The following is a 57,671-nucleotide window of genomic DNA, read 5'->3' as shown; positions in this document are numbered from 1 at the left end:
ATTGAGGCAGCTTTAATTCAACACCCTGAGATAAAGCAAGTTGTGGTCATTGGACAAGAAAATGAACTTGGAAACAAGTATTTAGTTGCCTATCTCGTTGCCAAAGATCATCCATCAACTCCTAGTACCCTGCGAAACTTCCTCAAGACAAAGTTACCTGACTACATGATTCCCGAAGCGTTCATCTTTCTGGAGGTATTTCCCCTAACACCTAATGGTAAAATCAATCGCTGTGCTTTGCCCGATCCAGATATTGACCAAAGAAATCTAGAGGTTAATTTTGTTGCTCCTGGCACGTCTACCGAACAAGAATTAGCTACGATTTGGGTTGAAGTTCTCAAAGTAAAACAGGTTGGAATTCACGATGACTTTTTCGAGTTAGGTGGACATTCCTTACTAGCTACCCAAGTTATTTCTCGATTAAGAGAAGCCTTTTCTCTAGATTTTACTCTGCGTTATTTGTTTGAAAATCCGACCATTGCTGAACTCGCTCAACAGATTGAACAAGCAGAGGATGATGCACTTACACAGATTCTAAGAGAAGTTGATCAGTTATCAGAGGAAGAAGTGACGCAACAATTATTTTTGTAAGTATAAGTTTGAAGAGTTTTTCAACGCAGAGGAACGCGGAGTAAACGCAAAGTTCCGCAGAGTCTTTATAGAGAAAACTCGCTATTAATTAATGAAATATTGTACTCTTCTTATCTCTGTGTTCTCTGTGTCTCTGCGGTTCGATAAAAAACTAATTTTCAACAATAATTATTATGAGCCATATCCTAAAACGTCTAGAAGCCCTTTCACCAGAAAAGCGAGAATTAGTTCTACAAAAACTAAAAAAGCAACAGCAATCTTCACTCCTCACACCCGTATCGCGGGCACAACCTCTTCCTCTCTCTTTTGCTCAACAAAGACTCTGGTTTCTCGACCAACTAGAAGGCAAAAATTGTGTCTATAACGTCCCGTTTTTCTGGCAGATTAACGGATTTATTAATATAGCTGCGTTAGAACAAGCTATTAAAGAAATTGTTCAACGTCATGAAGTCTTACGCACCAGCTTCTCTGCGATCGATGAGTCGCCCATACAGGTAATTCACACTCATCCTCAACTGACGATGCAAATGCTAGATTGGCGACAATTGACTGAACAAAACCAGTTAAGCAAAGCCACACAGTTAGCGACAGAAGAATTGCAACAGCCCTTCGATTTATCAAACCCACCTTTGCTACGGGTAAAGTTGTTGCAACTGAGTGACCAATCTTATTTACTGTTGATCGTCATCCATCATATCCTTTGTGATGGCTGGTCAATGGACATATTCCGCCGTGAATTGTTCAGCCTTTATAAGGCATTTTGCACTGGAGAATCTTCTCCCTTAACTGAATTACCGCTTCAATATGCCGATTTCGCCTACTGGCAAAGACAATGGCTACAGGGAAAGGTACTCGAAACCCAACTCAATTACTGGCAAGAACAATTAGCCACAGTCCCGCCTCTGTTGGAATTACCCACAGATAAAACCCGCCCATCAGTTCAAAGTTTCAGAGGGCGTAGCGAGTTTTTGGAACTCAATCAGGATTTAACACAGAAGTTGAAGCGTTTAAGTCAGGAGTCTGGAACTACTCTGTTTATGACAATGCTTGCGGTATTTACGCTCTTACTTTCGCGCTACAGTGGTCAGGAGGATATTATTGTTGGTTCTGCGATCGCTAATCGCAACCGTCGTGAGACTGAAGCATTAATTGGCTTTTTTGTCAATATCCTAGCATTACGTACCAATCTGCAAGGGAATCCAACTTTCTTAGAATTACTGGAACGAGTCAAGGAAGTAACCCTAGATGCTTATGACCATCAAGATTTACCCTTTGAGAAATTAGTTGATGAATTGGGTTTAGAGCGATCGCTTTCTCATCATCCTCTATTTCAAGTCGCTTTTGGCTTGCAAAATGAAACCCAGCAGCAACTAGAAATCAATGGATTAACCCTTGCCCGTTTCACGTGGGAAAACACCACAACTCTGTTTGATTTGTCGCTGATTTTTCGGGAAACGCCCCAAGGGTTAACAGGAGAATGGGAATATGCCACGGATTTATTTGAGGCTAAAACCATTCAACGGATGGCGGGACATTTTGCAGTTTTACTTCAGGGAATTGTCGATAATCCTCAACAACCCATCAATACCCTATCGTTGATCGCAGAGGACGAACGTCAGCAACTCCAAAACTGGAATCAAACTCAAACTGATTATCCCCTCAATCAAACTTTGGTGGAACTGTTTGAAACTCAAGTTGCCAAAAATCCTCATAATCTAGCTTTGGTGTTTGAATCCCAAAACCTAACTTACCAACAACTTAATCAAAAAGCTAACCAACTAGCTCATTATTTAATTCAAAATTATCAAATTCAGCCAGAAAGCTTAATTGGTATCTGCGTTGAACGGTCTTTAGAAATGATTATTGGTGTACTCGGTATCTTGAAAGCAGGTGCGGCTTATGTACCGATTGATCCCAATTATCCCAAAGAACGGATTGAGTTCATGCTAAAAGATTCTGGGATATCGGTATTGCTAACTCAAAGTTTTTTATTAGAGCAATTACCTTTAGCTAAACTGAAACACCAGGTCATTTGTTTGAATGAAGAAACTTTTGCCCAAGAATTAATAGATAATCCCAATCCTCAAAATACTCCTGATAATTTAGCTTATATAATTTATACCTCTGGTTCAACAGGACGACCCAAAGGGGTAATGATTGAGCATCGCGCAATTGTCAATCTTAGTTTAGCCTGGGCTGAAACTTTTCAAGTTAAACATCATAGCCGTTGGCTTCAGTTTGGTTCTTTTAGTTTCGATTTGTCTATTGGTGAAATTGCCACTGCTTTATCCGCAGGTGCTTGTTTATACTTAGCCAATAAAGAAACTTTGTTACCTAGTCAAGCCTTGGTGGGCTTGTTGTGCGATCGCAAAATTTCCCATTTAACTTTACCTCCTTCCGTCTTATCTGTATTACCTCAAGCCTCATTACCTGATTTGCAAGCCGTAATCGTTGGTGGTGAAGCTTGTGCAGCAGAATTGGTGGCACAGTGGGGAACAAAACGACATTTTTTTAACTGCTATGGCCCAACGGAATCGACGGTTATCGCCAGTATATCTAGTTGTGAACCAAATGGTAAAAAACCCTCTATCGGTAAACCTATAGCTAATATCCGCATCTATATTTTAGATGCTCACCATCAACTGTCACCACCTGGCATTCCTGGAGAATTGTGTATCGCAGGAGTAGGTTTAGCACGAGGCTATCTCAATCGTCTCGATTTAACTGCCGAAAAATTTATTGAAGTTGAATTATTTGGCAAAACTGAGCGAATTTACAAAACTGGCGATCTGGCAAGATGGAGAGATGATGGCAACATTGAGTATCTGGGTCGTGTTGATGCTCAAGTTAAATTACGGGGCTTTCGGATTGAACTTGGTGAAATTGAATCGCTATTATTGCAACACTCTTTAGTTAAAGAAGCGGTTGTAATTTTATATGAAACTGATAATAATCCTCGGTTAGTAGCATATCTGACGGCGGCAGAAAAATCCTTCAATCTAGAGAGTCAACTTAAAGACTACCTGAAAATCCGCCTCCCAAATTATATGATTCCTAGCCAGATTATGGTATTGGATCAGTTACCCCTTACATCTAACGGTAAGCTAGATCGCAGAGCATTACCAGAACCAAATACAGCCACTTCCACGAATATTCAAATACCAGTCACGCCAACTGAAGAACTGTTAGCTAGCTTATGGCAAACTCTCCTGAAAGCTAAGTTTCTTAGTCGCCAAGATAACTTCTTTGAATTGGGCGGACATTCGCTCTTAGCAACCCAATTGGTTGCCCGCATTCGTGACATTTTTGGGGTAGAAGTGTCTGTCCGCAAGGTATTTGAGCAGAGCATTTTATCTGAGTTGGCAGCAGAAATTGACAAAGCCGCTTTGTGTGTCGCTTTACCCCCCATAACACCACAACCTGAAAATGCTCCGAAAACTCTGTCTTTTGCCCAATCAAGACTCTGGTTTTTAGACCAACTTGAAGGCGCTGGAACCTCCGCTACCTACAATATGTCAACAGCCGTGCAACTTGACGGTGACTTGAATATAGAAGCTTTACGTGCAAGTTTTAGGTATCTCCTCGATCGCCATGCCATTCTCCGTACTTATTTCCCTGCACTGAAAGGAGAAGCGCAAGTGGCCATCCAAAATCTAGAGGATATAGAAGTGCTGGCTATCGCAGATTTACGAGAACTTGCTCCCCAAACTCAAGCAGAAAACGTACAACGGTTATCAGATACCCATGCCCAAGAACCCTTTAACTTAAATACCAGTCCCTTGTTCAAAGCGAAACTGCTGCAACTTAGCGAACATAAAAATGTGCTGCTCATTAATATGCACCACATTATTAGTGATGGCTGGTCAATGGGAGTATTTAAGCGCGAATGGGAACAGACTTATTCGGCTTTTGCTGCGGGGTATGCTCCGAATTTGTCACCGGTGCCGATTCAGTATAGCGATTATGCAGCTTGGCAGCGCAGTTGGTTACAAGGGGAGATTTTAGAAAGTCAGGAAAATTACTGGAAACAACAACTAGGCGATGCTCCCCGATTGCTGGATTTGCCTACCGATCATCCCCGTCCAGCCCAACAAAGTTACCAAGGTGGGCGTGAGGAATATTGTTTGAGCCGTGAACTGACTCAGAGACTTAAAGCTATTAGTCAAAAGCACGGGGTTACTTTGTTTATGACTCTGTTAACGGCTTTTAATATTCTGTTATACCGTTACAGCCGTCAAGAGGATTTATGTGTTGGTAGTGCGATCGCTAACCGCACTCATAGCAACACAGAATCATTAATCGGCTTTTTTGTCAACACCTTAGTATTACGGAGTAAAGTTAAGCCGCAGCAAGGATTTAACGAGTTACTCCCACAAACCCGCCAAACTTGTTTAGATGCCTACGCTCATCAAGATATTCCCTTTGAGTATTTGGTAGAACAGTTACAAGCAGAGCGCAGTCTGAGCCATAATCCCTTATTCCAAGTGATGATGGTGTTGCAAAATTCTCAAGAAGCCGGGAAAAATCTTAGTTTACCAGGGCTTGATATTCAATACTTAGAGCAAAGTTTCCCGTTTGCCAAATTTGACCTGATGCTGGATCTTTGCGAAAGGGGCGACCAACTCCATTGTATGTGGGAATATGCCACAGATTTATTTGCAGCAGAAACGATTCAACGTATGGCGGGACACTTTGAAGTCTTGCTCGAAGCGATATGCTTACAGCAGATCGCTCAAAATCCCCAACTGCCGATCGGTAAGCTGCCCTTGATGACAACAGCAGAAATCCAACAGTTGCGAACCTGGAATCAAACCAACACCGATTATCCCAAAAACCAAACACTAGTTACTCTGTTTGAAGAACGTGTAGCGCAAACGCCCGATAAAATAGCGGTGGTATTTGAAGACCAAAGTCTGAGTTATCAACAGCTCAATCAAACAGCCAACCAATTAGCTCATCACCTAATTCAAAATTACCAAATTCAGCCAGAAACCCTAATTGGTATCTGCGTTGAGCGATCGCTGGAGATGATTATTGGTATACTCGGTATCCTCAAAGCCGGTGGAGCCTACTTACCCATTAATCCCAATTATCCCCAAGAGCGGATTAAGTTCATGCTAGAAGATGCTGGGATATCGGTGTTGCTGACGCCAAGTTTCCTATTAGACCAATTATTTTTAGCCAACCGAGAAAACCTCTATCAGGTAATTTGTTTGGATCAGCAAACTTTTGGTTCGGCGTTAACAAATAATCCCCATCCTCAAAGTACCCCTGATAATTTAGCTTATGTAATCTATACTTCTGGTTCGACAGGACGACCCAAGGGTGTAATGATTGAGCATCGAGGGCTGACAAATCTGACATTTGCGATCGACAAAGTTTTGCAAATTCAACCCCAAAGCCGTTTGCTTCAGTTTGCTTCTTTTAGTTTTGATGCCTCAATTTGGGAAATTGCTACTACTCTGGCCGCAGGCGCTTGTTTGTATCTTGCCAAGAAAGAAACATTATTACCCAGCCAAGACTTAGTGAACTTCTTAACAGAACACAAAATTTCCCATATTACATTACCCCCATCAGCCTTATCCCTATTACCTGAAGCTGCTTTACCCGATTGTCAAACCATAGTCGTTGCTGGCGAAGCTTGTCCAACAGAATTAGTTACCCAATGGGCAACTAGAGGACATTTTTTCAATGCTTATGGCCCCACAGAATCTACAGTTTGTGCAAGTATCGCTGTTTGTCAACCCAATGGCAAAAAACCAACCATTGGTAAACCCTTGCCTAATATCCGCATCTATATTTTAGATGCACACCATCAACCCTTACCCCCAGGCATACCTGGAGAATTGTGCATTGCTGGCGTTGGTTTAGCCAGAGGCTATCTCAACCGTCCCGATTTAACCGCCGAAAAATTCTTAGAAGTAGAATTATTTGGTCAAACTGAACGAATTTATCGAACTGGCGATTTAGCCCGTTGGCTACCTGATAGTAATCTGCAATACTTGGGTCGCATCGATTACCAGGTCAAAATCCGTGGTTTCCGCATCGAATTAGGTGAGATTGAAGCAACTTTAGTTAAACACCCAAAAATTCAGCAAGCTGTTGTCATTACAAGGGAAGAAACTGATCTCGATCACCGTCTAGTGGCTTATGTTGTTCCAACACCGACAGAGGATAACTATCTTCAAGTTGATCCAGCAATATTTGCCGAATGGCGGGAATTTGTCGCTAAAAATCTGCCTAATTATATGATTCCTAGCCATTTCACTATATTAGAAAAACTGCCGCTCACACCAAATGGAAAAGTAGACCGTAAAGCTTTACCTGTGCCAAATGCAATCGTTTCAGCAACAGACATTGAATTGCCTGTAACCGCGACAGAAAAATTGCTGGCCGAATTATGGGCAAAACTGCTTAAATATGAAGCGATGCCTGGGTTGGGCTACGCCTACGCCCGCCATGACAACTTCTTTAATTTAGGAGGTCATTCTTTATTAGCAACCCAACTGATTGCCCGCATCCGTGATAAATTCAAAGTGGAACTGCCTCTACGGAAGATATTTGAATTCCCCACCCTCAGTGAATTAGCGAATTATCTCGATACCTGCATTTGGGTTAATTCCACCGATAAAAGTATGCAGCCTCTCAACTCAGATGAAGAGGAAATTGAACTTTAAAGTACTACTGTTTAAAACAGGTCCTCAAGTAAACTTTATCTTTAACTTAACCCATGATTGCCCTATCTGATTCCGTTTTTATCACTCCCGAAGAATACCTCTTACTAGAAGAAAAAAGCAACATCAAACACGAATATCTTGATGGTCAAGTTTACGCAATGGCGGGAACAACTGACACCCATAACACCATTGCTCTAAATCTGGCTTTATTGATTCGTAATCACTTCCGAGGGTCAGATTGTCGAGTTTACTTTGCCGATATTAAAGCCAGGATTGAAAAACGTAACCGCTTTTATTACCCCGATATTCTCGTAACCTGCGACCCTAAAGACCGAGAAACCCCCACCTATAAACGCTTTCCTAAACTTATTGTCGAAATTCTATCCGATTCCACCGAAGCCTTTGACCGAGGTGACAAATTCAACGACTATCAAACCCTTGATAGCCTAGAGGAATACGTTTTGGTTAACACCAAACAGCAACGATTTGAAACCTTCCGCCGTAATGACCAAGGCTTATGGGTACTACAAACCTATACACCCGATGACCAAACCTTTGAACTCCAAAGTATTAACCTAACCGCCTCCTTTACCGACCTTTACCAGGATGTAGAATTGCAAGCAATCGCTCCAAAAACAGAACTAAGTTAAAATTTTTAAACCCTCTCAAACCCTTACTAGGGTAAGAGGTTGTTTGAAAAGTAGTTAGCTGTGATTTTAGGCACTTAGTGATCCCCCCTAACCCCCCTTAAAAAGGGGGAAGAATCAAAGTCCCCCTTTTTTAAGGGGGATTTAGGGGGATCTCCAAGGGTTAGGCGTATACAAAAAAACTTTTCAAACAACCTCTAAGCAAGTTCGTAGTAAGGACTTTAGTCGTGATTTTCTAAGCACTAAAGTGCTTACTACAAACCCTAAAAACTAGCTTTATAAAGTACTATTTCCTATTAAAAATTCATCGACAATGAACTTGGATTGTGTCTGACTAAAATTATGACTACAAATCAGCAAGTGGTTGGTTTAATGCTGCGTTTGCAGAACATAGGATGCCGAATTTGGGCTGAAGATGATAAATTACGGATTCGTACTAGTAAAAACGCCTTAACTTCTGAACTCAAGCAGGAAATTCAAACCAATAAAGCAGATATATTAGCATTTTTAAATTCTGCCAGAGCCATATCTGTCATAGCAGAAGAAATTCCGACCTTACCAGATGATGCCCCTAAGCCCCTTTCCTTTGCTCAACAACGCCTCTGGCTGTTAGCGCAACTTCAAGGCTCGTCAGCTAGTTACAATATGCCGATCGCTTTGCAACTGGATGGAAACCTCAATATTGATGCTCTCCATTCTAGTTTGGCTTATCTGCTTAACCGGCATGACAGTCTGAGAATGTATTTTCCCACAGTGGCGGGACAACCTCAAATTGCGATCCAAAATTTAGATGACATCGAAGTTTTAACTGTACAAAACTGGCGAAACCTTGATGAACATCCGCAATACCCAAACATCCAGGGTTTTATCGATGCTCATGCTCAAGAACCCTTTGATTTAAATACTGGCCCTTTGTTTAAAGCGAAACTGCTGCAACTTAGCGATGCCTACGACGAGCTACGCCTACGCAAATACGTATTGCTCATCAATATGCACCACATTATTAGTGATGGTTGGTCAATGGGGGTGTTTGTCCGTGAGTTACGACAAGTTTATACCGCCTTTGCCCAAGGTCAAACCCCAAATCTTCCTCCCTTGCCTATTCAATACAGTGATTACGCGAACTGGCAGCGAAATTGGTTACAAGGAGAAGTATTAGAAACCCAGATTAATTACTGGAAACATCAACTCCAGGATGCCCCCCCATTATTGGAGTTACCTACCGATTACCCCCGTCCAGCATTGCAAAACTACCGAGGCGATCGCGATCGCTATTCCCTACCGCCTGACTTAACTCTTGCCATTAAAACTTTAAGTCAACAGCAAGGCGTAAGTTTGTTTATGACTTTGTTAGCGGCTTTCAGCATTCTGCTTTCTCGTTACAGTCGCCAAGAAGACTTATGTATTGGTTCTCCTATTGCTAACCGCACCCACAGCCACACCGAAGGATTAATCGGCTTCTTTGTCAATACCTTGATACTGCGTAATCAAATTAATCCTGAGCAAAGCTTTATCGAGTTCTTGCAACAAACTCGCCAAACTTGTTTAGATGCATACTCTCATCAAGACATTCCCTTTGAGTATCTGGTAGAAAAATTGCAACCAGAACGCAGTATGAGCCATAACCCCTTATTCCAGGTGATGTTAGCACTAGAAAATAATGAAATTCCCGACCTAAGTTTACCAGGACTAGAGATTCAATGGCTTTCTTTAACCTATCCGTTTGCTAAGTTTGACCTAACACTTCTGGTCATAGAATCTGATAACCAGTTAAATTTAACTTGGGAATATGCCATCGATCTTTTTGATCGGAGTACTATACAAAGGATGGCGGAACAGTTTGAAGTTTTACTTCAGGGAATTGTTGATAACTCTGGGCAACCTATCAATACTTTGCCTTTGATGACAGCGCCCGAACTTCTGCAACTACAACGCTGGAATCAAACTCAAACGAACTATCCCCACGATAAAACTCTAGTTGATATATTTGAACAACAAGCTGCTAAAAACCCGAATAATCTCGCTTTGGTGTTTGAATCGCAAAGCCTAACTTACCAACAACTTAATCAAAAAGCAAACCAACTCGCTCATTATCTAATTCAAAATTACCAAATTCAGCCAGACACTTTAATTGGTATCTCCGTTGAACGATCTTTAGAAATGATTATTGGTGTACTCGGTATCCTCAAAGCAGGTGGTGCATACCTGCCGATTGACCCAAATTATCCACAAGAGCGTATTGGGTTTATGTTAGAAGATTCGGGAATATCGGTGTTGCTAACCCAAAGTTTTCTTAAAGACCAATTGCCTCTAGCTAACCTCCAAAAACCCTGTCAGGTAATTTCTTTGGATGAGGAAACCTTTACCGAAACGTTAAAAGAAAATCCCAGTCCCCAAAGTACCCCTAATGATTTGGCTTATGCAATCTATACTTCTGGTTCGACGGGACAACCCAAGGGGGTGATGATTGAGCATGGAGGACTGATCAATTTGACTTTAGCGATCGATAAAGCTTTGCAAATTCAACCTCAAAGCCGATTGCTTCAGTTTGCTTCTTTCAGCTTCGATGCCTCAGTTTGGGAAATTGCCACTGCTATTACCACAGGCGCTTGTTTGTATCTGGCAAAGAAAGAAACCTTATTGCCTAGTCAAGTTTTGGTTAACTTCTTAGCAAATCATCAAATTTCCCATATCACCTTACCTCCTTCAGCCTTATCCCTATTACCTCAAGCTGCTTTACCCGATTGCCAAACCATAGTCGTTGCCGGTGAAGCTTGCCCAACAGAATTAGTGGCGCAATGGGCAAAAGGAAGAAGTTTTTTCAATGCCTATGGTCCCACAGAATCTACGGTTTGTGCGAGTATTGCACTCTGTCATCCTAATGGAAAAAAACCGCCCATTGGTCAACCATTATCTAATATCCGTATTTACATTTTAGATGCTTACAATCAACCATTACCGCCTGGAATACCTGGAGAATTATGCATTGCTGGAGTGAGTTTGGCACGAGGCTATCTCAACCGTCCCGATTTAACCGCCCAAAAATTTATCAAAATTGAATTATTTGGTAAAACTGAGCGAATTTACAAAACTGGCGACTTAGCAAGATGGAAGTTTGATGGAAATCTTGAATATTTGGGTCGCATAGACGATCAGATTAAATTACGGGGCTTTAGAATTGAACTCGGTGAAATTGAATCTCTTTTGTTGCAATATCCATCAGTTAAAGAAGCAATTGTCACCTTATATAAAACTGAAAGCAATCAGAGTTTAATTGCATATCTAACGGGCATCAGCAATGATTTGTCTACCCATTTGAAAAATCATCTTAAATCCCGTCTGCCCGATTATATGATACCTGCTCAGATCGTCATACTGGATGAGTTGCCTTTAACTCCCAATGGCAAAATTGACCGGAAAGCATTACCCATTCCAAACCGTGTGATTGAGGGGTTATATGAATCTCCACGTAACGAAGTTGAAGAACAACTGACGCAAGTGTGGTCCAGTGTCCTCGAACGTCAAGAAATTGGAATTCATGATAACTTTTTCGACTTGGGCGGTCATTCTTTATTAGCGATCAAACTGCTTAATAATATTCAAGAGGTGTTTGAGCAACAACTTTCTTTAAGCAGTTTATTTCAGAATCCTACTATTGCTCAACTAGCAGAACAACTTTGTAATCATGAGGTTCAACAATCAAATCCTAATTTACTTTTACTCCAACCTCAAGGAGATGGAACCCCTCTATTTTTTCTTCCTGGCGCAAACGGACACGGCTTTTATTTTCGAGATTTGGCAATCAATTTAGGAAATGGGCATCCAGTATATGGACTCGAAACTCCAGGACGAGATGGACTTAGCCCACTTCCTGAATCAGTAGCAGATCATGCGAGTCAGTTGATTGAGCTATTACGTCAAAAGCAAGCTAAGAGTCCGTATATATTAGCGGGATACTCTTCAGGTTGTGCCGTTGCTTTTGAAATGGCTTCTCAACTCGAACAGCAAGATGAAAAAGTGGGTTTACTAGCTATCTTAGACGCTGGACTAGTTTCTAAATCTGAGTATTTTACTGATAGAGCAGAGCTTGATTTGATTTGGCAATTGATTCGACGAATTGAAGTCTTAAAGGGAGTTTATTTGGGACTGCAATACGACGATTTAGCTGCTCAAGCCAATGACAGAGACAGGTGGGATTTAGCAGCAGATTATCTATACCGACATAATGTTTTACCGGAACACTCCACCCTTTCTTTACTCAAAACTAATATGAAAGTGATGAAAGTGCTAACGCTCAATTACGCGAATTATCAGCCTAGGCATCAAATTTCTGCCCCCATTGTTTTATTCCGCGCTCAAGAAGTTCAGGAGATTGTTTTGCAAGAACTCCAAGCTTTTTCTGATTACGATCTACCCGATTGGGGATGGCAAGCCTATACTCAAAAGCCTATTAAGGTGATTTCTGTACCTGGAAACCACGGTCTGATGCTTTATGAACCCAATGTAAAACTATTAACTAGACAATTACAAGCTTTGATGGGAGATGGAGCAGAGTAGAGTATTCTGAATTCTGACTCCTTCTTTATTCCACCCTAAAATAATTTTGCAAGAGGTCTAATGGAAACCATTCCGATCAAAATTTCCGATGAAACCCTGCGAGATGGAGAACAACAAGCAGGCATTTTCTTCTCTTACCCAACAAAACAAAAGCTTGCCCATTTAATTGCCCAAACGGGAGTCGATGGACTCGCCATCATGCCCCGTGTTTGTGAGCAAGAAGAAGAGCTAGTCAAATCATTGATATCAGAAGGATTGGATAGTCTGATCACTGCTTCTACTTTGATGGGAAAGCAGTACATTTATCAAGCCAAGATGTACGGAGTTAAGCGCATCATCCTTTTCTACGGACTTTTTTACAGCTAAAGAGGTATTGGATTTATGGCAAAATGGGGTATTTAAATAATCCATCTTTTCACACATAAAATACATTTATCCCGAATATTAATCGCTGTGTTATATGCAACAGTTTCTCTCCAGACTAAAGCGAAGCCTCCTGATTTTGATACTGATGTCTTTTTTGATATTGGTAATGGTGAAAATTGTCCAAAGTGCTTCATCATCAAGTAATTCCTTTCCTCAGAATTGGCAAGGTAAATGGAGCGGCACAATGTTCAATCGCTCTGTAAAAGGGCAATCTCAAACTGTACCAATGACACTCATAATTCAGCCAATCTCCAATAATCCCAAACGCTATACTTGGCAAATCACTTATGGAGTAGGGGCGAAAAAGCTGTTACGTAATTATGAGTTGGTTGTTAAAGATCGTGGTGCTGGTCATTTTGTGATTGATGAGAAAGATGGAACTCTAATTGATGCGTGGTGGGTTCGAGACACGCTCTACAGTCAATTCCGAGTTGGAAATCGTTTACTCAATTCACAATATCAACGACAAAGCGATCGCCTCCGCTATAAACTTGTTACCTATCAGCCGCTAAGTTCACCCCCAGCCAAGGATTCCCAGCAAAAAGTTTCTTTCGAGAGCTACCAAATCGGGGCTGTTCAGTCTGCTGAACTAGCGATCGCCAGCGAGTAATTTTCCTTAGTAGCGATCGTTGGATCGTGCTATAAGTGTATGCTTAACACTATTTTATAACTTTGTGCAGAGAATAATCGAGACTAAATAATCGAAGTTACATATTGTGAAGATACCCACATAAACCATCAAAAAATATCAATGGGCAAAACCCTATCCGTACAAAGGGTTAATTTTTTCTATCGAGACTAATATAAGAACCTTCACTACCTTAACTGTCTTAACTGTCTGAACTGTCTGAAAAAAGATTTTCTAACCGTCTTAACTGTCCTTGCGTCTATATGAAATTAGTGATACGTATTAAATTGTTAAAGAAAGTTTCCCTGGAGGAAATATTATGTCTACCAACGTAGTAAAAGCATCTGATATTCAAGCAGTGCCATTCTTCGCACGCTTCTTAGAAGAGCAAGTTGCTGAACAGTCAAATACTGCTCCTATCCAAACTTTGAAGTATCCTTCCGATTGGGAAGACTATTAAATTTAGTCTAGTTTAGTTCATCTCAAATTAAAGGAGTAACGGTTATCAAATAACTGAAAACTACTTATTAGAAGGCGATCGCTTCCATTTTAGCAAATTTTATCATACTTCAGATATGGAGGCGATCGCCTCTCACAAGAGAGTGAAACTTTGGCAAGAAGCCTTTGCTAAACCTTAGTTATTAGTAAGCCCTGACTACATACCTTTAATTATAGCATTTCCCAAGCTAGTAAGGTACACCCGTAGGGGCACGGCAGTGCCGTGCCCCTACACCTTGCGATATAATGTTGTACCTCATCTGAATGGGAACAGCTATATTTACGCCAACTTACTACTAATTAACAAAATCTATTTTGTCTAAATTATTAATGAATATTTGTAAATCATAATCGCAATATCTAACGATTGGCCAATTGCTTCACTACGCTGCCGCTTCCTTCGCAATGACAAATATGTTCTGGCAAAATTGGGATGCTCCCTTTCTCTATATTGTTAAAATACCTGCGTAAAGCATCATAAAAATATTAATTGGCAAAACCCTATCTGTACAAAGAGCTAGTTTTTTTGAGAGTAATATAAAAATATTAATTGTCTTAACTGTCCTTGCTTCTAGATGAAATTAGTGATACATATTAAATTGTTAAAGCAAATTTACCTGGAGGGAATAGGATGTCTAGCAATACAGTAAAAGCATCTGATATGCAAGCAGTGCCATTCTTCGCACGCTTCTTAGAACAACAACTGGAAGATTCAGATCCCCCTAATATCTACACCTTGAAGTTTCCTTCAGATTTTGAAGATCGCTAGACTATAGCGCTCTTCAAATGGAATTAAAGGAGTAATGGTTATCAAATAACTGAAAACTACTTCCTATAAGGCGATCGCTTCCATTTTAGGGGAGATTATGATATTAGAATATGGAAGCGATCGCCTCTACTTTATATCCCAGAATTCGGAGATATGAAGAAAAACTTATTTAGGTAATTATTAACATCTACCTCCTACAAATTAAAACCAGAAAATTTTATGCACCTGTCGCGTGACGTTGTATTATTAATCACCCATAGTGGTGATTTCTTCACAATAGATAGAGTGGCAGAAGCCTTGTCAAAGAAAGGGGTACAACCATTCCGCCTCGACACTGATAAGTTTCCCCTAGAAGTGCAATTAACAGCACACTTTGACAAATCCAAAAGCTATCACAAGCTGGAATATGGCACGCACTCTATCAGCACAGAGCAAGTGCAAGCTGTATGGATGCGGCGGATATGGGAGCCAGAATTGAGTAAAGAATTGGCTCCAAAGTACCGAGAAGCCTGCATTAGAGAATCACTTGCAACCTTAGATGGCTTTTGGGACAGTCTTAAAGAAGCTAGGTGGGTAGATAATCTAGAGCGGATAAATACTGCACATAACAAACTGCGCCAACTGCGGGTGGCATCTGAGGTAGGTTTTGTCATTCCTCAGACTCTCATCACTAACAAAGCTGAGTCAGCACGGGAGTTTTTTCACCAAGTCAACGGAAAAATGGTGAGTAAGTTATTAACTGCTCTTTCCCGCAGTATGGAAGCTAACTCCTCGTTCTTTCTTTACACCAGTACCGTTAAAGAAGAAGACTTGCAAGATGCCGAGTCACTGCGCTATTGCCCAATGGTTTTTCAAGAGCAAATCCCTAAACAACAGGAATTGCGGGTGGTGTATGTGAATGGCCACGTATTTGTCGGGGCATTAGAAGCGTCTGTTTATGCAGCAGCCAAAGTTGATTGGCGTAAACCTGATGTTGAGGTTGGTGCATGGCAACACCATCAACTTCCTGATGAAGTAATTCATCGTCTCCAAGCCTTTATGGGTAAATTTGGGCTGTTGTTTGGAGCCTTAGATTTTATTCTCACACCATCAGGAGAATATGTCTTTTTGGAAGTTAACCCCGTAGGAGAGTGGGGAATGCTGGAGAAAGATTTAGACTTGCCGATTGCCAGTGCGATCGCAGACGCTCTGATTCCCTAGAAAGCAAGAGAAGGCTTGTATTGACATACTCTCCGGCGTGAACGCACGGGGATTCTAATTCATAGTTCACAGAAATCCGCTTGCTATATCAAGTTTCCTATCAATAGTATTGGTGGTCTTCTCCCTATGCTTTCCCTCTTGCGAGGCAGATCCCTTTTGCCCAAAGGTACTGTTGCTCTGCCACTCAATCCCTTAGGAATCCGGTTTGATTTTTGAACAAAATTAAGTATTTGTAGTATTTGTAGGGTGCGTTACGCGAAACGCTAACGCACCAAATCCTTAAGAATGGTGCGTTACGCTGTCGCTAACGCACCCTACGTATCTGTTCAAAAATCAAATAGTAGTCCTATAGTAATAAGCACTTTAGTTAAAAGTTTTCTATGACAGTATTAATCATTACTTTCAGCCAAGACAACGAAAGCATTCCTCTAGTAATCAAAGAAATTGAGGCTAGAGGAAAGAAAGCATTTCGTTTTGACACAGATAGATATCCCACCGAAGTGAAGTTGGATATTTACCAAGGCAATTCTGAGCGGGTAATTATTACTGATGGGGAACAGAAGCTAGATTTGAGTGAAGTGTCCTCAGTTTGGTATCGGCGGATGCGCTACGGGGCAAAAATTCCCGACACGATGGACAAGCAATTTAGAGACGCTTCGGTTGAAGAAACTCGCCGTACTGTCAGGGGGGTGATTGCCAGCCTGAAAGCATTCCACTTCGATAAAATGTCAAATGTCGATATAACCAATAATAAACAACTACAGTTACAAGTCGCGCGAGAGGTTGGTCTTGTGACTCCGCGCACTCTGACTTCAAACAATCCAGAGGCAGTAAAGCAATTTGCTCAAGAGTGTCAGGAGCAAGGTATAGTCACCAAAATGCTTTCTTCCTTTGCCATCTATGACGATCGGGGACGAGAAAACGTTGTGTTCACTAGTCCAATTACAGATGACGATCTGGACAATCTTGAAGGACTGCGTTTTTGTCCGATGACGTTTCAGGAAAATGTGCCAAAGGCGCTGGAGTTGCGGACTACTATTGTCGGACACCGCCTATTTACTGCGGCAGTAGATTCCCAGAGTTTGGAGGGATCTACTTACGATTGGCGCAAAGAAGGGAGAGCCTTAAGTAAGAATTGGCAACCCTACGACTTGCCCGAAGATGTTGAGAAAAAGCTTCTCCAGCTAATGGCTTATTTTGGCTTAAACTATGGAGCGATCGATATTATCGTCACACCCGATGGCCGGCACGTATTCCTTGAGGTTAACCCAGTTGGGGAATTTTTCTGGATGGAGATATTTTCACCACACTACCCGATTTCTGGTGCGATCGCTGAAATTCTGCTGACCAATAAAAATTAGGAACCGGAGTACCAATAAAATTATTTGAACTCAGAAATCATGTTTTAATCAAAAGTGTCAGAATTTTAGGTAATTATCATGGACGAAATTGTGAAAAAACTAGCTGGGCTGGGTCTTCCTGGCGTAATTTTGGTGGTTCTAACAGCCGCATCAGGGGGTAGTTCCGCCGCCGTTGCTGCTACTCTCACAATGTTAGGAGGTCCCTTTGGCATCGTCGGAGCTATAGCCTTACTCGGTCTAATAACCGTTGTGGGGGATATTGTCACGGGATATGGAATAGAAGCCATTCTTCAGTCCATCTATGCAGAACGTAGCAAAACCGAATCGGTGAAATTTCTCCTGAAAGAAATTAAAGATTTACCCATTACAGAGGATCTAAAACTCAAACTTAAAAATCAACTTTCCCCCGAAATCATTACTTATTGTGAAGAAGTTAAGTCTCTAAAAACAATTGAAATAGTCGCGGTGATTATTCAACTTCAATGGTATTAAGTTAAGCGATTATTTAACTCAAATAAAAACCACTATATTTTTAGAAAATGCCAGATCAAGTTTTTCGCGATCAACCCTCAACTAATCCTCTTGTGGTTTTTACCAGATTCTGGCAAGATGTCAGAGCGATCGCTGGGTCTTACTGGTATCCAACAGAGCCAGAAGGCAGAGCATTCTCAGACGTGATTCGCGCCTGGGGAATGCTCATTCTCCTAATCTTATTAATAATTGCGATCGTGGGTGTAACGGCTTCAAGCAGCTTCTTAAATCGCTATGTACTCAATATCGTTATTGAAGAGAGAGATATTTCTAAATATCTGGGTACGTTATGGATTTCTATACTTGTGATTGTGGTGGAAACACTTTTGATTGCATCTTCTAAATTCGTCAGGAAAAAAATTGCTCTTGATTGGTACAAATGGCTAAATAATCACACCTTAGAAAAGTATTTTAGCAAGCGTGCTTATTATAAAATAAATTTCAAATCAGATATTGATAACCCAGATCAACGTCTATCTCAAGAAATCGAACCCATTACCAGCAATGCTCTCAGCTTTTCAGCTACTTTCCTAGAGAAAATCCTGCAACTAACAAGTTTTTTAGTAATTATTTGGACAATTTCTTCACAGATTGCAGTGATCCTAGTTGTTTATACAATCACAGGTAATTTAATTGCTGTTTATTTGAATCAACAAGCCAATAAGATTAATAAAGAGGAACTTGAAGTTAAAGCTGACTACAGATATGCACTGACTCATGTTCGGAATCACGCGGAATCAATCGCTTTTTTTCAGGGAGAAAACCAAGAAGCAAATATAATTCAACGCAGATTTAGTAAGATCGAGAAAAATGCCGAACGGAGGTTGAATTGGGAGATAAATCAGGATATTTTTAACAGAGCATATCAATCTGCTATTACTGTGTTTTCGATGTTTATACTTACACCTTTATTTATTCAAGATAAAATTGATTTTGGAGAAATTAACCAAATTAGTTTAGCTTGCTTCATGTTTTCTAATGCTCTGGGACAATTAATAAGTGAATTTGGAGCTTCTGGAAGATTTTCTAGTTATGTTGAACGCTTATCTCAGCTGTCGGATGCGTTGGAAACTGTTACGAAACAACCAGAAAAAGTCAGTACGATTAAAACAATCGAAGAAAACCGTCTGGCTTTTGAGCATGTCACCTTACAAACGCCAAACTATGAGCAGGTGATCGTCGAAGATTTATCACTGTCTGTTCAGCCAGGAGAAGGTTTATTGATTGTTGGCCCGAGTGGTCGAGGTAAAAGTTCTCTATTAAGAGCGATCGCAGGTTTGTGGAATGCAGGAAGTGGTCGCCTGTTGCGACCTCCTTTAGAAGAAGTGTTGTTTTTGCCCCAACGTCCCTATATAATTTTGGGAACTTTGCGCGAACAGTTACTCTATCCTCATACAACTCGTGAAATGAGCGACGCAGAACTCAAAGAAGTTTTGCAACAAGTTAACCTCGAAAACGTGGTGACAAAAGTTGGCGGCTTTGATGCCGAACTTCCTTGGGAGAATATATTATCATTGGGAGAACAACAACGCCTTGCCTTCGCACGATTGTTAGTTACTCTTCCTAGCTTCACGATATTAGATGAAGCAACAAGTGCTTTGGATTTAAATAACGAAGAAAGTTTATATCAAAAGTTAAAACAAAGTCAAACAACTTTTATCAGCGTTGGACATCGAGAGAGTCTATTTAATTATCATCAATGGGTTCTGGAACTTTCACAAGATTCTAGTTGGCAACTTGTAACTGTGCAGGATTATCAGCTTCAAAAAGCAACTGCGACTAATTTACCCGAAAATGGTCAAATTAAAATAGATTATTTCTCCAATAATCAATCAGGAATAATTGAAAAACTCTCTCATCAGGAAATGAACACATTAACAGACTACTCCCTTGGCACCATCAGAAGCAAGGCTAGCGGAGGAAAATCCATAACTACTAAAGATGGCTTGACATACCACTATGACAAAGATCCGAAGGTGTTGAAATGGGTGAGAGTTTAGCCGCTAGTCATACTTTTTAAAGTCCGGTCTTTTCGAGGATATTTATCAAGTCAAGAAAGGCTTAAATTACGATGTAGTAAATTATAATTAGTTCCAGGTTTTAAAGCACATATATGGAAAATATTGTTACCAAGCGATTGTATTTAGTACCATTTACGCTAGACATAGTAAAAGCAGCAATCCTTGGTAATTCTGAATTAGCAAGAGTTATGGCGGTTAAAGTTTTGTCCAACTGGCCTGATGAAGAGTTTATCCAAAATTTGCCACGAATTGCACATATTCTGACCAAATGTGCCTTACAAAGTCAATGGGGATGGGGAAGTTTAATCATTCATCAAGCAGAAAACACCCTCATTGGTCACGTTATGATTAAAATTATTCCAGATGCCACAGGTTCACCCACAGATTCAGTGGAACTTGGCTATCAGATAGTGCCATCATATCGACAACAGGGCTACGCATCTGAAGCTGCAAAAGCAATGGCAGATTGGACACTTTATCAACCAGGTATAGAAAAAGTTACAGCTGGATGTGACGCAGATAATATAGGTTCAAAGCGGGTGCTAGAAAAAATCGGAATGCGACTGATAGAAGCACGAGGTAAGGTATTGATATGGGAATTATCCAAAACAGAAATCATAGAGTAATTGTCTCTGCTCACACTTCTTAAAATCAGAATTATGCTAACTAAACAGCAAAGACAACTAATTACTTACGAAACTATTTCAATTTATCAACGAACCTATCAATTACCCGTTCTAAAAAATCAGGCCGTAAAAACAGTTCAAAAAAAAATTAGAGACCGTCAACAATTAATTAAAGAAGGTGTTAGATATCATCATCAGCTTGGGGGGATAATTAAGCGAAAAGAAGAAATTAGCCAGGGAGAAATTTTTGACGAAATTAAATTATTCATTAAAGACTATAGTCATCTTATTGATTTTCTAGAAAGTTATAAAGATACTTATCATAATTTTTTGTTAAATCTTACGGAAGACTTAAAGAATTTATTTAAACAAAAATACTTGGAAATAAAAAGTTTAGAACATGAAAGAAGAAAATTAGAACTTAAAAATCATAAAACTCCGAAAATACTTGATGACCTAAGATGGGAGAAGCAAGAAAACTTTAAAGCAGTTTTACTGTTGAGCAATTCTTATTTTTTAATGCTAGAAAAAATAAGATTGCTTGCTGAAGGAATTAAACAACTTACAGAAGATACCAAAATTCAAAAAGAAATTGTCCAGCAAATAGTTAAAGATTTAGAAGTATATCAAGAACTTTACGAATATCAAATAAAAGCCTATAAGATTCGTCAACAAATAGCAAAGATTTCCCAGACTGCAATCAATTTTGAAAATTCTTTACAAGATTACTTTAGTCCTTTTCAATCTTTAATAGATGAAGTTGTAAAAGTAGATGAATATTTCTATGCAACTGTCGGAGATATTAAAAATCTAGGGGATAATATTTTAAAGTATCAGTCAAATTTATTTAACCTGGAAAAAAGTGAGGTAATTTCTGAAAGTTTTCTCGATTTCATGGTGACAAGTTATGAGAAAAAAGCTAGATTAAAAGATGCTTTTATTCAATCTCAATTATTAGATTGGCAAATCAATAATTTTGATTTGAGCGAAAATGGCGTGTTTTTAGACAAGGGTATTGATTTAATATCAAACTATATATCCAAGCAACTCAGCGAGCAAAGAAAAGTGCTAGGCATAGCAGAAGTAAATATTGTTTCTAGAGCGCCTTTATCTGCTGTTGAAGAAACAGGATTAATGGGACTGACTAATAACAATATTACCTTGATAAATAAATCTCTCAGCAATAAAAATATTGATTATACCCAATTGCGCGATTTCCTAGCACAGCATAAGTGGAAAGAAGCTGACATTGAAACCACTAAACTAATGCTCAAAGTCATGAGTAAGAATTATTGGAATGAAGTTTACAAGGAAGATATTGATAATTTTTCTTGTCAAGACCTCCACACCATTGATCAACTTTGGGAACAATATAGTTATGGTTATTTCGGCTTCAGTATTCAGCAAACTATCTGGAGCGAAATGGGTGGTCAAGTAGATTATGAAACAGAAAAGAGACTCGGCGATCGCCTTGGTTGGCGAAAAGAAGGAAATTGGTTAGACTATGAGCAACTAACTTTTAAATTGTCCCCTCTGACACCAATGGGACACCTACCAGCCAATTGGTTACAATATGACCAAGATAGCTTTGATTTATCCTCAAAATCATCTACAGAACACCTTTCAATGGGAGCTTGGCGGGTAAGCTCTTGGTTAGTTTGGCAGATGCACTTATTCTTTTCTCGTGCGAAAAGTTGTAACTAAACTTTAATAATTAGTTAATCGTATATTTTTTAACAATAGTAAAAATTAGAGTTAAAGCTAATTTGAGGATCAACATGGATCATAGTAAGCATTCTGATATAGAAATAGAAATTTTACTTCTAGGAAAATGGCGTTTTGATACGTATTCGGAAAAAATTACTATTGAATTTAGAGATGATATGACTTATGAGCAAACCAGGGTTCAAATGCTTCTTTTCTCTAAACCTAAAGAATTGATTACAGGTAATAAATTTACTGGTGTGTGGTACGTAAGTAAAAAAAAATTGCATTTAAATGTTAAAACTATGCCAAAATCATTTTTTAATTTTAAGATACCACTAGCGGTTAAGATTTCTCTTGCAGATATCGTAGCTACTTTAGGCTCTGTGTTTATCCCAGAAAATTATGAAGTTATTAGAATTAATAGTTCTAAATTTCTCATAAAGGATAAAGAGGAATCCATTATTGGCACAAAATTAAACAATACTAGGAAGTACTAAAGCTTGTAAGGGATTTCCAAGAAATAAATTACGAACCACAGAGACAATAGAGTTGCCAGTGCGCCCTTGCGGTTAAGAGACTTGTTCGCGTAGCGTCTCCCCCTGGGAGAAGCAACTGGCGCGACACAGAGAGAGGAGAAATAGAGAGAGTTTTTGGTCAGTTTTGGGATATTTTTTTATTTGTCAGTCCCTAAAATAATTCTGCGATCGCTCCATAACTTTGACCATACAATCAAAATCGCACCTTAACCCCAGCAGGGTGATAAATAATCTCAACAAGCACAGTATATTCTCAATAGAGTCTACATTAATCTCATAAACCTATGCTTAAGCAATACCTTTGCCAATTTACGAGGGTGAGTTGATGGCTGAACTCTCTTTTCTCCGATGCTTGGCAAAAACAATAAGTCCTAAAAATTCCTTCAAGGTTTCCCACAAGGCTTTTTTAATGTATTGCCCGTAGTATCAAGGGTTTGACATCCAAAGATCCCTTATAAGCTTTCATGCTTATGTATGGGTCATTTTGCCATTTTGCCAAAATTTTTGTAGGCTCTTATTTTGGCAAAGGTATTGTTAAGGGACTTCCAAATAAAAAAATACTCAAAAAACTGGCGAAAAAACTCTCTCCTCCTTATTCCTCTGTGTTCTCTGCGTCTCTGTGGTTCGTTTATTTGGATAATTTATTTCTTGGAAGTCCCTAAGTAGAGGTAATTCATGAATTACCCCTATTTATTACCTCATTCAACTGAGAATCCCTAGATATTTATTTAGATAAACTAATAATTAGCTATACATATTTCTGAAAGACTGTATAATATATGCATACTACGTTAAATCGACCGATAAAATGTATTATGCTATATAGATAGCATAGATACTTGCCAGTGAAATTATTTAATCGCAAGGAAAGGATTTCATGAGCAACATACAACTGTACTTTACCAAAGCCTCAACCTTCTCTCAACGCACCCGCGTAGTCTTACTGGAAAAAGGCATAGACTTCACGCCAATAGAAATTGACTTACAGAATAAACCAGATGGGTACACGCAGATTTCGCGCTACGGAAAAGTCCCGGCGATCAAACATGGGGATATTGAAATCTACGAGTCTGCGATCATCAATGAATATTTAGATGAAGTTTTTCCAGAACCACCTTTATTACCCCGCGATCCCGCCAAGAAAGCGATCGCCCGGATTTGGATAGACTACGCCAATAGTCGCTTTGTACCTGCATTTAACAAATTTCTGCGCGGTAAAGATACCCAAGAACAAGAACAAGGACGAAAAGAGTTCACGGAAGCACTCTTGTATCTTGAACAAGAAGGATTAGGCAAACTGTCTAATGGTCATTACTGGTTAGGAGATCAGTTTAGCCTGGTTGATATCAGCTTCTATCCCTGGTTTGAACGTTTACCACTCCTAGAACACTTCCGCAAATTCACACTACCGGCAGAAACAACTGGTTTGCAGACATGGTGGAATTTGGTACGCGATCGCCAGTCAATTCAAGCAGTAGCAAATCCTGTAGACTTTTATTTGCAAAGATTCGCCAAAGTTCTCGGTGAACCTGTTCCCGTTGGTGCCACTCAAAAATAGAGTCTGAGGATGTGGCGATCAAAAACTCTTGAGTATTGACCATTAATAATTAACCAAAATCCAAAATTGGATCACCTATGAGCTTAAATAACCAAGTTCTAGACAGACAGATTTCCCAATATCTGCCCTACGTAGAGGCTAACCTCACTTACCTAACCCCGATGGCAGAAAAACCTTTCAACTATACTTATGAACCCCCAGCAGGGATTCCCCGCACCAATGGAACTTATCAGACGCACAAACTGCCAATTTATAATGCTCGTTCGATCTCCAAGAACATCTCATTAGATAGAGAAGGATTTGCATTTACTGAACATCATAGCAACGTCCGCGACTTTTACGATGAAGACGAAATACGCCGTGTTTACTACCCAGAAGCCGAGCAATTATTAAAACAGGTGACAGGTGCAACGAAGGTAGTGATATTCGATCACACTCTTCGTAACGCTGGTCAGTCAAAGCCAGGTGAGAATAATATTAAAGAACCTGCCAAGCGCATACACAACGACTTCACCGCCAAATCAGGCTATACTCGCGCCCGTTTGGAATTAGCAGCACAGGGTATAGATGGTGATGAAATTGATACACTATTGCAACAAAGATTTGCCATCATCAATCTTTGGCGATCAATCGCCCAACCAATCCAAGAGTCACCCTTAGCAGTGTGTGATGCCCAAAGTATTATATCAACAGACCTTGTAGCTGGCGATCTCCTGTACCGCGATCGCGTTGGTGAAACCTACGCAGTTACATATAATACTGAACATAAATGGTTCTACTTCCCGCAAATGCAAAGGGACGAGGCACTATTTATCAAGTGTTTCGACTCCGCAGAAGATGGACGTGCGCGTTTTGCAGCCCATACAGCCTTTGAAGACCCCACCAGCCCAACAGACGCGCCTCCACGAGAAAGCATCGAACTACGGACATTCGTTTTTTACAACTCGTGATGCGTAACCGAATTTATTCGGTCATGGTATGATTCAATTAAGTGGGCAGGGCATTGTCCATTGGGCTAGATGATATAAGACGGGTTGTACCTGCAATCATTGTTTGACCCCAGAATCCCTCGTTTAGAAAACGACAGAGTGTGTCAACCTGCATAGGTAGAATGTATGGGGCATAGAAGTAATTAACAATGACCCCATACACCAACCCAGATAATTTATCTGGGTTTTGCTCCAATTAATCTTTACTGCCAAACATAGATCAGGACAAACAAAATAATCCAGATAATATCGACGAAGTGCCAAAACAACGAAGTTGCATTTACGCCGAAATGACCTGTGTCGTAGTTTCCTGGTAGGAAAGAACGGATCAAAATTATCAACTGCAACAGGATGCCGGTGAAAACGTGCAAACCGTGGAAACCTGTTAATAGATAGAACGTTCCACCAAATACCCCGGATGTGAAACCAAAGGCGAGACCGTTCCATTCAATCGCTTGGCCGACTAAAAAGTAAGTTCCCATCGCCATTGTCGCCAAGAGAAATAGGCGAAATTTTACTAAGTCATGGCGTTGAAGGGCGCGTTCTGCTAAGTAAATTACAAAGCTACTAGCAACCAAAATTACTGTATTGATTGCCGGTTCTTTTACTTCTAGTCCAGAAACACCAGCTGGTAGCCAGTTTGGGGTTGTTGTTTTGTAAATAGCATATCCGGCGAAAAAACTCAAGAAAATGACGCTTTCAGATAGTAGGAAGACAATGAAGCCAAACATTTTGTTGCCTTCTTCGTCGTGGCTATGCTCTGCGCTTGTATGGTGCAATTCATCTGAATTGATATAACTGTCCATTTTGTTTTTTGAGGGGTGAATTTGAAACGCAAAGGGAAGCGCAGAGGTGCGCGGAGGGTTTTTGCGTCTTCCCGATGTTTGGCGTTATTCTGGGAGGTTGGCTGTTAACGGTTCTGATTTGCCGTAGCCGTAGGGTTCGGAGATGATGATGGGGATTTCTTCAAAGTTTTCTACTGGGGGGGGTGAAGAAACCATCCACTCTAGTCCAATTGCCCGCCAAGGGTTAGCAGGTGCTTTCTCACCTTGCATCCAAGAAATCACCATGTTGAATATGAAGGGTAAGGTGGACATTCCGAGGAGAAATCCACCCAGGCTAGCAATGATATTCCAGAATTGATACTCTGGGGCGTAGGAAGCAACTCGACGTAACATCCCTTGCAATCCTAAGGGGTGCATGGGTAAAAAGTTGAGGTTCGTGCCGATGAAGGCTAACCAGAAGTGGATTTTACCCCAGCTTTCGGAGTACATCCGCCCGGTCATTTTGGGGAACCAGTGATAGATGGCGGCAAATAAGCCCATCGTCACGGTACCGTAGAGGACGTAGTGGAAGTGTCCCACCACAAAGTAGGTATTATTAACGTGGACATCTACTGGCACTGAAGAAAGCATGATGCCTGTGATGCCAGCGAAGACAAACATGACTAATCCGCCCAAGGCAAACAGCATGGGGGTATTTAACCGCAGTTTACCGCCCCAAATAGTTGCCACCCAAGCAAATACTTTAATTCCTGTGGGGACAGATACAAACATGGTTGTCAGCATGAAAATCAACCGCATCCAGCCCGGTGTACCACTGACGTACATGTGGTGTACCCAAACTATGCCGCTAACTACGGCAATTAAGATGGATGAAACGGCAACTACTTTGTACCCAAATAGGGGTTTACGTGAATAAACTGGGAAGATTTCGGAGAAAATGCCGAAGATGGGCAAAATAATCACGTAAACGGCAGGGTGGGAGTAGAACCAGAAGTAATGCTGGAACATTACTGGATTCCCACCCTTGGCGGGGTCGAAAAAGGCGGTGCCAGCTGTGAGGTCGAGTAGCAGCATCACCGCACCAGCTGTCAGTGCTGGAAGTCCAAATAGTTGGATGATTTGGGCGCTAAACACTGCCCAGACAAACAAGGGCATCCGAAAGAAGCCCATACCTGGTGCCCGCATCTTGACAATAGTGGTGACAAAGTTGACTGCCCCCATAATTGAGGATACGCCGGATATTGCCACCGCTAGCAGCCAGATAACTTGACCATTAATCAAGTTACCTGTAGGGTTTTGGAGACTGACTGGCGGGTAAGACCACCAGCCGGCTTGGGCTGGGCCACCAGGGACAAAGAAGCTACCCATCATCAAAATCCCAACTACTGGCACCATCCAAAAGGCGACGGCGTTGAGGCGGGGAAATGCCATATCTCGCGCCCCAATCATCAGGGGCACTAGATAGTTGGCAAAACCAACCAGTGAGGGAAATGTCCACAAAAACAGCATGACGGTGCCGTGCATGGTGAACATCCCGTTGTAGACGGTGCGATCGACTAAATCTGATTCGGGTGTCATCAGTTCTCCCCGCATCACCATCGCAAAAATACCGCCGACGAGAAAGAAGAAGAATGAGGTAACGAGATACTGGATACCAATAACTTTATGGTCGGTACTAAAGCTGAAGTATTCTTTCCAGTTACCCGGAGATTCGTGTTTGGGCTTCTCGTTGGGGAGAAGGATGCCTTCAATCGGAATATTAGTCATTGGTTACTTTCCTTTCAACCAGGAGAATTGACTAGAGGAGGTGCAGCAGGTGGAACTGTAACCCAACCAGTTTGAACTGATTGATGGGATGTTTGAGCATACTCAGAAGCCGCTTGATTCTTTGCTGGAGATGGCTTTTGGGTTGCAGCTTGTGCCAACCACTGCTGATAATCTTCAGGAGATTCAACAATTACATTCGCTTGCATGGTGGCAAAGTATGTACCGCTATACTGGGAATCGGTTAATCGGTATTTGCCGGGGCGGATGGGAGTAAATTCAAAGTCGATGGCGTGGTTGGGAATAATATCCTGCTTGAGGCGGAATGCAGGAATATAGAAGCCGTGGAGAACGTCTTGTGATTTTAGCGCTAAACGTATTCGGCGATCGCTCGGTAAATGCAATTCTGTACTGGTGACATCTCTCTCTGGGTAATGAAAAACCCATGCCCACTGTTTAGCTAATACGTCGATTTTCTCAACGGGTTCTGCTAAGGCGTTAACGGGTAACTTTTTTGGTTCTGCATAAGCAGATTCCATTCTCAAGGGATTATGCAAGTGAACTAATTCCGATGGGCCTTGAATCCCCATTTGTTCGTAAACTTGGTAGCTGTAGTTCGCAATCCACAACACTAACAGAATTGGGATTGCTGTCCAGATAACTTCTAGGGTGACATTGCCATGAATTGGGGGACCGTCGGTGAAGTCATCTTTGACTGCCCGATGGAAGATCACAGAATACATTAAAGTACTTGTGACTCCCAAGAAGATGAAGGCACCAAGGGTTACTAAGAAGCTAATCAAATCATCAACTAGTTGGGATTCGGCTGCTGCTTGGGGGGGAAGCCAGGAGTAAGACTGCTTGCCGATCCAGAGACTGATAACAGTCACTGCGATCGCGCCTGTAAGCAGCGTCAAAATATTTAAAATCTTCTGGATTTTCATGGTCATTAGTCATTGGTCATTGGTCATTGGTCATTGGTCATTAGTCATTAGTCATTGGTCATTGGTCATTAGTCATTGGTCATTGGTCATTAGTCATTGATCATTAGTCAGTGGTCGATGGTTAGTAACTTTAAACAAATGACAAAGGACAATTGACAAATGACTTACTTGAGTGTTGTGTTGAGGTCTTGGCCTAATCGCAGCAAATTATCTGCTGTATTGTGTACGCCAAACTCGGCAGCCATTTGCGCCCCTAGTGTCCCGTGGACGTACATAATCAACATGATTGCTATGCCTGCAAACAGATAGAGCCATTGCACTTCTCTATCTGTCTGTTTGTATTCTTGTTTGCCCCAAACGAAGCGCTGCCATGCTCTCCAGATGGTCATGACAACAATCAGGGCTAATAAGAACACACCACCCACACCATGCCAAAGCATAGTTTCCATTGCCTGTAATCCCCAGGCACTTTTCATATCAGCTGGTGGTGTTGCTAATAGCATTTCGTAAAAACCTGCTGCCACCGTGAAAAATGTGATGATACTGGCAGCTAACATGTTGTACCAGCCAACATCAAATAAGTTTTTACGTTCCACAGTAATTGCCAAAAATTTGAAGACCCATTTTTCAAAGGGGAACAGAACACCAACAATATCAAAGGTCATCCCAATGATGAACAAACCTATTGTCAGATGCACTAAGTTGGGATGAATGGGAATTGTGTAAGGTAATCCGTTTGCGCTTAGAGAGTCGCTTAATTGGTTAATCAATTCTGAGTTCATCGCAACAAACCATCCTTTACTGCTTCCACAACTGGCACGGTATGCAATCCATACACCCAAACAAGTTCATCTCCGAGGTATACCTGTAAGCCAACTATCAGGGTTAAAATTAGTCCGGCTCCCAAATAATAAATTGGTACTTTTTGCGGGTTACGGGCACGAATTACGTAGCGCCAAGCTGTAATTGCCGTGATGATTCCCGAAAGTGACCAACCAATTAGGGTATGCAAATTCAGCACCGATTTAGCTAGGCTGTAAGGCTGTGCTAACCCCGCTTCAAATTGACCAAAAATGATCGCGACGAAGATGGCGATCGTGGCAACTAACATATTCCACCAACTCACCTCAAAAAGGCCAGGCTTACCAGTAAAATAGCCAATTACATCACAGCAAAAGGAAAACAACACCATCGCTATTACGAAGTGGACAACGATGGGATGAACCGTATCTGGATAAGGTAAATTGTGGTCGTTCAAAGATGTAAAATACTCAAGCATCGTCTTCTCCTGGAAATATCTACCGCACTTTGGCCAATCAATTTTGGATTTTAGATTTATTCCGTCCCTGACGAGATATAAACCAAAAGAGCCTAATCCAAAATCTCAAATCCCTACTCAAACTTCAATAGTTGATGGATACTCACTAACATCACCATAAGTATCCATCCATAATTGACCGAAATATGTTCAATATCTGCACGATGCAATACGCTTAATCATGTCTTAGCTTTTTGTAGCCAAATCTGATTAAATTGCCTACATAGAATAATTTTGATTTTGATTCATTTCCTCATGCCAATAGTCTGCAACAGCAATTCTGGATGGAGCTAAATCAAATTGCTATCGTTTGTTGATTCGCTTAACCTATCTTTTAGCTTAAGTAAATTTTTATGAATTGTCAAAACAATAAATATTAAAATTTTAAAGGTTATTTGTCTCACAAATGAATATTTACAAAATGTATTTATTTTTGCATTAATTTAAATACGAAAAAACCTGAATAACAGTTTTGTCTGTAAAGTATTTCACAATCATAAAATATTTGTTTGTGACGGAAATAACAAAAATATTTAATCTGGATTTTTTGCTTAAGTTGACACCAATGGGCAGTGCCGTGCCCCTACGGGTGTACCTCACGTAAACGAGAACCGCTATAAAGTCATAACGCACCCTACAAATACTTAATTTTTTTCAGAAATCAAACCGGATTCCTATATATCATATCGATGGTGCAACTGTGGGTTGCATTGCGGTGTTGCAAACCTTGTTGTTTGTCATCACAATGATTTTTGCACCTAAACATGGGTTACTGGTAATACCATTTCTTTGTGAGGCTGCGCCAAATTTTCTTTCCTTCTTTCTCTCTCTTTGTGTCCAACTCTTACGAGACGCTGCGCGTAGCTTGCTTCGACCTAGGAGTATGCGCCCAACTCTTACGAGCTGACAATTCAGCAGCATCTGGAAAACCTCACTTCTATTTCTCTCTTCCTTTTAGGAGAGAGACTTTGAATTTTCCCCCTTCCCTCCTAGGGAAGCAGGGCTGTTTCATTCGTTCAGATCAGAATTTTGTCAAGAGTATCAACCAGAAAATTTAGTGAGTTGGTAATCGAAAAATTACTGTTTCAATCGGTAAATTTAAGTGCGATCGCCTGGTTTTTGACCCAATTAGAGTGTTTAAAAACCTGATTTTTTTGACTGATACGCTTGTAAATTAAGGTCTTTTGGGGAATGAATCAGCCCTGCCTAGGGAAGGGGGTTAGGGGGTTAGGTTTTTGGTGGACTTTTCCACATAACGTGAAAAGTCAGATCTGACGAGACGCTGCGCGAATGCAGTTCGTTCCTCATGTAGTTTGGCGCATCTTCATACAGAATTGGTATAAGAGTAAAGGAGCAAGAAAATACTGACTGATTCAGTATTAAATAGCCTTTGCTATTTACATAACCCACCCACATTTTGCAGGTGTGAGGGCGAAATAAGTGTCGTTTAAAATTGTGGTAATTGGTACTTCTTTAGGCGGATTATCAGCATTGAAAATCGTCCTGGGCAATTTACCAGTAGATTTCCCTGTGCCGATCGCGATCGTGCAACACCGTCACAAGGAGTCTACTAACACACTCCAGGATTTATTACAAGAATCCACTTTATTGAAAATTCGAGAAGTAGAAGATAAGGACGAAATACTATCGGGATATATCTACATAGCTCCAGCAGATTACCATTTACTTGTTGAACCAGGTCACTTTGCCCTTTCCACTGATGAGCCTGTTTCTTATGCCAGACCATCTATTGATGTGCTGTTTGAGTCGGCTGCTGATGTCTACACGGAACAAGTTATTGGTATAATATTGACAGGAGCAAACCACGATGGTATGCAAGGTCTTAAGAAAATAAAAGCACAGGGAGGAATTACTATTGTACAAGAACCTGCCACAGCCGAGAGCGACGTTATGCCAGAGGCAGCAATTTCTGCTGTTACAGTAGACTGGATTTTGACACTATCAAACATTGCTTTCCAAATGGTTAAGCTTTGTAATTTATCACCGAAATAAACCGATGCAGATGGAAGCCCAAGTAAACATCCTCCTAGTGGATGATAAACTAGAAAATTTGCTGGCACTAGAGGCAATCCTAGAAAAACTAGGGGAGAATCTCGTAAGAGCTACTTCTGGGGAAGAAGCTTTGCGGTGTCTGCTGCATCAGGATTTTGCAGTGATTTTGCTGGATGTGCAAATGCCTGGGATGGATGGCTTTGAAACTGCTACCTTGATTCGCAATCGGGGGCGATCGCGCCACACTCCAATTATCTTTCTCACCGCCTTTAGCACCAGCGACCAAATGCTGTTTAAAGGCTATGCCTTGGGTGCTGTTGATTATTTGCTCAAACCACTAGACCCCAATATCTTGACTTCTAAAGTCACAGTATTTGTAGAATTATTTAAGAAAACAGAAGCCGTCAAGCAACAAGCCGCGCAACTAGTAGCTGTCAATACAGAACTCAGGCAAAGTGAAGAACGATTCCGATCGCTAAGTACCTGCTCACCCATTGGTATTTTTGAAACTGATACTGAAGGCGGCTGTAAATATACTAATCCCCGCTATCAGGCAATTTGTGGCTTGAAAGCGGCAGAGAGTTTAGAAAAGAGATGGCTGGAATCTGTTCATCCAGAAGATCGAGAACGAGCGATCGCTAGTTGGTCTGCTTACATTTGTGAAGGTCGGGACTATTCGGAAGAATTTCGCTTTCAAACTACTCGTTCTAGCATCCGTTGGGTTCAAGTTCGCTCATCACCAATGCTTTCCAGTCAAGGAGAATTGCTGGGTTATGTAGGTACCCTTGAAGATATTACTGAACGCAAGCAAGCAGAAGAAGTCCGCGCTCAAGTGATTCGAGAACAGACAGCAAGACAGGAAGCAGAAGCCGCAAATCGGATGAAAGATGAGTTTCTAGCTGTTCTCTCCCACGAACTCCGCACACCCCTAACCTCGATGCTGGGCTGGTCAAAAATCCTCCGCGCCAAGAAACTTGACGAAAAAGCCACTTCCCGCGCCTTGGAAGCGATCGAACGCAACGCCATATCTCAGATGCAACTAATTGAGGATATCTTGGATGTATCCCGGATTATCCGTGGTCAGTTGCGGTTAAATGTATCTGCGGTGAATCTGCTCTCAGTCATGGAGGCAGCTTTAGAGGCAGTGCGTCCCCTAGCAGAACCAAAAGATATTAAGTTAAATACTTTCCTGGATACTTCGGTGGGTTCAGTTTATGGCGATCCAGCCCGTCTACAACAAGTTGTCTGGAATTTACTAACTAATGCCATTAAGTTTACCCCTAAAGGTGGCAGGGTGGAAGTAAGGCTATCAAACTATTTGGGATTTTCGATTTCAGACTTCGGCTTACCTCGGCTCCGCTCGGCACAAGTCGCTCAGTCAAACGATTTGGGATTGGGATCTGATCGTGAAAACTTAGACTCTTCAAACACTAATGAAAGCAGTAATCTAAAATCCCAAATTCCAAATTCCAAATCTCAGTACGCCCAAATTGAAGTTATCGATACAGGTATTGGTATCAGTTCCGAGTTTTTACCCAAAGTATTTGAGCGTTTTCGGCAAGCAGACAGTACCACAACGCGATCGCACAATGGATTAGGACTAGGACTAGCGATCGTCCGTCATCTAGTGGAACTGCACAAAGGTACAATCTTTGCCCAAAGTTTAGGTACTGGAGAGGGAGCAACCTTTACAGTCAGACTGCCACTTCTACAAAACAATAGAGGGAATAGAGAAGCCACAGGACAAATTTCCTCACCTGTGGCTTCTACGCCCCTTGCTGGATTAAGGGTTTTAGTTGTAGATGATGAAGCCGATACCCGTAACTTTCTCAGTTTTATGTTTGAGGAGTATGGAGCTTTTGCCACTGCGGTAGCATCAGTTGATGAAGCGCTAGCAGTACTTGAACAAGCAAAACCAGATATTCTAATTAGCGACATCGGTATGTCAGAGCAAGATGGTTATACACTGATTCGGAAACTACGCTCTTTGGAACCAGAAAAAGGTGGACGCATCCCAGCGATCGCTTTAACAGCATACACGCGAGAAGAAGACCGCTTAGAAGCCCTTGCAGCAGGGTTTCAGCAACATTTATCTAAGCCAATTGACCCAAATAAATTGATTGCTGCGGTTGCAAATGTATTAGAACTCGGGAGTGGGGAGTGGGGAGGATGAGGGGGAAATCAATTCAAAATTCAAAATTCAAAATTAAAGAACTTCTGCCTCCTGCCTCCTCTTTCCTCTTTCCCAATGCCCAATCAAGATGAAGTTAGAGCGTATTTTTTCAGTTCGTCTAGAGAAACCACTTCCAAAGCTCTAGCATGGGTTGCTGAAAGTATTACGGGTGGAGCAACGCCAGCTTCGAGAGCTTCTTGCCAGCGAGAAGCACACAAACACCAGCGATCGCCAGGCTTTAATCCAGGGAAATTAAAATCAGGAACAGCTGTACTGAGGTCGTTTCCACGTGATTTGGTGAACTCCAGAAATTCTGATGTCACTTGGGCACATACGACATGCGACCCGAAATCCTGACCACCTGTACGACAAAAACCGTCGCGGTGAAACCCAGTCATGGGAGAAATACAGCAAATCTCTAGGTTTCCATCAATTACGTTTTTAGCGTCTGTCATCGTTAATTTCGTTGTACTTGATTTTTCCACTTGCATATAAGCTTATATTTATTGTCAGTTCCCTGGTTGAATTAAAACCGCTATCTCTCATTAATTCCGAAAAGCAGGGAAGTCTAGAATCACTTAAACCTCATCTAAATTGAGAACCGTAGTTTTTGCCCTCACCCTAAATCCCTCTCCCATATCTGGGAGAGGGACTTTGAAATTCTGGTTCCCCTTCTCCCAGATATGGGAGAAGGGGTTGGGGGATGAGGGCAAATCCTTTTGATCAGGGAAAAGCTACAGGTTTCAAGATAGATATGGTTTATATAAAATGTCAAAAGAATATTTAACAGGACTTACGCAAACAATAGCTAAAACCCTGATTTTTAGGTAGGGGCAATTCATGAATTGCCCCTACAGCGTGTAGTTTTGCGTAAGTCCTATTTAAGAGCGATCGCACTCAGTTTAAATAAAAACCCCTGGCTAACTACCAGGGGTAATGCAAGTCAGTACTTTTTCGCATGGAATGTATCCTACTCCAATACCATAGCAACCCTCTAATTTACAGATATGCCATTTTGCCAAACAAAAACCCCCCAGTGGTAAGTTGAGGGTTAATTTTTTCTAGACTCCAAGTTTTAAAGACTTCAGCGTATTCCGACGTCGTTGTTTGCTTTTAAATAAGTAAAACTAATAGCTTATATCCGCTTTACTGAAGTAACAAAACTTGATTAAAAATTGTAAAGCAGTGTAAAGTAGTTTCACAGGCAAAGACAAAACCGCCTGATTCATAAATAACCGCAATCATAAAACCATGACCGCAACCTTACAACGTCGTGAAAGCGCCAACGTATGGGATCGATTCTGCGAATGGATCACCAGCACCAATAACCGCATCTACATCGGTTGGTTCGGGGTAGTAATGATCCCCACCCTACTAGCCGCTACCGCTTGCTTCGTAATCGCCTTTATCGCAGCACCTCCAGTAGACATCGATGGTATCCGTGAACCTGTTGCAGGTTCCTTGATCTACGGAAACAACATCATCTCTGGTGCAGTAGTACCTTCCTCCAACGCTATCGGTTTGCACTTCTACCCCATTTGGGAAGCAGCTTCCTTAGATGAGTGGTTGTACAACGGCGGTCCTTACCAATTGGTAATTTTCCACTTCCTCATCGGCATATTCTGCTACATGGGTCGTGAGTGGGAACTATCCTACCGCTTAGGTATGCGCCCTTGGATTGCGATCGCCTATTCTGCACCAGTAGCAGCAGCTAGCGCAGTCTTCTTGGTATACCCCATCGGACAAGGTTCCTTCTCAGATGGTATGCCTTTGGGAATAAGCGGAACATTCAACTTCATGATCGTGTTCCAAGCAGAACACAACATCTTGATGCACCCCTTCCACCAATTAGGTGTAGCAGGTGTATTTGGCGGAAGTTTGTTCTCTGCAATGCACGGTTCACTTGTAACTTCTTCCTTAGTTCGTGAAACCACCGAAACCGAGTCACAAAACTACGGTTACAAATTCGGTCAAGAAGAAGAAACCTATAACATCGTTGCAGCCCACGGCTACTTCGGTCGTCTAATCTTCCAATACGCTTCATTCAACAACAGCCGCTCACTGCACTTCTTCTTAGCAGCGTGGCCTGTAATCGGTATCTGGTTCACCGCCTTGGGTGTCAGCACAATGGCGTTCAACTTGAACGGTTTCAACTTCAACCAATCAATCATTGACTCTGAAGGTCGTGTAATTGCGACTTGGGCAGATGTCATCAACCGCGCTAACCTGGGTATGGAAGTAATGCACGAGCGCAACGCTCACAACTTCCCTCTAGATTTGGCTGCTGGTGATTTTGCTCCTGTAGCTCTAACCGCTCCTGCTATCAACGGTTAATCCTGAAGTTTAGCTAAATGAGAAAGCGCCCTCTGGTAACGGAGGGCGTTTTCTCGTTTGTAGATGAAAATGGTGAAATTCGCAGAGTAACTAACCGTTCTGGTGGTATTCAGGGGGGAATTTCCAACGACGAAAATATCATTTTACGAGTTGCGTTTAAGCCGACGGCGACAATTAGAAAAGAGCAAAAAACAGTAACTCGTGAAGGTGAAGAAACCCTATTGGCTGCCAAAGGACGACACGATCCTTGTGTGTTACCCCGTGCAGTTCCAATGGTTGAGGCGATGGTGGCGCTGGTGTTGTGTGACCATTTGTTACGGCATTATGCACAGTGTAAGGTATTGTAGGGATTATATTTTGACTTTCAGAAAATATTTATGCTTCGGGGGTGGGTGTCTGACTCGCCCTTTTTTATTGGTATTGCTATAGTAGCGGATAACACATTTAACTACGTGCGATCGCATCTACTATCAACATGGCTAAAGAGTCTCAAAATCGGTTAAAACACTTTACTGCTTTAAAGTCCAGGTATCAAGCAACTCAATATCAAGATTCATCACCCGCTAGTCTGCTGTATCTCATACTACGAAAACTTGACTTAGGAGTTGAACTCCTCGACTTAGAATCCAATTGGTTGGAAGAGTCTAAGCTTGAGGAGACTTTAGAAGTTATCAAGCAAGAACAGCAATATAGAGTGCAAGAATTCGGAAATCTAGAATTTGAATTCTCCAAATTAAAGTCTAAGTATAAAGCTACAAATTATAACGTTTCCTGGCAATCTAGTCATCTCTATTTCATTCTTTTGAAACTGGAGTCAGGAAATTTCCTTACTGATTCAGAGGTTAAATGGCTAAGAGCAAATGGTTTATATGAAACCAATAAAATTGCTCAAGAGGTAAAACTATTTAGTCAACTTAAATCTAAATATAAAGCTACTCAGTATCAAGACTCATATCCTGATAGTCCACTTTATCAAATACTCAAAAAATTAGAGTTAACAGAACGTTTAAGTAATTCTGAATATAATTGCTTGATCAATTACCAACTCTTGGAAACAGCAGAAATTTTTAAACAACAAGAGTCAGTAAAAGAAACTCACTTTGCTCAGTTAAGAGAGAAATATCAAGCGAATCTACACTCTGATTTATCATTATCCAGTCCACTATATCTAATACTCCAAAACATTGACACTCAAAATAATTTGAATGAGTTAGAAATTAACTGGCTGGAACAGCAAGGACTTAGCGAAACAATTACCATTGCTCAAGAATTGCAACAAACACGAGAATTTGCTGCTTTGAAAGCTAAGTATAAAGCAACTGAGTATCAGGATTCATCCCCTAAGAGTCACTTGTATAAAATTCTCAAAAGGCTTGAGTTGTCCAATCAGTTAGGCGAACAGGATATTAACTTTCTCAAAAAACGTAAGCTGAATGAGATTATAGAAATTGCAAATGAAAAATACGCCTCTACCCTAAAATCTAAGATCGATTTAGGAGAACTACTTAATGAATCAGAAATTGATTGGCTGAAAAATAATAGACGTGAAGATATCATTATTCTCGCTCAACAAAAGCACTTCGCTATTCTCAAGAGAAAATATAGATTGATATATCTTTCACTTGCGCTAGAGCCATTTTACGCGATCATGGTCAAATTAGAGAAAAAAGAACGGCTAGATCCTAAGTTGGTTTTGCAGCTTATGGAAGAGGAACTATTATCTCCTGGCGGGAAAATTGCTCTTGCGTATTACAGGCTAGAAGCAGAGTTTTATGAGCAGGAATTTCACCGCACTGGAAATAAATGGGATATTCCCACCGCTAGTAGTTATTGGCGCAAAGCAGATGAACCGGAACAGGCATTAAAACTTACTAACTTAGACTTAAACCAAATCAGAGAAAGCAAGCTAAAGTCAGCAATTTCAGTTACTAGAGGTGCAGCATTCAGGGATATGGGTAACTTAGCTGATGCAGAGATTTGTGCGAAAAAAGCTATGGAATATCACCCTGATAGTCATCAACCTTATACCTTAATGGGTGCTATATGTTATGACAAAAGTGACTATCCAAAAGGAGATTATTGGTATGAACAAGCAATTAAACGCGGTGCTAAACCGGAAGATATAGATGATGAGAGAAAACGAGTAGTCAGGAGTACAAAAGATGAGAATAAACGACATGAAGCAGCAGAATATTTACTGAGAAAAGATTCACAACGATATGCTTGGGCTAAGTCTTATCTCAAAAAATCGTGTTTGGAAGCTAAAAAAGGAGATGATTAATAATGCAATATAAATTCTATATTTTGAAGGTTTTAACCCTAATCTTTGCAATTTTTGTGTGGTGGATGAGTGGGAATATAAATGTAACTGGAATGCAAGCAGTTGCCGCATCTTGCCAAAAAATCGGGCAGATACAAAGTATAAAATATGCCACAGTAGAACGAAAGCAACCTGGAAGTCAGTTCCAAAAGGTGGCAGAGGGTACAAGTTTATCCAAAGGTGATCTACTCAATACAAAATCGAAGGCAGGGAAAATTGTTATAGTTAAAATTAGCTGTACTGACCCTTCACTGCCGAATTGGATTTTGTCTGGAAACAGTCTAGCAGGGGTAAATAACCGATGCACGCCAGGATCGAATCCAAACATTCCCATCTGAATAGGTAAGCCTCATTAGGCTACCTCTGTATTGTCTTTTATATTTTGGTAAAAATGTCATCATAGTTAAAGTAAAAACATTCTGGAGACAAGACAACGGTTTACGCACGCCCTTTAGCACGGTTAATTGAACAATTGCAACGCCTACCGGGAGTTGGTCCCAAAAGTGCCCAACGACTGGCTTTGCATATTCTGAAGCGGCCAGAAGCAGAAGTAGAAGCTTTGGCACAAGCTTTAATTGAGGCAAAAAAACAGATAGGCTTGTGTTCTGTTTGCTTTCACTTATCTGCTGAACCTATTTGTGAAATTTGCCGCAATCCCAACCGTGACAACAACACTATCTGTGTTGTAGCAGATCCCCGCGATGTGATTGCGCTGGAAAAAACCCGCGAATACAAAGGGAAGTATCACGTTTTGGGTGGGGTGATTTCGCCAATTGATGGAATTGGACCAGATCAGTTGACTATACTAGCTTTACAGCGTCGGGTGAGTCAGCAAAAACCTCAAGAAGTAATTCTCGCAATTAGTCCGAGTGTAGAAGGAGAGACAACAACACTGTATATCGGTCAGCTACTAAAACCATTTACCAAGGTGACGCGGATTGCTTTTGGTTTACCTGTGGGTGGCGATTTGGAGTACGCAGATGAGGTAACTTTGGCGAGGGCGTTGGAAGGACGCCGAGAGTTAGATTGAACCCGGCGGGTCAAGACCTAATAATTCTATCAGCAAATTTTGCCGCTGTCTTTCAAAGTTGCTCCTCTTGGGGAGACCCCAAGACCGCACTTTGCGCTTCGTCATACATAAGCGTATTTGTTTTTGCTGACGCCAAAAAACAATACTGGATGCAATCCTCACTTCGTGGCGCTGTTCGCGAACATCCCCCGCTCACAATGCCCACGTTATGAGTACATTGTTCGCGTTAGCGTCTGTCTGCGACACGCTCCGCGAACGCAGAGAAGCTGGGGACTTCCGCGACGCGTTAAGGCTGAAAAGCTTACAGCATAGTGGTTGTAAGCTTTTCAGCCTTTTGCACGTGTTGCCTTGCTTAGTGAGCTAAGGAATGCAACCAGAGAACACATTTTTTGCCGCTCAACGACCGGTCATTTGCTCCAGCTTTTCGGGGTATCTAGCCCCTTGCACCACGATCTTTGAGGCGGCGTCATCGATGTCACGCAGATCGTTGGGCGTGAGTTCGACTGAGACGGCCCCGATGTTTTCGTCCAAGCGATGCAGCTTCGTGGTGCCTGGGATCGGAACAATCCAGGACTTCTGGGCTAGCAGCCAGGCGATCGCAATCTGAGCAGGTGTCGCCTGCTTCTGTTCTGCAATGCCGCCGAGCAGATTAATCAGTGCTTGATTCGCCTTGAGCGCCTCGGTTGTGAAGCGAGGCAGGGTGCTGCGGAAGTCGGAGCTATCGAAGGTCGTGCTTTCGTCCATCTTGCCAGTGAGAAAACCCTTACCCAGAGGGCTGTACGGGACAAAGCCGATTCCGAGTTCCTCAAGGGTCGGTATCACTTCCTTTTCAGGAGTCCTTGTCCACAGCGAGTATTCGCTCTGGAGTGCCGTCACAGGCACAACCGCGTGGGCGCGACGGATCGTTTGCACTCCTGCTTCCGAGAGTCCAAAGTGCTTCACCTTCCCTTCCTGAATCAGTTCCTTCACCGCTCCTGCCACGTCTTCGATTGGCACGTTTGGGTCAACTCGGTGCTGATAGAGCAGGTCGATTGTCTCGACCTTAAGCCGCTTGAGCGAACCTTCGACGGCCTGCTTGATATGCTCCGGTCGGCTATTCAGTCCGGGCGCACCCTTCATCCCACGGGGATCGGAATTAGGACTAATGTCGAATCCAAATTTGGTAGCAATGACCACTTGCCCACGGAAGGGAGCGAGGGCTTCGCCCACCAGTTCTTCGTTCAAGAACGGGCCATAGACCTCGGCGGTGTCAAAGAATGTAACGCCGCGTTCGACGGCAGCCCCCAGAAGAGCGGTCATCTCCTGTATGTCTTTGGGTGGGCCATAAGAAAAGCTCATGCCCATACAGCCCAGACCGATCGCCGAGACTTCCAAATTACTGTTTCCAAGTTTGCGCTTCTGCATTTTTTGAACTCCTATCTTTGAATTAAAGGAATGTGAGAACATATTCTTCGCTAGTCAATCGTGATCGTCGCCATTACTCCGTCGCCACTTCATTCAGGCATTTCAACGCATTCAGTGTTCGGGGATATCCCACCCAGGGTAACAATTGTGTAATCAGATCCAGCAGTATGTCTTTGCCGTTTCCGATATTCAGGTTGCCTTGAATGTGCCCCTTTATCTGTGATTCAACCCCGCCCAGAGCTATGAGGATAGACAGTGTGATTAGCTCCCTTAGTTTGATGTCTACGCCATTGCGGGTGTAATAATCGCCAAAGCAATTGGCAGACAGAAACCTTTGAATGTGCAGTTGGTCTTTGAGCGATCGCTCATACATTTGATCGATCGTCTCGCCGAACACAGCTTTCTGTATTGCCAGCCCTTTGTCGTAGCGTGTTTCCGGGCTGGTGGTCGATTGCCCTTCTAAAGGTAATTGAATGCCCCTGCTGGACATCACTTCATTAGTGGCATGAACGAAATCAAATGCTTTCGCCATACCCACGTAAGGTACTGACTGATACAGGATCTCTTTGATTTCAATCGGCGTTACTCCGACATTGAGCGCAGCGGCCACCATCACCCTGTATTCGCTGACTGCCTGACTGCCGATGATAGACGCCAGAATCAGCACGACTCTTGTCTTTGTATCCAGCTTGCTCTCAGCAATTACTTCGTCGAAGGCGAAGTTGTCAAAGACTTCGATCAGTTCAGGGTCGGTTATTTTCAGGGTCGATTTGTGGTTTGGAAAGAGTTCCTCATGATTTTTATCTGCCGCTTCACTTATCCTCACAGAGTCCTTCTGCGGTGTATTTGTCATCCGCACCTCCTTATTTGGGTTAAAGTTCTATGGTTGGCGATTCCGTCTATAATCCAATACGCTTGGGTTAAGGCTAAAACTGTTTATCAAAGTCAATTTTTTTAACGTAGACGCTTCTCTACGAGACGCTACGCGAACGGCTTCCCGCAGGGTACCGCAGAGGCGCAGAGGAAACAGAGAGAAGAAAAAAATGCTTAACTGAACTGTATTGGTCTATAATCCCGTTCGCTTTTCCAACTCTTCAGGATAGCGATCGCCTTGCACTGGAATTTGCGCTAATGCCGCGTCGATGCTCTTTAATTCGTCCTGCGTCAGTTCGATGTCTGCTGCCGCAATGTTTTCTTCCAGGCGGCTCAATTTGGTCGTGCCGGGAATGGGCACAATCCACGGTTTTTGCGCCAGTATCCAGGACAGGGCGATTTGCGCTGCTGTAGCTTTCTTCTGGTTTGCCACCTCTTTCAACAAATCCACCAAGGACTGGTTGGCATCGAGAGCCTCCGGCGTAAACCGGGGAACGATGCTGCGGAAGTCGGATTTGTCGAATTTTGCGTCCTTGCTGATACTGCCTGTCAGGAAGCCTTTACCCAAAGGACTAAAGGGCACAAAACCGATCCCTAGCTCTTCTAGGGCAGGCAACAAGGCTTCTTCCGGCCGTCGCCACCACAGGGAGTACTCACTCTCAACGGCAGTTAACGGTTGGACTGCGTGCGCTCGGCGCACGGTCTGTACACCCGCTTCTGAAAGCCCCCAATGTTTGATTTTGCCTTCACCGATCAAGTCTTTGATGGTTCCGGCTACGTCTTCGATCGGCACTTGGGTATCTACACGGTGCTGGTAGTACAAATCAATCACGTCGGTGTTTAAGCGCTTCAGCGAACCTTCTATGGATTCCCTGATTCCTGATGGCTGACTGTCCTGCACCTGCTTACCGTCCTGTACCTTGATGCCGAACTTCGTGGCAATGACGATGCGATCGCGGTAGGGTTTGAGCGCTTCGCCCACCAATTCTTCATTGGTGAAGGGTCCATACATTTCGGCTGTATCAAAAAAGGTAACGCCACGCTCCACTGCGGCTTGGAGCAGCGAGATGCTTTCTTGCTTGCTGAGGGTATGGCTGTAGGCATGGTTCAGCCCCATACAGCCCAGCCCGATCGCCGAGACTTCTAAGTTGCTTTTTCCAAGTTTACGTTTTTGCATGATACTTCTCTTTTGTTAGTTTCAAATCGGCTCAGTCATGGATCTTTCTGGTGCCCAACGCTTTGACGATGGCGGGATCACGATGGTCGAAAAAGCTGCTCTTCTTCGTGTCCAGCGAGATAATCGCATTCATATCTGCGGGACTTAGCTCAAAATCGAAAATGTTGAAGTTCTCAACCATCCTTTCCGTCCGAACGGATTTCGGAATCGCCACCACTCCTCTTTGTGTCAGCCAGCGCAGAATCACCTGAGCAACGGTTTTCTGGTATTTCCCGGCGATCGAAAGTAGTAGTTCATTGCTGAAAATGTTGTTCTTACCTTCCGCAAAGGGTCCCCAGGATTCGATCTGCACCTTGTTTTCCTGTAAAAATTTTTGGGTTTCAATTTGCTGATTGAAGGGATGAGTTTCGATCTGGTTAACCACCGGAACCACTTCGTTATGAATGATCAGGTCTATGAGCCGATCGGGATAGAAGTTGCTGACACCAATGGCTTTGGTGCGACCCTCTCGATAAAACTCTTGCATTGCCCGCCACGCACCGTAAACGTCGCCGTAAGGCTGGTGGATCAAATACAAGTCTAGGTAATCCAATCTCAGCTTGTCCAACGATCGTTGAAAAGCCTTCTTGGTACTTTCGTAATCGGCATCCTGAATCCAGAGCTTGGTGGTGATGAAAATCTCGTCTCGCGCCACCCCGCTCTTTTGGATGGCTTTGCCGACGGCTTCTTCGTTGCGGTAAGAAGCTGCCGTGTCAATTAGACGGTAGCCGATTTTAATCGCGTCCGAGACGCTTCTTTCGCACTCTTCCAGATCAGTCATTTGGAAGACACCGAATCCCAAAATGGGCATTTCCAACCCGTTGTTCAAGACAATCTTCTGCATAATTTCTCCTTTTACCGCAGCTTGACCCGATATCGGCGAGAATGGCAGCCGTAGCTCAGTTTTGTACAGCTAAGGTCAAGAACCGAAACTTCCAGATGGCTGTTGCCAAGTTTGCGCTTTTGTATTGTTACCCCTTCGAGGTTTTACCTCGGTTATTCAGATTTAAGGGATGCCATATCAATACAGAAGCGGTATTTCACATCGGACTTGAGCAGTCGCTCGTAGGCTTCGTTGACCTTCTGGATGGGGATGACTTCGACATCTGCGGTGATGTTATGCTCGCCGCAAAAGTCGAGCATCTCCTGAGTTTCGGCGATGCCGCCGATGTTAGAGCCGGAGAGACTGCGGCGGGCCATGATCAGGCTGAATGCCGAGACATCCAGGGGTTTTGCGGGTGCGCCAACCAGGGTAATGTTGCCGTCGCGGGTGAGCAGGTTAAGATAGGCGTTGATGTCGTGATCGGCGGAAATGGTGTCAAGGATGAAGTCGAAGCTGCCTGTGTGCTTATGCATCTCCTCGGCGTTGCGGGAGACGACCACTTCATCGGCACCAAGGCGGAGTGCGTCTTCCTTTTTGTTGGGCGAGGTGGTGAAGACGACGACGTGGGCACCGAACGCACGGGCGAACTTCACGCCCATGTGACCCAGTCCACCAAGACCGACCACACCAACTTTCTTGCCCTTGGTGACACCCCAGTGGCGCAGGGGCGAATAGGTTGTAATCCCAGCACAGAGGAGCGGCGCGGCTCCAGCGAGATCGAGGTTGGAGGGAACGCGCAAAACGAAGCGTTCATCGACGACGACGCTATCGGAGTAGCCCCCATAGGTGACACCTCCAAGGTGCTTGTCGGGGGAGCCGAAAGTGAGGATCTGGTTCGGGCAGAAATTCTCAAGCCCAGCTTTGCAGTTCGGGCAGGTACCATCTGAATCGACCAGGCAACCGACTGCGGCGAGATCGCCGGGCTTGTACTTGGTAACTGCCGAGCCGACCTTGGTGACGCGACCGACGATCTCATGACCGGGGACAATCGGGTAGACAGTGGACATGATACTGCTCCACTCGTTACGCACCGAATGGAGATCGGAGTGGCAGATGCCGCAGAAGAGGATTTCAATCTGCACGTCGTGTTCGGTTGGATCGCGCCGCGCGATCTTGGTGGAGGACAGAGGTGATGTTGCACTAGCTGCGGAATAAGCTTTCGTGTTGTACATAAATTGATGCTCCTATTTGTCTACTTTTGGCGTCTGGTATTGTTCGTCGCTGACCTTTTCCAGCCAGTCCACAGGCTTACCATCAAGCCATTCCTGAATGGCGATGTGCGTCATGGACGTGGTTGCTGTAGCACCGTGCCAATGCTTCTCACCCGGCGAGATCCAGATCGCGTCCCCCGGTCGAATTTCCTCGATCGAGCCGCCCCAGCGTTGTACGAGGCCACAGCCAGCTGTCACGATCAGGGTTTGTCCCAACGGGTGGGTATGCCATGCTGTCCTAGCGCCAGGCTCAAACGTGACACTGGCACCAGACGTGCGTGCTGGATCGTGTGCCTCGAACAGGGGGTCAACGCGGACAGTGCCGGTAAAATACTCAGCCGGTCCTTTGGCGGAAGGCTGTGAGCCACTTCTTTTGATGTCCATTGTCTTAATTCCTTTACTTAATGTCAGTTTGGTAGCTAGTAGGCAAGTCTCTTGCCCAATCAAAACTGAGTTTTATCTTGAATAAAAATCCAGAATGTTTATAAGAAGCCGAAATCATTTTTCCTTGCTTTAGCTTCATTCTACGAATCTTCAAGCGCAAGCAATAAAACAATCGTCTAAGATTGTTGTACAATCCTGCAAACTTAGAAATGAACGCTGCCAAAACGAGTGAAAAGTCCGATATCGCTTTCATGAACGATCCGCAGGCAAAGCGCGAGGCAGACAGAGCGCAAGCCCACAGAGACGAACTGACTGAGCGGATTGCCCAGGCGATTCGTCATGATGGGACGATTGAGCCACTGAAAGGATTGCACTTCAACCGCGCCTCCTCGCCTTCGGAATGCCTTCATAGTGTCTCTATCCCTGCCTTTTGTGCGATCGCTCAGGGCAGCAAAGAAGTTCTTCTGGGTAGCGATCGCTATCAGTACGACCCGATGCATTATCTGCTGGCTACGGTCGAACTGCCGATTGTCAGCCAAATTCTGGAAGCGTCCAAGGCGCAACCGTACCTTAGCCTTCGTCTGGATCTCGACCCCACCCTCGTTGGCTCAGTGATGGTCGAGGCTGGGTATCCCTCATCGCGCAGCCGTGCTGATGTGAAAGCGATTGACGTAAGTCCGTTGAATGCAAATCTGTTGGACGCTGTGGTGCGGCTCGTCAGGCTTCTAGATTCCCCTGGTGAAGCTCATGTTCTCGCACCACTGATTAAGCGGGAAATTATTTACCGACTCTTGATGGGAGAGCAAGGTAATCGGCTCCGTCATATTGCAGTTCTCGGTGGCTACACCTACCACATCGCCAGAGCCGTCGAGCGACTTCGTAAAGACTTTAACGAGCCGATCAAGATTGAAAACATCGCCCGAGAAATGGGAATGAGTGTTTCGGGCTTTCACCATCACTTCAAGTCTGTCACTGCAATGAGTCCCTTGCAGTTCCAAAAGCAACTGCGGCTCCAGGAGGCTCGCCGTCTGATGCTGGGGGAAAACCTTGACGCTACCAGTGCTGCCTACCGAGTGGGGTATGACGATGCCTCGCACTTCAACCGAGAGTACAAGCGGCTCTTTGGTGCCCCACCGATGCGCGATGTGGAGCGGCTGCGAGAGGCTGCTAGGGAGACTGCTTCAATTTGATTGTGACATACTCCACACACTCCCTTTCAGGTGAGTGTGGGCTTCTCAGTGACTCCTCTAGGAGGACATTAACTGAGCTTTAAAGCCCTATGCCCTAGGGACTTTTGCAGATAATTTCAAACTTTTTTGATAGGCTGCTTTTCAGCATTTAATTGAGTTACACCTACTGGTTAAAATTATATCAAATATTTTGAATCCGACGCGGGAGTACCCGCTAACGCTTCTCTGCGAGACGCTACGCGAACGCTATCATCGACCAACATTGGTGATTTCGCTTGCGCTCAATTTTGCTCGTTGGTCAATTCGTCACTCACTCGTATTCATGAGGCAGCGCTTTGGGCGGGTTTCCCGACTTGTAGCGACTGCCGTTTCATCACCTCACTATCGGGTAGGTGAGAGGCTTCTACTGTTTCAGCTAAAGCTGTAAATTTGTTGTGTCTCCAAGCGATCGCTAATCGATGAAGGCAGTGTACCATCCGAGAACATCTGCCGATCGAGTTGGACTTGTAAATTACTCAAAGGATCGCAACCAGAAGAAATCAGAAATTCTAGTTTCTGGATGTATGGCAAAGTTGCTAGGTTGTCCAGAATTTGAAAGATTGCTTGTATATAAGGATGACCACTTTGTTGATACCAATCACAGCTAGCAACTTTTGGCTGATCAAAACCCAAGTGTACTGTTAAAGATGGCTCGTCAAATATAGCGATCGCTAAGGGACGCGCTTCTTCCTGCAATAATAAATCATTACTTCTAGCTAAGTGCCGCAGTTTTTCTAAACGTTCATAGCGTTCCGTCACAACTTCTGGTTCATCTTGCCAGTGGATTGCTACTGTTACTAGATAAGTTTGTAACAACAGATGACCCAGCTTTTTCGCCTTTGTCGCTAGATAATAGGAATTGTACTCAGTTGCCTCAATTAACAATGGCAGGCGATCGACTACTTCCAATCCATAACCCTTGACTCCAGCAATTTTGCGGGGATTATTGGTAATCAGGCGAATCTTTTTAATACCCAAGTCCATGAGTATTTGTGCCCCCATACCGTAGTCTCGCAAGTCGGCGGGAAATCCCAAACGCTCATTTGCCTCTACTGTATCCAGCCCCATATCCTGCAACGAGTAGGCTTTCAGCTTATTAATCAAGCCGATTCCCCGTCCTTCTTGGCGCAGGTATACAACTACACCTTGACCAGCAGCCTCAATCATTTTCAGTGCTGCTTGTAACTGCATTCGACAGTCGCATCGCAAAGAACCCAAAGCATCACCGGTTAAGCATTCTGAGTGCATCCGCACCATCACAGCCTCATCTTTGAAGTTAGCTGGATCGCCCTTGACAATTGCAACGTGTTCTGTATTATCCACAGTATGGCGATAGGCATAAATTTCAAACTGACCGAATTCACTAGGCAGCTTGGTAACGACTTCACGATACACTAGGCGATCGTGCTGTAGGCGATAACTGATTAAATCCGCAATACTAATAATTTTTAAATTGTGACGTTTAGCGTATTCAACTAGCTGCTGCAACCGGGCCATTGAACCGTCAGGGTTTTGAATTTCACAAATTACCCCCGCCGGGTATAGCCCTGCTAGTCGAGATAAGTCTACAGCCGCTTCCGTATGTCCTGCGCGTTTGAGTACGCCTCCATCTTTAGCCCGAATGGGAAAAATATGACCAGGACGACGTAAATCTGTCGGTTTTGTCGCTGGGTTAAGAGTAACCTGGATAGTGCGGGCGCGGTCTTCTGCCGAGATGCCTGTGCTGACGCCTAATTCTGGACCGGCATCAATACTGACAGTGAAAGCAGTTTGATTAGTATCTGTAATGTTGCTTACCATCAAGGGTAAGTCTAACTCGTCTAGGCGATCGCCTGTCATTGCCAAACAAATCAGTCCTCTAGCTTCCACCGCCATGAAATTAATCGTGTCGGGTGTGGCAAATTGGGCAGCACAAATTAAGTCGCCTTCATTTTCTCTATTTTCATCATCTACCACTACAATCACACGACCAGCTTTTAGGTCTGCTAAGGCGGCATCAATGGAATCAAATTTAAAAGCTTGTGTAGTATTAGGCTGTGACACAGAAAGATTTCCAGCTACCAACGTAAATTTTTTTAACAATTTCTTCTTTTAGATTGTAGCTCCTTTATAAGGCAGAGAAGTAGACTAGCAATGATTTGATAAAGTGGCAAAAATTTTTGCCACTTTATCAAGTGCAGCGACAGTAAAAGATGACTGCGATGAGGGGGATGAGTAAGAATAATAAAGAATTGTTTGTTTGCTCCCCCTACTCCCTCATCTCCCCCTGCTCCCTCATTTCCCGGTTTGGGGCGTTTTGTACCCTGTGCATCTAGTCGCTGATATTGTTGATAGCTGAGAACGAGTTAACCATTCATGGGATAAGGATTTTAGATCATGGGCAAATTTAGACGCGTACCCGTTGGGATTGTTGGCGCGTCGGGCTATGGCGGAGTACAGTTAGTACGACTACTGATGGATCATCCAGAAGTCGAATTGGTTTATTTAGGTGGTGAGAGCAGTATTGGGAAATCCTTGGGGGATCTCTACCCGCATCTGGCTCATGCAGTGAACCTGCCAATAGAGGCGGTAGAACCAGAAATAATTGCTCATCGCTGTGAAGTAGTTTTCCTGGCTTTACCAAATGGTCTGGCTTGCCAAATTGCGCCAAAACTGTTGGAAAAAGGATGTAAAGTACTAGATTTGAGTGCAGACTATCGGTTTAGTGATTTGACAACTTATACAAATTGGTATGGTACAGAGAGAAGCGATCGCACAATTGCAGCTACAGCAGTTTATGGATTACCAGAACTTTATCGCGATCGCATTGCCGAAGCTCAACTTATTGGCTGTCCTGGTTCCTATCCTACTGCGAGTCTCCTTGCACTTTCGCCACTCTTAAAGCAAGGTTTAATCGTACCAGAAACAGCTATTATTGATGCAAAGTCTGGCACATCTAGCAGTGGACGGCAACCTCAAACTAACTTATTACTAGCTGAAGCCGACAACTCTATAGCAGCTTTCAACATTGGTCGTCACCGTCATACCCCAGAAATTGAGCAAATTTGCAGTGACTTAGCTGGTCACGAACTCATGATCCAATTTACACCGCATCTTATCCCAATGGTACGTGGTATTTTGGCAACGGTATATGCCACAATGCGCGATCCTGGTCTAGTGCGAGATGACTTAATCACAATTTTTTCAGCCTTCTACCGCAACTCTCCTTGGGTGAAAATCTGCGGTAGCGGCATTTACCCCCAAACCAAGTGGGCTAACGGCACTAATCTTTGTTATATCGGTGTAGAAGTTGACCCGCGCACAGGTCGCGTAATTGTCATGTCCGCAATTGACAATCTAATTAAAGGACAAGCAGGCCAAGCGATTCAGTGTCTAAACCTAATGATGGGCTGGGATGAAACTTTGGGATTGCCTAAACTTGGTTTCTATCCGTGATGAATGGGGAGTGGGGAGTGGGAATGGGGAAATACTCTACTCCCTACTCCCTATTCCCTACTCCCTCATCTCTCTACTTCGGCCCTAACCCCACAGCACCAGCATAAACAGCGCGATTGCCTAGTTCATCTTCAATTCGCAGCAGGCGATTATATTTTGCTACCCGTTCGCTGCGACACAGAGAACCTGTTTTGATTTGACCGGCACGGGTTGCTACAGCTAAATCAGCGATCGTTGTGTCTTCGGTTTCACCAGAACGATGGCTAATTACTGAACGGATACTGTTACGAGTTGCCAAATCAATGGTTTCTAAGGTTTCGGTAAGAGAACCAATTTGATTGAGTTTAATCAAAATTGCATTAGCGGCTTTTTCCTGGATGCCTCTTTGCAAGCGAGTGGCGTTGGTAACAAACAAATCATCCCCTACCAATTGCACCCGCGAACCTAATTTCTGGGTCAGCAATTGCCAACTTTGCCAATCTTCTTCGTGCAAGCCATCCTCAATTGACACAATTGGGTATTGATCAACCAATTGTCCTAAATAATCAATAAACTCAGCCGGAGTGTGAGGTTTACCATCGTAAACATACTGTCCATTCTTGTAAAACTCGCTAGCCGCCACATCCAGCGCCAAAGCGACTTCTTCCCCTGGCTTATAACCAGCTTTCTTAATGGCAGCAACCAGCAATTCCAAAGCCACCTGATTAGACTCTAGGTTAGGGGCAAAACCGCCTTCATCGCCTACACCAGTCAGCAAACCCTTCTCATCTAATACTTGACTGAGGGTAGCAAACACCTCTGCACCCCAGCGCAACGCTTCCCGAAAGGAAGTTGCGCCAATTGGGACAATCATAAACTCTTGAAAATCTACGTTATTTGAGGCGTGTGCGCCACCGTTAATCACGTTCATCAACGGTACTGGGAGTAAATTCGCTAAAGGTCCACCCAAATAGCGATACAGAGGAATTGCTAGAGATTCAGCACCAGCTTTAGCAGCTGCTAAGGAAACCCCCAAAATCGCATTAGCCCCCAAATTGGATTTGTTGGCAGAACCATCTATAGCGATCATTGTGCGATCTAACAGTTCTTGGTTGAGGGCATCTAAGCCTAACAATTGTGGTGCAAGCGCTTCTCGGACGTTTTGTACTGCCTTGAGTACGCCTTTGCCCCCATAACGGCTTTTATCGCCATCACGCAGTTCATGAGCCTCAAAAGTGCCAGTGGAGGCACCACTGGGAACCTGTGCCAGTCCGACAACACCATTGGCTAAATGTACTTCGGCTTCAATTGTTGGTCTACCGCGTGAATCAAGAATTTCACGGGCGGCGATCGCTTCAATGGTAGTATCTAGAAATTTACTCATCTGTACTTTATCCTTTATTCGAGTGTGTTACGCATCCAGTCCAGTTGCCTAACCCAATCGTTAGCTTATGCTGTTAAGAGACTTTGTTGGCTGAGATTAAAGAATATTTCCACAGATTAGGTTAAAAAGCTTCTCAAAGATCAATAGCAACCGGATTTAGATTTTGTCCAAATGCGATCGCATCTACTAAGGTTTGTAGAATATTGGCAGATAACAATACTGAACTGAGTAGAGAGAGAAGGTCACTATGCGATTACTACACACAATGCTGCGAGTGGGCAACCTTGAAGAGTCTTTAAAATTCTACTGTGAAATTCTCGGAATGAAATTACTCCGCCGAAAAGATTATCCAGGGGGAGAATTTACCCTAGCTTTCGTTGGCTACGGTGATGAAAGCGACGAGGCAGTGATTGAACTAACCTATAACTGGGGTGTGGAAAAGTACGAATTGGGTAATGCTTACGGTCACATTGCCCTTGGCGTTGATGATATTTACGCTACGTGTGAAGAAATCCGCAATCAGGGCGGTAAAGTCGTGCGCGAACCAGGACCGATGAAACATGGTTCCACAGTAATTGCTTTTGTGGAAGATCCAGATGGGTATAAAATTGAACTAATTCAACTAAAAACTCCAGAATCAGCAGTCAAACAGGAATCACAAGAGCAACTTGTAAGTCAGTAATCATTATACGTGATTTGCAAAAAAAATAAATTATCTGCCAGTCTTTTCCCACACCAACTTTAATGGCTAAATAAGTTCGTAGTCAGGACTTTAGTCCTTGGCTTGAGCGCTCAAGCACTCACTACGAACCCAGAGATATCTTGAAAAGTTGAACCGGTAGACCCGTAGGGGCAATTCATGAATTGCCCCTACACCTTCCGATATAACGTTGTACCGCAATCTGAATGGGAACCGCTATAAAAGTGAGGCGTACCCGTCGTAGACATCGCTCCAGCCGCACGATCTGGCAAAGTCTGCTCATAACAGTATTTTCGTCTTAAATTAGGAAATAGGTAATCGATTATAACTATCACCAATTACCAATCCCAAATTGCCACCGGAGATACACGCGGATATACACCGATAATGTTTGGATAATTATCTAAGGAGTAGGGTTACAACCACTCCCCAATCCCTAATACCCAATCCGCACTCCCTAAACTAAAAATCAAAATTCTAAAGATGCAACCTACAGATCCAAATAAATTTACTGATAAAGCCTGGGACGCAATTGTTAAATCTCAGGATATAGTCCGTGCTTATCAACAACAGCAACTAGATGTTGAACATTTAATTATTGCCCTATTAGAAGAACCCACAAGTTTAGCAATACGTATCCTGGCTCGATCTGAGGTCGATCCAATCCGCTTGCAGGAGCAATTAGAAGCCTTTACCCAACGTCAGCCGAAAGTTGGTAAAAGCGATCAGCTTTACCTTAGCCGCAATTTAGATGTTTTACTAGACCGAGCCGATGAAGTTAAAGTCAGGATGAAAGACTCCTACATTTCGGTGGAACACATACTTTTGGCCTTTGCTGAAGACGATCGCATTGGACGAAAGATCCTCAAAGGCTTTAGTGCCGATGCCGCTAAACTAGAAGCGACGATCAAAGCCGTTCGCGGTAGCCAAAAGGTGACGGATCAAACCCCAGAATCCCGCTATGAAGCCTTACAAAAATTTGGTAGAGATTTAACAGAACAGGCAAAAGCTGGAAAACTCGACCCAGTAATTGGGCGGGATGACGAAATTCGGCGGGTAATTCAAGTCTTGTCTCGTCGTAGCAAAAATAACCCCGTATTGATTGGTGAACCTGGGGTAGGTAAAACTGCGATCGCCGAAGCTTTGGCGCAGCGTATGGTAAATGGTGATGTTCCCGAATCTCTGAAAAACCGCAAACTCATTTCTTTAGATATGGGTAGTTTGATTGCTGGGGCAAAATTACGAGGTGAATTTGAAGAACGCCTAAAAGCAGTTCTCAAGGAAGTTACTGAATCTAACGGTGACATTGTTCTATTTATTGACGAACTGCACACCGTAGTCGGCGCAGGTTCCAACCAACAAGGGGCGATGGATGCGGGAAATCTGCTCAAACCAATGCTGGCGCGGGGAGAACTGCGTTGTATTGGCGCTACTACCTTAGACGAGTTCCGCAAACATATTGAGAAAGATGCTGCCCTAGAACGCCGCTTTCAGCAAGTATTTGTCGATCAGCCAACTGTGGAAAATACTATTTCCATTCTGCGGGGATTGAAAGAACGTTATGAAGTTCATCACAACGTCAAAATTTCTGATTCGGCTTTGGTAGCAGCAGCAACCCTGTCAGCGCGTTATATTAGCGATCGCTTCTTACCAGATAAAGCCATTGACTTAGTAGATGAAGCCGCAGCCCAGTTAAAAATGGAGATTACCTCCAAACCAGCCGAATTAGAAACCATCGATCGCCGCCTCATGCAGTTAGAAATGGAAAAGCTGTCATTAGCTGGTGAAGAAAAGAGTACTCCCCAAACGAGAGAGCGTTTGGAGCGAATTGAGCAAGAAATCGTCAATTTAACGGGAAAACAGCAAATATTTAATGAACAATGGCAAGGTGAAAAGCAGATACTCGAAGCTATAAGCGCCTTAAAGAAAGAAGAAGATGCACTGCGAGTGCAAATCGAACAGGCGGAACGTGCTTATGACCTGAATAAAGCTGCTCAACTGAAGTATGGCAAATTAGAAGGAGTACAACGCGATCGCGAAGCCAAAGAAGCGAGCCTTTTAGAAATTCAAAACCAAGGTTCCACCTTATTGCGAGAACAAGTTACCGAAGCCGACATTGCCGAAATCGTCGCTAAATGGACAGGAATCCCTGTCAATCGCTTGTTGGAATCGGAACGGCAAAAACTACTGCAACTAGAAAGTCATTTACATGAACGAGTCATTGGGCAAGAAGAGGCTGTAGAAGCAGTAGCCGCCGCAATTCGTCGCGCCCGTGCGGGGATGAAAGATCCCTCACGTCCCATTGGTTCATTTATGTTTATGGGACCTACAGGTGTGGGCAAAACCGAACTCGCCCGTGCTTTAGCTCAGTTTCTCTTTGATTCTGATGATGCTTTGGTGCGCTTAGATATGTCTGAGTATATGGAAAAACACTCAGTTTCTCGCCTTGTGGGAGCGCCTCCAGGATATGTAGGATATGAAGAAGGCGGTCAACTTTCCGAGGCGGTTCGCCGCCGTCCCTATTCGGTGGTGCTGTTGGATGAAGTGGAAAAGGCGCACCCCGATGTGTTCAATATTTTATTGCAAGTCTTAGATGATGGGAGAATTACAGACTCTCAGGGAAGAACGGTAGATTTTCGTAACAGCGTTATTGTCATGACCAGTAACATCGGTAGCGAACATATATTAGATGTATCTGGTGATGATTCCAAGTATGAAACGATGCGGAAGCGGGTAATGGATGGGTTGCGATCGCATTTCCGCCCCGAATTTCTCAACCGCGTCGATGATATTATCCTCTTCCATACCCTCAGTCGCACGGAAATGCGGCAGATCATCCGTATTCAACTCAAGCGGGTAGAAAATCTCCTGCGCGAGCAAAAAATCTTCTTTGAGATATCGCAATCCGCCTGCGATCACCTTGTCGAATCAGGCTATGACCCAGTTTACGGTGCCCGCCCACTCAAACGGGCAATTCAGCGAGAAATAGAAAACCCCCTCGCCACCAAATTATTGGAAAATACTTTTATCTCTGGAGACACGATAATCATTGACAAAAACGAAAACGGTCTGTCTTTTAGTAAAAAAATGCCTGCGAAGGTATCAGTACCACAGATTGCCACATAACACCTGGCGAATTTAATAAGAGACAGTTCTCATTGGTGTTAACTTTAAACCACATCTATCTTGAAACCTGTAGTTTTTCCCTGATGAAAAGGATTTGCCCTCATCCCCCAACCCCTTCTCCCAGATATGGGAGAAGGGGAGGCAGAATTTCAAAGTCCCTCTCCCAGACATGGGAGAGGGATTTAGGGTGAGGGCAAAAACTACGGTTCTCAAGTTAGATGAGGTTTAGCTAAAACTCCTTTAAAACTTTGTTTCCAGCCTCCGGCTGGAAACGCTCTTGATTGTGGCAGAACTGCAAATCAAGAGATGGCATCCCCATATCCTCTGAAAATAATCACCAATGGCTAATAGTTAATAACTAAAGATAAAATGGTGAAGCCTCAAAGGACAAATTTTGTCCATCGCCTAGAAATTTACCTGCCACCATGTCTGTTAATTCCAAGTTATACGAAGGCAAAGCGAAAATTCTCTATACAACGGACGATCCCGAAGTCTTGTTGGCTGATTTTAAGGACGACGCCACGGCGTTTAACGCCCAAAAGCGTGGCAGCATCCAAGGAAAAGGAAAAATAAATTGTAGCATTTCCAGCCAACTTTTTAAACAGTTGGAGGCTTATGGTATAAAAACTCACTTTCTCGATAGCCCTGCTCCGAATCAGATGCGGGTGAGGGCAGTAAAGATTTTACCCTTAGAAGTAGTGATCAGAAATATTGCTGCTGGCAGTTTGTGTCAGCAAACAGGATTACCAGTGGGTACAATTCTGAAACAGCCTTTGGTTGAGTTTTATTACAAAAACGATCAGTTAGGAGATCCTTTGTTGACACGCGATCGCCTATACCTACTAGAACTAGCTACTGCGGAACAAGTAGACGCAATTACACATCTAGCATTGCAAATCAATGAATTTCTCCATAAATTTTGGCAGAAGTGCGGCATTACCCTAGTAGACTTCAAACTAGAGTTTGGTTTGGACTCACAACAGCAGTTGCTCTTGGCAGATGAAATTAGCCCCGACACCTGCCGTTTGTGGGATACCGCCGAAGAAGACTCAAACCACCGGGTAATGGACAAAGACCGCTTTCGCCGAGACTTAGGAAATGTAGAAGATGCCTACCAGGAGGTTTTACAAAGAGTGCTAAAAGCAGTAGGAAGTAATAGTTAAGTGGGTAAAAATCAATTAAACTCGTGTGAATTGTCCTTTGTCACGAATCTTTTGTAATTGATAGCCAATAACTAATGACAAATGACTAATGACAAATGACTAATTTGTGATGGTGTGTGTGTGGTCGTGAAGAGGAATCTAAGTAAAATGCGTTTATCTCCCGTATTGCTGGCAGTAGTAGCAATTGCAGTCCCTTTGGGCGGCTCATTGAGTGCAAAAGCCGAAACCGCCAACAGTTCAAAACAGACAACAGAAGTTTTGACATTAGAAACAAATCAGCAGCCAGAAAAGGACACTGGTCAAAGTAACTCTAGTAAAAGTCTAGAATCTCTATCTCAACCCGCAGAGGTTAAAGAGGCGGAAAATCCACAATCTCGCATTGTCGCAATTTACCCTGCCAATCCAGCAGCGATGCCTGGGTTGGGCTACGCCTACGCGACCCCACAGGTAATGGCACCAACCTCCACAAAGCTAAGAACTGCACAAACCACTCAAATCAATCCCAGCCCTACTCAACAGCCATCTACGACTCCAGACATTCCACCGCCAGCTATTCAACAACCAACGCCTTCCCCAACTCCTGAGACCACTCCAGTCCCAGAAAATACCAATCCACCGACAACGGAACCTTTATTACCCACAAATCGCCAGCCATCAGCAACTCCAGACACTCCATTCCCA

At 43.1% G+C, this 57,671-nt stretch carries 41 protein-coding genes and 3 pseudogenes (1 of these 44 running past the window's edge); 30 read left to right on the top strand and 14 right to left on the bottom strand.

All coding sequences use genetic code 11. The annotated features are described in order from the left end of the window. The 17 genes and pseudogenes from V7K97_RS18015 to V7K97_RS17935 form a co-directional block, all read left to right on the top strand. Positions 1 to 591, top strand: partial view of a non-ribosomal peptide synthetase gene (locus V7K97_RS18015; protein ID WP_334802379.1) — the 3' portion only. It extends 2,610 nt beyond the left edge of the window; the window shows 591 of its 3,201 coding nt (coding positions 2,611-3,201); its start codon lies beyond the left edge, outside the window; it ends in the stop codon at positions 589 to 591. A gap of 173 nt (positions 592 to 764) precedes the next feature. After that, entirely contained in the window at positions 765 to 7,268 is a 6,504-nt protein-coding gene (locus tag V7K97_RS18010; protein WP_334802378.1) for an amino acid adenylation domain-containing protein, read from the top strand. A 53-nt stretch (positions 7,269 to 7,321) separates the two neighbouring features. Beyond that, a complete protein-coding gene (locus V7K97_RS18005) occupies positions 7,322 to 7,918 on the top strand; it encodes a Uma2 family endonuclease (RefSeq protein ID WP_334802377.1) in 597 nt (198 codons plus the stop codon). A 339-nt stretch (positions 7,919 to 8,257) separates the two neighbouring features. Then, a complete protein-coding gene (locus tag V7K97_RS18000) occupies positions 8,258 to 12,472 on the top strand; it encodes a non-ribosomal peptide synthetase (RefSeq protein WP_334802376.1) in 4,215 nt (1,404 codons plus the stop codon). Positions 12,473 to 12,532: 60 nt separating this feature from the next. Then, positions 12,533 to 12,826: pseudogene (locus V7K97_RS17995) on the top strand (2-isopropylmalate synthase); the annotation flags it as partial. A gap of 157 nt (positions 12,827 to 12,983) precedes the next feature. Further along, a complete protein-coding gene (locus V7K97_RS17990; protein WP_334802375.1) occupies positions 12,984 to 13,508 on the top strand; it encodes a hypothetical protein in 525 nt (174 codons plus the stop codon). Between the two features lie 337 nt (positions 13,509 to 13,845). Next, positions 13,846 to 13,986, top strand: coding sequence for a microviridin/marinostatin family tricyclic proteinase inhibitor (locus tag V7K97_RS17985; RefSeq protein ID WP_334802374.1), 141 nt, complete (start codon positions 13,846 to 13,848; stop codon positions 13,984 to 13,986). 669 nt (positions 13,987 to 14,655) lie between these two features. After that, on the top strand, positions 14,656 to 14,793 hold the full coding sequence (locus tag V7K97_RS17980; RefSeq protein WP_334802373.1) for a microviridin/marinostatin family tricyclic proteinase inhibitor: 138 nt from the start codon (positions 14,656 to 14,658) through the stop codon (positions 14,791 to 14,793). 219 nt (positions 14,794 to 15,012) lie between these two features. Beyond that, the gene (locus V7K97_RS17975) at positions 15,013 to 15,993 is read left to right on the top strand and encodes an MvdC family ATP-grasp ribosomal peptide maturase (RefSeq protein ID WP_334802372.1); all 981 of its coding nucleotides are present in this window, start codon (positions 15,013 to 15,015) and stop codon (positions 15,991 to 15,993) included. Between the two features lie 380 nt (positions 15,994 to 16,373). Continuing rightward, positions 16,374 to 17,354, top strand: a complete 981-nt coding sequence (locus V7K97_RS17970; RefSeq protein WP_334802371.1) for an MvdD family ATP-grasp ribosomal peptide maturase — start codon at positions 16,374 to 16,376, stop codon at positions 17,352 to 17,354. Between the two features lie 78 nt (positions 17,355 to 17,432). Next, positions 17,433 to 17,846 (top strand): hypothetical protein, encoded by a 414-nt coding sequence (locus V7K97_RS17965; protein ID WP_334802370.1) that lies wholly within the window; start codon positions 17,433 to 17,435, stop codon positions 17,844 to 17,846. 47 nt (positions 17,847 to 17,893) lie between these two features. Then, positions 17,894 to 19,885 (top strand): ABC transporter ATP-binding protein/permease, encoded by a 1,992-nt coding sequence (locus V7K97_RS17960; protein WP_334802369.1) that lies wholly within the window; start codon positions 17,894 to 17,896, stop codon positions 19,883 to 19,885. A 113-nt stretch (positions 19,886 to 19,998) separates the two neighbouring features. Further along, the gene (locus tag V7K97_RS17955; RefSeq protein WP_334802368.1) at positions 19,999 to 20,532 is read left to right on the top strand and encodes a GNAT family N-acetyltransferase; all 534 of its coding nucleotides are present in this window, start codon (positions 19,999 to 20,001) and stop codon (positions 20,530 to 20,532) included. 33 nt (positions 20,533 to 20,565) lie between these two features. Continuing rightward, positions 20,566 to 22,236, top strand: a complete 1,671-nt coding sequence (locus tag V7K97_RS17950) for a GUN4 domain-containing protein (RefSeq protein WP_334802367.1) — start codon at positions 20,566 to 20,568, stop codon at positions 22,234 to 22,236. Between the two features lie 74 nt (positions 22,237 to 22,310). Continuing rightward, a complete protein-coding gene (locus V7K97_RS17945; RefSeq protein ID WP_334802366.1) occupies positions 22,311 to 22,736 on the top strand; it encodes a hypothetical protein in 426 nt (141 codons plus the stop codon). Positions 22,737 to 23,652: 916 nt separating this feature from the next. Beyond that, a complete protein-coding gene (locus V7K97_RS17940) occupies positions 23,653 to 24,333 on the top strand; it encodes a glutathione S-transferase family protein (RefSeq protein WP_334802365.1) in 681 nt (226 codons plus the stop codon). A 77-nt stretch (positions 24,334 to 24,410) separates the two neighbouring features. Beyond that, a complete protein-coding gene (locus V7K97_RS17935; protein ID WP_334802364.1) occupies positions 24,411 to 25,283 on the top strand; it encodes a CmcJ/NvfI family oxidoreductase in 873 nt (290 codons plus the stop codon). 242 nt (positions 25,284 to 25,525) lie between these two features. On the opposite strand, the gene V7K97_RS17930 is transcribed toward V7K97_RS17935, so the two are convergent. The 5 genes from V7K97_RS17930 to V7K97_RS17910 all read right to left on the bottom strand — a co-directional run bounded on the left by V7K97_RS17930 (position 25,526) and on the right by V7K97_RS17910 (position 30,094). Then, complete coding sequence (locus tag V7K97_RS17930) at positions 25,526 to 26,128, bottom strand: cytochrome c oxidase subunit 3 (RefSeq protein WP_334802363.1); 603 nt, start codon at positions 26,126 to 26,128, stop codon at positions 25,526 to 25,528. Between the two features lie 84 nt (positions 26,129 to 26,212). Then, positions 26,213 to 27,874: a cytochrome c oxidase subunit I gene (gene ctaD / locus V7K97_RS17925; RefSeq protein WP_334802362.1), complete on the bottom strand. Its 1,662-nt coding sequence runs from the start codon at positions 27,872 to 27,874 to the stop codon at positions 26,213 to 26,215. Between the two features lie 14 nt (positions 27,875 to 27,888). Beyond that, on the bottom strand, positions 27,889 to 28,815 hold the full coding sequence (locus tag V7K97_RS17920; RefSeq protein WP_334802423.1) for a cytochrome c oxidase subunit II: 927 nt from the start codon (positions 28,813 to 28,815) through the stop codon (positions 27,889 to 27,891). 164 nt (positions 28,816 to 28,979) lie between these two features. Next, positions 28,980 to 29,597, bottom strand: coding sequence for a DUF2231 domain-containing protein (locus V7K97_RS17915; protein ID WP_334802361.1), 618 nt, complete (start codon positions 29,595 to 29,597; stop codon positions 28,980 to 28,982). Next, positions 29,594 to 30,094, bottom strand: coding sequence for a DUF2231 domain-containing protein (locus tag V7K97_RS17910; RefSeq protein WP_334802360.1), 501 nt, complete (start codon positions 30,092 to 30,094; stop codon positions 29,594 to 29,596). The genes V7K97_RS17915 and V7K97_RS17910 overlap by 4 nt, the downstream gene beginning before the upstream one ends. 1,479 nt (positions 30,095 to 31,573) lie before the next feature. Between V7K97_RS17910 and V7K97_RS17905 the strand changes: the two genes are divergently transcribed. Both V7K97_RS17905 and V7K97_RS17900 read left to right on the top strand, forming a co-directional pair. Next, positions 31,574 to 32,146, top strand: coding sequence for a chemotaxis protein CheB (locus tag V7K97_RS17905; RefSeq protein ID WP_334802359.1), 573 nt, complete (start codon positions 31,574 to 31,576; stop codon positions 32,144 to 32,146). Positions 32,147 to 32,150: 4 nt separating this feature from the next. Then, a complete protein-coding gene (locus V7K97_RS17900) occupies positions 32,151 to 34,319 on the top strand; it encodes a hybrid sensor histidine kinase/response regulator (protein ID WP_334802358.1) in 2,169 nt (722 codons plus the stop codon). Positions 34,320 to 34,402: 83 nt separating this feature from the next. On the opposite strand, the gene V7K97_RS17895 is transcribed toward V7K97_RS17900, so the two are convergent. Next, positions 34,403 to 34,774 carry a DUF2237 family protein gene (locus V7K97_RS17895; protein ID WP_334802357.1) on the bottom strand — a complete coding sequence of 124 codons (372 nt, stop codon included), beginning with the start codon at positions 34,772 to 34,774 and terminating at the stop codon, positions 34,403 to 34,405. 796 nt (positions 34,775 to 35,570) lie between these two features. On the opposite strand from V7K97_RS17895, the gene psbA reads away from it, so the two are divergent. The 5 genes and pseudogenes from psbA (at position 35,571) to recR (ending at position 40,003) form a co-directional block, all read left to right on the top strand. Further along, positions 35,571 to 36,653: a photosystem II q(b) protein gene (gene psbA, locus V7K97_RS17890; RefSeq protein WP_334802356.1), complete on the top strand. Its 1,083-nt coding sequence runs from the start codon at positions 35,571 to 35,573 to the stop codon at positions 36,651 to 36,653. A gap of 56 nt (positions 36,654 to 36,709) precedes the next feature. Next, positions 36,710 to 37,000: pseudogene (locus V7K97_RS17885) on the top strand (chorismate synthase); the annotation flags it as partial. 128 nt (positions 37,001 to 37,128) lie between these two features. Next, positions 37,129 to 38,934: a hypothetical protein gene (locus V7K97_RS17880; protein ID WP_334802355.1), complete on the top strand. Its 1,806-nt coding sequence runs from the start codon at positions 37,129 to 37,131 to the stop codon at positions 38,932 to 38,934. Between the two features lie 2 nt (positions 38,935 to 38,936). After that, a complete protein-coding gene (locus tag V7K97_RS17875) occupies positions 38,937 to 39,311 on the top strand; it encodes a hypothetical protein (protein WP_334802354.1) in 375 nt (124 codons plus the stop codon). A gap of 134 nt (positions 39,312 to 39,445) precedes the next feature. Then, positions 39,446 to 40,003 (top strand): recombination mediator RecR, encoded by a 558-nt coding sequence (gene recR / locus V7K97_RS17870; protein ID WP_334802353.1) that lies wholly within the window; start codon positions 39,446 to 39,448, stop codon positions 40,001 to 40,003. A gap of 396 nt (positions 40,004 to 40,399) precedes the next feature. Here the strand turns inward: recR and V7K97_RS17865 are convergent, their stop codons facing one another. The 6 genes from V7K97_RS17865 to V7K97_RS17840 all read right to left on the bottom strand — a co-directional run bounded on the left by V7K97_RS17865 (position 40,400) and on the right by V7K97_RS17840 (position 45,974). After that, a complete protein-coding gene (locus V7K97_RS17865) occupies positions 40,400 to 41,407 on the bottom strand; it encodes an aldo/keto reductase (RefSeq protein WP_334802352.1) in 1,008 nt (335 codons plus the stop codon). A 73-nt stretch (positions 41,408 to 41,480) separates the two neighbouring features. Continuing rightward, positions 41,481 to 42,260 (bottom strand): carboxymuconolactone decarboxylase family protein, encoded by a 780-nt coding sequence (locus V7K97_RS17860; RefSeq protein ID WP_334802351.1) that lies wholly within the window; start codon positions 42,258 to 42,260, stop codon positions 41,481 to 41,483. Positions 42,261 to 42,473: 213 nt separating this feature from the next. Further along, positions 42,474 to 43,457: an aldo/keto reductase gene (locus tag V7K97_RS17855; RefSeq protein WP_334802350.1), complete on the bottom strand. Its 984-nt coding sequence runs from the start codon at positions 43,455 to 43,457 to the stop codon at positions 42,474 to 42,476. A 31-nt stretch (positions 43,458 to 43,488) separates the two neighbouring features. After that, entirely contained in the window at positions 43,489 to 44,340 is an 852-nt protein-coding gene (locus V7K97_RS17850; RefSeq protein WP_334802349.1) for an aldo/keto reductase, read from the bottom strand. Between the two features lie 152 nt (positions 44,341 to 44,492). Then, positions 44,493 to 45,551, bottom strand: a complete 1,059-nt coding sequence (locus V7K97_RS17845; protein ID WP_334802347.1) for an NAD(P)-dependent alcohol dehydrogenase — start codon at positions 45,549 to 45,551, stop codon at positions 44,493 to 44,495. A gap of 12 nt (positions 45,552 to 45,563) precedes the next feature. Beyond that, entirely contained in the window at positions 45,564 to 45,974 is a 411-nt protein-coding gene (locus tag V7K97_RS17840) for a (R)-mandelonitrile lyase (protein WP_334802346.1), read from the bottom strand. 209 nt (positions 45,975 to 46,183) lie between these two features. Here V7K97_RS17840 and V7K97_RS17835 point away from each other — a divergent pair, with 209 nt between their 5' ends. After that, a complete protein-coding gene (locus V7K97_RS17835; RefSeq protein ID WP_334802345.1) occupies positions 46,184 to 47,164 on the top strand; it encodes an AraC family transcriptional regulator in 981 nt (326 codons plus the stop codon). A gap of 411 nt (positions 47,165 to 47,575) precedes the next feature. On the opposite strand, the gene ribBA is transcribed toward V7K97_RS17835, so the two are convergent. Then, a complete protein-coding gene (ribBA, locus tag V7K97_RS17830) occupies positions 47,576 to 49,246 on the bottom strand; it encodes a bifunctional 3,4-dihydroxy-2-butanone-4-phosphate synthase/GTP cyclohydrolase II (protein ID WP_334802344.1) in 1,671 nt (556 codons plus the stop codon). 333 nt (positions 49,247 to 49,579) lie between these two features. Between ribBA and argC the strand changes: the two genes are divergently transcribed. Next, a complete protein-coding gene (gene argC, locus V7K97_RS17825) occupies positions 49,580 to 50,638 on the top strand; it encodes an N-acetyl-gamma-glutamyl-phosphate reductase (protein ID WP_334802343.1) in 1,059 nt (352 codons plus the stop codon). A gap of 73 nt (positions 50,639 to 50,711) precedes the next feature. On the opposite strand, the gene eno is transcribed toward argC, so the two are convergent. After that, on the bottom strand, positions 50,712 to 52,001 hold the full coding sequence (gene eno, locus V7K97_RS17820; protein ID WP_334802342.1) for a phosphopyruvate hydratase: 1,290 nt from the start codon (positions 51,999 to 52,001) through the stop codon (positions 50,712 to 50,714). A gap of 247 nt (positions 52,002 to 52,248) precedes the next feature. Here eno and gloA point away from each other — a divergent pair, with 247 nt between their 5' ends. From gloA to V7K97_RS17800, 4 genes and pseudogenes are all read left to right on the top strand, one after another. Continuing rightward, positions 52,249 to 52,683 (top strand): lactoylglutathione lyase, encoded by a 435-nt coding sequence (gene gloA / locus V7K97_RS17815; RefSeq protein ID WP_334802341.1) that lies wholly within the window; start codon positions 52,249 to 52,251, stop codon positions 52,681 to 52,683. A gap of 501 nt (positions 52,684 to 53,184) precedes the next feature. After that, positions 53,185 to 55,827: an ATP-dependent chaperone ClpB gene (gene clpB / locus V7K97_RS17810; protein WP_334802340.1), complete on the top strand. Its 2,643-nt coding sequence runs from the start codon at positions 53,185 to 53,187 to the stop codon at positions 55,825 to 55,827. Positions 55,828 to 56,252: 425 nt separating this feature from the next. After that, positions 56,253 to 56,990 (top strand): phosphoribosylaminoimidazolesuccinocarboxamide synthase, encoded by a 738-nt coding sequence (gene purC / locus V7K97_RS17805; protein ID WP_334802339.1) that lies wholly within the window; start codon positions 56,253 to 56,255, stop codon positions 56,988 to 56,990. 147 nt (positions 56,991 to 57,137) lie between these two features. After that, positions 57,138 to 57,671: pseudogene (locus V7K97_RS17800) on the top strand (BamA/TamA family outer membrane protein); the annotation flags it as partial.

Origin of the sequence: Nostoc sp., from assembly GCF_036917815.1 — a bacterium.
Taxonomy (GTDB): domain Bacteria; phylum Cyanobacteriota; class Cyanobacteriia; order Cyanobacteriales; family Nostocaceae; genus Nostoc.
Note: the sequence above shows the minus strand (reverse complement) of the source record. Positions and strands in the feature narration are given on the sequence as shown.

Excerpts from the sequence above, each read along its gene's own strand:
- V7K97_RS17980 (WP_334802373.1), top strand. The coding sequence starts at position 14,656 with ATGTCTAGCAATACAGTAAAAGCATCTGATATGCAAGCAGTGCCATTC.
- V7K97_RS17915 (WP_334802361.1), bottom strand. The coding sequence starts at position 29,597 with ATGAACTCAGAATTGATTAACCAATTAAGCGACTCTCTAAGCGCAAAC.
- V7K97_RS17950 (WP_334802367.1), top strand. The coding sequence starts at position 20,566 with ATGCTAACTAAACAGCAAAGACAACTAATTACTTACGAAACTATTTCA.
- V7K97_RS18010 (WP_334802378.1), top strand. The coding sequence starts at position 765 with ATGAGCCATATCCTAAAACGTCTAGAAGCCCTTTCACCAGAAAAGCGA.
- V7K97_RS17930 (WP_334802363.1), bottom strand. The coding sequence starts at position 26,128 with ATGGACAGTTATATCAATTCAGATGAATTGCACCATACAAGCGCAGAG.
- V7K97_RS17865 (WP_334802352.1), bottom strand. The coding sequence starts at position 41,407 with ATGCAGAAGCGCAAACTTGGAAACAGTAATTTGGAAGTCTCGGCGATC.
- V7K97_RS17875 (WP_334802354.1), top strand. The coding sequence starts at position 38,937 with ATGCAATATAAATTCTATATTTTGAAGGTTTTAACCCTAATCTTTGCA.
- V7K97_RS17900 (WP_334802358.1), top strand. The coding sequence starts at position 32,151 with ATGCAGATGGAAGCCCAAGTAAACATCCTCCTAGTGGATGATAAACTA.
- V7K97_RS17970 (WP_334802371.1), top strand. The coding sequence starts at position 16,374 with ATGACAGTATTAATCATTACTTTCAGCCAAGACAACGAAAGCATTCCT.
- V7K97_RS17975 (WP_334802372.1), top strand. The coding sequence starts at position 15,013 with ATGCACCTGTCGCGTGACGTTGTATTATTAATCACCCATAGTGGTGAT.
- V7K97_RS17840 (WP_334802346.1), bottom strand. The coding sequence starts at position 45,974 with ATGGACATCAAAAGAAGTGGCTCACAGCCTTCCGCCAAAGGACCGGCT.
- V7K97_RS17910 (WP_334802360.1), bottom strand. The coding sequence starts at position 30,094 with ATGCTTGAGTATTTTACATCTTTGAACGACCACAATTTACCTTATCCA.
- purC (WP_334802339.1), top strand. The coding sequence starts at position 56,253 with ATGTCTGTTAATTCCAAGTTATACGAAGGCAAAGCGAAAATTCTCTAT.
- V7K97_RS17895 (WP_334802357.1), bottom strand. The coding sequence starts at position 34,774 with ATGACAGACGCTAAAAACGTAATTGATGGAAACCTAGAGATTTGCTGT.
- V7K97_RS17985 (WP_334802374.1), top strand. The coding sequence starts at position 13,846 with ATGTCTACCAACGTAGTAAAAGCATCTGATATTCAAGCAGTGCCATTC.
- ctaD (WP_334802362.1), bottom strand. The coding sequence starts at position 27,874 with ATGACTAATATTCCGATTGAAGGCATCCTTCTCCCCAACGAGAAGCCC.
- V7K97_RS17880 (WP_334802355.1), top strand. The coding sequence starts at position 37,129 with ATGGCTAAAGAGTCTCAAAATCGGTTAAAACACTTTACTGCTTTAAAG.
- V7K97_RS17860 (WP_334802351.1), bottom strand. The coding sequence starts at position 42,260 with ATGACAAATACACCGCAGAAGGACTCTGTGAGGATAAGTGAAGCGGCA.
- V7K97_RS18000 (WP_334802376.1), top strand. The coding sequence starts at position 8,258 with ATGACTACAAATCAGCAAGTGGTTGGTTTAATGCTGCGTTTGCAGAAC.
- V7K97_RS17855 (WP_334802350.1), bottom strand. The coding sequence starts at position 43,457 with ATGCAAAAACGTAAACTTGGAAAAAGCAACTTAGAAGTCTCGGCGATC.
- V7K97_RS17945 (WP_334802366.1), top strand. The coding sequence starts at position 22,311 with ATGGATCATAGTAAGCATTCTGATATAGAAATAGAAATTTTACTTCTA.
- V7K97_RS17920 (WP_334802423.1), bottom strand. The coding sequence starts at position 28,815 with ATGAAAATCCAGAAGATTTTAAATATTTTGACGCTGCTTACAGGCGCG.
- psbA (WP_334802356.1), top strand. The coding sequence starts at position 35,571 with ATGACCGCAACCTTACAACGTCGTGAAAGCGCCAACGTATGGGATCGA.
- argC (WP_334802343.1), top strand. The coding sequence starts at position 49,580 with ATGGGCAAATTTAGACGCGTACCCGTTGGGATTGTTGGCGCGTCGGGC.
- gloA (WP_334802341.1), top strand. The coding sequence starts at position 52,249 with ATGCGATTACTACACACAATGCTGCGAGTGGGCAACCTTGAAGAGTCT.
- V7K97_RS17990 (WP_334802375.1), top strand. The coding sequence starts at position 12,984 with ATGTCTTTTTTGATATTGGTAATGGTGAAAATTGTCCAAAGTGCTTCA.
- eno (WP_334802342.1), bottom strand. The coding sequence starts at position 52,001 with ATGAGTAAATTTCTAGATACTACCATTGAAGCGATCGCCGCCCGTGAA.
- V7K97_RS17850 (WP_334802349.1), bottom strand. The coding sequence starts at position 44,340 with ATGCAGAAGATTGTCTTGAACAACGGGTTGGAAATGCCCATTTTGGGA.
- V7K97_RS18005 (WP_334802377.1), top strand. The coding sequence starts at position 7,322 with ATGATTGCCCTATCTGATTCCGTTTTTATCACTCCCGAAGAATACCTC.
- clpB (WP_334802340.1), top strand. The coding sequence starts at position 53,185 with ATGCAACCTACAGATCCAAATAAATTTACTGATAAAGCCTGGGACGCA.
- V7K97_RS17960 (WP_334802369.1), top strand. The coding sequence starts at position 17,894 with ATGCCAGATCAAGTTTTTCGCGATCAACCCTCAACTAATCCTCTTGTG.
- V7K97_RS17845 (WP_334802347.1), bottom strand. The coding sequence starts at position 45,551 with ATGTACAACACGAAAGCTTATTCCGCAGCTAGTGCAACATCACCTCTG.
- V7K97_RS17940 (WP_334802365.1), top strand. The coding sequence starts at position 23,653 with ATGAGCAACATACAACTGTACTTTACCAAAGCCTCAACCTTCTCTCAA.
- V7K97_RS17955 (WP_334802368.1), top strand. The coding sequence starts at position 19,999 with ATGGAAAATATTGTTACCAAGCGATTGTATTTAGTACCATTTACGCTA.
- V7K97_RS17835 (WP_334802345.1), top strand. The coding sequence starts at position 46,184 with ATGAACGCTGCCAAAACGAGTGAAAAGTCCGATATCGCTTTCATGAAC.
- V7K97_RS17965 (WP_334802370.1), top strand. The coding sequence starts at position 17,433 with ATGGACGAAATTGTGAAAAAACTAGCTGGGCTGGGTCTTCCTGGCGTA.
- V7K97_RS17935 (WP_334802364.1), top strand. The coding sequence starts at position 24,411 with ATGAGCTTAAATAACCAAGTTCTAGACAGACAGATTTCCCAATATCTG.